The sequence below is a fragment of the Paraglaciecola sp. L3A3 genome, assembly GCF_009796765.1.
Taxonomy (GTDB): domain Bacteria; phylum Pseudomonadota; class Gammaproteobacteria; order Enterobacterales; family Alteromonadaceae; genus Paraglaciecola.
The window spans coordinates 576,717-634,387 of the sequence record NZ_CP047023.1 but is presented as its reverse complement, the minus strand read 5'-3'; the positions used below and the strand labels follow the sequence as shown (position 1 = coordinate 634,387).

Genomic DNA, 57,671 nt, shown 5'->3' with positions numbered 1-57,671 from the left:
GCAAGGTTATGGAATAGGTAAACCAGAGCCTTGCTGACTCTACAGCTCCCTCAATAAAAATCTATATTAATTGGATTAGTTTCGTTCACTTATAAACTCTTTCACAAAGCCCAATAATTGCAGCAAAAATATAAGTAAGAAGGGTAAGGCGCCAATAATGGCAATGCTCCGATTTAACTGCTCATTGTTTTGCACTAATAACACATAGGCGCATAAACCTAAAGCAAATGACCAGCCATATAAGCTCCATGTTTTAGTTTCGTTAGCCCCACTTAACTGGCGTATAACTAATACCGCAGAATCGGCAGAAGTGGCGACAAATATTAATAACAGCAATAAACTTGCCCATACTAGCAGAGCACCTGGCCAGCCTAGTTGCGCAAAAAACACAAATAAGCCTTGGGTATAATCAGTTTTAATTGCCTCTAAAATACCGCTTTGGTAGGCCGTATCCCAAGCGATAGCCGACCCAGAAAATACACTAAACCAAACAATAGTCACCAATGTCGGCACTAACACCACGCCTAAAATATATTGCCATACTGGTCGACCTTGGCTTATTTTTGCTAAAAACACGCCCACAAATGGCCCCCAAGCCAACCACCAAAAATAATAATTGTAAGTCCAACCATTAGCCCATTGCGGATCTTTAAGCTGGTTAGCAAAGTGCCAAGTACCATTGGTTATCAATTGTACATAATCCCAAGTACCACCAATGGCAGTGTCAATAATGGGCTGTATAGGCACAAATATTAATAACCAAACAATCAAAGAAAAAGCGATATAAACATTGAGTTTACTTAGGGCTTGAATACCCTTTTTAAGGCCCAGCTTGGCTGATAAAGTATACAAGATCACAATTAAACTAATAATGATAAAACCCGAAAACAATGCAGATTCAACGCCTAATTTAACTTCTAAACCTTTACGCAGTAACAAAGTAGAGTTAGCTATGGTGCCAACCACACCAAAAAATATGGCAAAAATTGCTACTAACTTAATTATAAAAGCCAACTTGTTTTGCCAACGCTCACTTAACCAACCTTTGCTGACACTGAGCACAGGCGCACTAATATCACCAGATTCACCACTTTTACTGCTTACCCCACCTAAAACTAAACCAAATACGGCGTATAAAGCCCATGCATGTGCGCCCCAATTAACCAAGGTTAAAGCTAAGCCGCTTGTTTGTGGGTTGGCATACAAGTCAGCTTTTAAAGGGGAAGTAATAGTGTGTAATGCTGGCTCGGCAATGCCCCAGAAAATAAGCCCTGAGCCCATACCTGCGGCAAATAACATAGACAACCAACCAAACAATTTGAATTCGACTTGTGCCTGTTCACCGCCCATTTTACGTCGCCCAAGTGGGCTAATGGCAATTACTATTACGGTGAACAGTAATACATTAACCAGTATAAAAAAGGGCGAGCCTAACAAAGCCAATAATTGATTAATAATTGGTTGTAACTGTTGGGTTAACATATCGGGAAACAAAAACGCTAAAATCGACAAACCCACACATAAAAACAATGCCGATTTTTCGAGTTTATTTGTATTATTTACTAGCAAAGTCGACACCCTTTTTTATATTCCTAATACAACAAGGCTACTTATAAATCATTACCTAAATAAACAGCAAGTACTTACTTTAATCATACTTAGTTTTTGCTAAGACTAATTTCGATTCAATAGATAATCAGCAAAGTAATTATTTTTATCGGTAAATTTGGCACTGACAGTGAAATCTGTTTTTGCCAATATATTAGCTAAAACATTATCGTTATATTTCCGTGAAATTTCAGTATGAATTTTCTCACCGGCACGAAAATCATAGGTTTTGCCAATGGCGGCTATTTCGACAGTTTGCTGTTTGTTACTTAACAAATAACTCTTAGCAATTCCCTCGTTCTCATTATATTCCGGGGCATGGGCAAAGCCATCAGGATCAAAGTCAGCGCCTAGCTCAGTATTCATTCGATGTAATAAGTTAAGATTAAACGAACTTGTGATACCCGCTTCATCGTTATAGGCAGGCAATACAATATCAGCAGATTTGATTAAGTCGGTACCTAATAACAACTTATCATTTGTATTTAAGTTAGCCCCTAATTGATAAAGAAAATCGCTAGCAATAGCGTCTGTCATATTACCGATATTTGACCCTAGAAATAGCACTATTTTCGGATGATGGCTATCTTTCACCGAACCTAACATATCAAAGTAGTCACCATGTTTAGGCACAACCGAAACTTGTGGTAAATGCTGTTGTAATGATAGCTGTAATTGGTCTAAGGCATTTTGCGATATATCTACTGGTAAATATTCAAATTGATAACCTTTTTCACTCAGTGCAGCCAATAGCTTACGGGTTTTGCTACCGTCACCTGCACCAAGTTCGATTAACTCAAAATATTCATTTTTGTCTGCCTGAAAAGACTCAATTAATGCATCAGTTTGGCTAGTAAATATCTCCATTTCACAACGAGTTAAATAATACTCTGGCATATTCATAATTTCGACAAACAGCTCATCACCATTTTTGTCATAAAAGTATTTAGAAGGTAAGGTTTTTTCAGACTTGCTCAGACCCAGATCTACATTTTCTGCAAATTGTTCAATCATGTTATTTGAGTATCCTTTTATTGGAAACGGCTCGTTTATTTAACTAAACGAATACCTGAAAACTGCCATTGACATTGTGGTTGGAAAAAGTTGCGATAGCTTGATCGTGAATGATTTTTTGAAGTTGCCACCGAAGCCCCCCGCAATACCATTTGATTAACCATAAACTTACCATTGTATTCGCCCACAGCCCCTTCACTTACACCAAATCCAGGATAAGGAAGATAGGCCGATCCAGTCCATTCCCAGCGCTGGCCCCAGTCAAAATGATTAGCAGCGACTTCCCATTCAAATTCTGTGGCTAGACGCATGTTTTTCCAACTAGCAAAGGCATTAGCTTCATAATAAGAAACGTGTGACACACTGGCATCTTTATCAACGAGTTTTAAACCAGCCAATGTGTAATAAAACCACTGGCCATCAATTTTTTGCCAGTACAAAGGGCTACTAATTTGATTGTTATTCAACCATGCCCAACCGTCATCTAGCCAATAACTAAAGGTCTGATAACCACCAGCTTCAATAAATTCTATATATTCAGCGTTGCTCACAAGCGACGTCGCTATTTGAAAACTCTGCAAATACATTTTGTGCCGACAACGCTCGTTATCGAAACAAAAACTCTCCTCGTTATGCCCTATTTCATACACATTTTCCTCAATATTAATCCATGCTTGTTGATATTTAGATTGAGGTTCAACTGTGCTTAATTGCCCCACAAGATCAAAGTCTGGATGGTAAACAGGGTGAATAGGGTTTAATGAGAAGGTGTATTTCAGATCTGTTAAAAGCAGTTCTTGGTGTTGTTGTTCGTGATTTATACCTAGGGTGATAAGATCTTTTATTTCATCAGAAATATCATCCTTAAGTAAACGCTGCATATGCGCATCAACATAATGGCGATATTGGTAAACTTGTTCAACCGTAGGACGAGTCATAACACCACGCTGAGCCCTAACTGCTTTTTCGCCAACGGTTTGATAATAACTATTAAATAAAAAACCAAAATGAGCATCAAACACAGCATAATCTGTCACATTTTTGCTGAGGATCATTTCTTCAAAAAACCAAGTGGTATGTGCTAAGTGCCATTTAGGCGGGCTGGTAAAATCAACGGCCTGGGGAATATAGTCTTCTATGTGTAGTGGTGCACATAAAGACTCTGTATATTGCCGTGTTTGTTGGTATTGATTTCGTAACTTTGCAATTTGCTGGGTTGATAGCATAACGCTACACCTTTTTTATTATCTATTTGTTTTATCTATCTTTTAGATAGATTTTTGAATCAGGTATCAGCTTTAATACGAGCAAAATACGACTGCCAGCTTTCATGTTCGCGGCCAGCGGCCATCTTATAATGACTCACATTGTCGGCTTTACCGTCACGAATTCCCTGATAAATACCAGCGATAATAGTCCCAATAAAGTCACCTAATTCAGCTTGACGTTCTTCACGGTATTCTTCAACTGTCATAGGTTTGTATATTAAATCAGTGCCAAAGGCACTATTAAAATAATCAGCAAGTTGATACTGAGTAATCGCTTCACCGTGTAAATTGTAGGTTTGACCATTATGTTTATCTTCGGTAAGCAATCTAGCATAAGCATAAGCTAACTCGTTTCTTGAAGTGTAACCACAACGTCCATCGCCTGCACAATTAAATATACCGCCCGCTTTTTTGTAATTTTCGATATATTCAATATCCGGCTCAATATAGATACCATTACGCCCAATCACCCAATCTAGACCACAGCTACTGACATCTTTTTCAGTTTGTCGGTTACTTTGCACCACAGGTGAAAACGCTGTGTTTTCTTCTGCTCCTTGTATGCTGGTATAGACAATTTTTTTCACACCGGCTTTTTTGGCAGCTTCGATGACGTTTCTATGTTGCTTAATTCGTTTGTCTGGTGCATCCATACCTGACACTAATAAGAGAGTGTCTACCGATTGTAAAGACTGCTCTAACTGACTCTGGTCATTGTAGTCACCCGGTCGAACTTCAATACCTAAATGTTCAGCTTTTTCTGGGGTACGTGCTAAACCAATGACATTCTCTTTTGATACTAAAGCGATAGTGGCTTTAACGATTACAGAACCTAAATTTCCACTGGCGCCGGTTATAGCAATTTTCAATGGGTTTACCTCAACGTTTAATCATGGGGTGATTGACCAGCATATTAAGCACTATATCGTCTTAATATTTCGTTTTTATGGCGATAAAAATCTAAACCTTATTTACCTAACCTTGCAAGATTTACAGAGTAAATGCCACCTCAAACATATTCAACTTAGACTGAATTGAAATTTAGGTCCCAGTGTATTACGTTTACATTGGTAACATTTCTGGCTATGACCCAACCAACCCAATAAAAATTAATAACTTTGTAAGAGTTCTAAGCCAATTCTTTAGACATAATAAAAACGGCTATTACTAGAGTAAAAATAGCGAAAAACTTTTGTAATGCCCCATCATTTAACTTACTTGAGATTTTTGTTGATACAGCTATGCCCACAAAAGTAGCAAGCAACATTAATGGTACTAAAGGCACAGCTAATTCGATGCCAGCTTGTAAATCTCCCGAAAAACCAATAAGCGAGTTAAGAGCAATAATGAAGAGTGATGCGCCTACCGCTTTTTTCATAGGCATGCCCATAAATAAAACTAAAGTCGGAATAATCAAAAAACCTCCACCAGCACCTAATATTCCTGAAATCAATCCCAGTGCCGCTCCTTGAATTACAATGAGCAACCTATTCGGCGTTATCGTTTTCACAGCATTTATATCTATATTTGGTTTGCTATAAGCCTTTCTAAGCATCATGGCTGCCGAACCCAACATAAGAATGGCGAACAACACCATAATGACTATGTTTTTACTCACTTCAAAAGGCGAGGTAATAAAAATATCTGGAACACTCGGCATTAAATAAGCACGAGTTAAATACACAGTAAAAATTGAAGGTATCGCAAAAATAATAGATGCCTTCACATCAATTAAACCCTCTCGAAAATAATGTACAGCACCAAATGCGGCAGTTGCGCCAACGATTAACAATGAGTAGCCAGTTGCAACACTAGGCTCGACTCCCATTAAATACACAAGAATGGGTACGGTGAGCATAGATCCACCGCCGCCTATTACACCCAACACTAAGCCCATGAAAACGGCCGCTATGTACCCTAAAATAATCATTGTATTGCCCCTTATGCAAATTCAAGCATATGATATTCCAAAAACAACATTAATACACATTTAAAATACCCATTTAATTGATGTTACAATGTTAACCAGACATACTATTCTAAAAAAACTGCTGATTGCCTAATGAAAATAAATACATTTACCAACTTAACTTACCGCGTATTAATTTATATGGCACTAAAAGATGGGCAACTTGTGAAAACAAATGAGATTGCTGATGCCTATCACATTTCTTTTAATCATTTAAAAAAAGTGATGGCTAAATTAGCTGAGTTTAATTATGTAAAAAGTACTAAAGGCCGTAGTGGCGGGTTTCAATTAGCCCGGCCGCAAAATGCAATTAACCTGGGTACCGTATTTCGTATGACCATTGAAGATGTCGCCATTGCTGAATGCTTCGCTTCCCCATCTAACAGCTGCGTCATCTCTCCAGACTGTAAATTACGTAGTATATTACAGGATGCCACTGCTCGTTTCATTGAAGAATTAGACCAATACACTTTAGTTGATCTAGTAAAAGGTAGAGAAGGTGCCCTTGCTTATCATTTAGACATTGATGTTGTTAATCTAACCTAGCTTGTTCTTTAAACCTTAACCCTGTTAATCAAACTTGTTTAACATGGGCTTGCTTTATTTCATCTAAAACACATTTCTAATACGCTGCTAAGTTTTACTAAATCTATAAACAATTAACTCAGAAAAACAATTTAAGTGCCCGCTGAATTCCGAGTAAAAATTTGTCACCTAATGGTTAATCTAAAAATTAGATTAGAACAATCGATCTAATTAGCTTTTAATGTACATACTAAATACCTATTATTAATTTGTCGATTTGACATATCTATTAAAAATAAACCTTTGGAGAATACCATGACTAACGAAATTCAAAATACAGTGACTTTTCCACAACTAAATAGCCCGGCTCCTGACTTTAATGCCAAAACAACTCATGGCCAACGTTCGCTAGCTGATTATAAAGGTAAATGGTTAGTACTTTTTTCACATCCAGCAGATTTTACTCCTGTATGTACAACTGAATTTATTGGCTTTGCTAACGCAGCAGAACGCTTTGCAGAAATGAACACTGAGCTACTTGGTTTATCAATTGACAGCATTCACTCTCACATTGCTTGGGTGCGTAATATTAAAGAAAAATTTGGTGTGACTATTCCTTTTCCAATCATTGCCGATCTTTCTATGGAAGTCGCAAAGTCTTATGGAATGGTTCAACCTGGCGCAAGTGACACCTCAGCAGTGCGTGCGACTTTCATCATTGATCCACAAGGTATAATGCGCGCAATGGTTTACTACCCAATGAGTAATGGTCGTGCCGTTAATGAGTTTGTTCGTTTAGTCGATGCACTACAAGTGAGTGACGAAAACAGTTGCGCAACACCAGAAAACTGGAAACGCGGTGAAGAAGTGATTGTTCCACCTCCACACACTGTAGATGATGCCAATGCTCGTGAAGATCAGGGTCATAACTATGTAGATTGGTATTTCAGTAAAAGAGCGCTATAAGTAGTTGCTCAAGTGACTAGAAATATAGAGTTCAGCGGCGCCAAGACGCCGCCCCTTTCAACTGAAAATTAAGGAGAATGATTATGTCTACTGCATTTCATATAGAATCATTTTTAGACAATGATAGTGAGACTTTCACTTATGTAGTAAGTGATCCCGCCACCAATAAAGCAGTAATTATCGATCCTGTTCTTGATTTTGATTACAGTTCAGGCCGTGTTCACACCGCTAGTGCTGAAATAATTGCCAAATACATAGATGACTCAGAATTTACAATTGAATGGGTGTTAGAAACCCATGCTCATGCTGATCATTTGTCTGCAGCTTCGTTTTTCAAAAACAGATATCAAGCCAAAATAGGTATCGGCAAACATATCACTCAAGTGCAAAAAACATTTAAGACGCTGTTTAACCTCGAAAAAGAGTTTTTACCTAACGGCACTCAATTCGACAGGCTTTTTGAAGAAGGCGACGAATTTAATGTTGGCAACATGGTATTTAACATCATGCATGTTCCTGGTCACACCCCAGCCGATCTCGCTTATTTAGTCAATAACCAAGCGATTTTTGTAGGTGACACCTTATTTATGCCAGATATAGGTACTGCTCGTTGTGACTTTCCTGGAGGCGATGCGGCAACCTTATACAACTCAATTCAGCGAATATTGGCTCTTCCTGAGAATACAGTTATTTATGTTTGCCACGATTACCCAACCGAGCTCAGAACGCACGAATGTGCTGTAACTGTTGGTGAGCAAAGAGAATTCAACATTCATGTGAAAGAAGGTACAACGCAAAATACTTTTATCGAAATGCGTGAAACTCGTGATGCAACACTAAGTATGCCTAGACTTATTTTACCCGCGATCCAGATAAATATAAGAGCTGGCGAATTACCTCTACCAGAAGGCAATGACACTAGATATTTGAAAATACCTATTAACCAACTGTGAGGTTTATTATGAAATCATCAGAGCAATACATAGCTGAATTACGCCAAGAAATTGAGGAAGTAACGGTTGACGATCTCCAAGTAGCGCTGATGCAGACAGAGGTCGTTTTAATTGACGTAAGGGAGCATGAAGAATTCACTAGAGGGCATATTGCGACAGCTGTTAATTTTCCTCGAGGACTTCTGGAAATGAAACTAACAGAACATCCACTAGTATCACATCATTGCGATCCACAACTTGCACTGGATGATCTAGCCAGCCGCCATATCTATTTAATTTGCCGTTCTGGCGGACGCTCTGCACTCGCCGCACGGTCATTAGAGAATATGGGCCATAGACAAGTATTTTCAGTGGCTGGAGGCATGCAAGCATGGCAAAGTCAGCAATATGAAATAGTTCATAATTAAATAGAAGCCTAATCTACCTCTGAACAAGCACTCAATTAGCAGCAGGCATTCAATACATTAAATTACCATTTTTAGTTTCAGCGGGAATTTCTTGTATCGAATCCCAATGCTCTACAATCTTTCCATTATCATCAAAACGAAAAAAATCCATAGTCACGTACTCATCGCCATCAGGCCATTTTTGATGAGTGTGTAATGCCACTAAATCACCTTCGGCAATGGCTCGCACAAACTCAATAGTTTTATTTGGGTAATCCCGTTGCATCTCGCAGAAGTAATCAATAAAAGCTTGTTTACCGTCAGCAACGACTGGATTATGCTGAATGTAGTCTGGCCCAACATACATTTCTACGGCTTTGCTTGGTTCACCTAGATATGCTGTTTTGTAGAAGGCGATAGCGTTTTGTTTATTAAGTTGTAAATCAAATTTCATAGACAGTTTCTTAAAATAAATACATCTTGTTTTTAATAATAACGATTTACGATAAACAATATTAACTATTTTAGTTTTTTTGAAGACGTCTTTGTTTCTCTCTAAGATAAATTGCTTAACGTTTTTTACTGGAATTTTGTATCAAGTAGCACATACAAGTATACTCAAGTGAATATTAAACAAGCTGTATTCTGAGCATATTCAATAACTAAAAGAGAGTGTTAGTGCCACATATTCCTCAACAAACATTAGACTTTTTAGGCTCATCGGCGCCATTTGATTTGCTTGATGCAGACTCTTTAAAACATCTCGCATCTTCTCTGACTTTGGCTTACATCAGCCAAAGTGATTGGCAAGAAATACTTAAGCAACAAGGTAACTCGTTATTTTTGATCAACAGTGGCCAATTTTCGGTAAAAGACTCTACAGAATCAGAAAGACATTTAAGTGAAGCCGATTTTTTTGGCTGTGAAAATGTTTTGTACAAAGACAATCATAAGATCACCTTGCGAGTGGATAGTCCTGGTTTAGTCTATTGTATTCCAGCCAAATCTATTGAATGGTGCATATCAGTAGAGCCCAATATTGGTAAGTTTTTCCGCAATTACAGCAAAGAAGAAATCTACAGCGATCAACTAAATGATTCAAAATCTATGTGGTTATATAAACCTGTGCATGAATTTGTAGAACAAGGCGTGGTCACTGAAGATATAAATAGCAGTATTTTGCTCGGCGTGCAAAAAATGGCAGAACATAGTGTTTCTTCTTTAGTCATCACAGACAAGGAATTATTAGTAGGCATCATCACAGATCGAGATATACGCAACAGAGTGGTGGCTAAACAAGTCGATATCACACTACCTTTAAGCAGCATCATGACTAAAGATCCGGTGAAGATCACTCATCAACTTACCTTATTTGATGCGCTGTGCATGATGACTGAACATAATGTACATCACTTACCCATCATAGATAAAGACACAGCCAAACCCTTGGGTATTTTGACCGCTACCGATATGCTGCGTAATCAACGAAGTAATATTTTATTACTGATAAACGAATTATCTAAAGCAACCTCTCTCTACGAATTATCTCGTTTGTCGTGGCAACTACCGCACTATTTCGCCAAACATGCGAAACGTTTAGGCGACTTTGATATAGCGGGCAAGGTGTTATCTCAAGCTACCGATATCATGACCCGTAAGCTAATTTCATTTTTTCAGCAACAACATGGCGATGCGCCCATGGATTATTGTTGGCTAGTGTATGGCTCTCAAGCCAGAGAAGACCAAACTTTAGGCTCAGACCAAGATAACGGCTTGCTACTGGCAAGCGAACCTGACCAACAGGCATCTGACTATTTTGCCGACTTAGCCGAATATGTATGTAATGGCTTAGATAAATGCGGCATCAAACTATGTACTGGTAATATAATGGCCAGTAACCCTTTATTGCGTTTATCTGTCGCGAAAGCCATAAAAGAAGCACAACGATGGGCGTACGAACCCACACCAGAAGCGATTTTGAACTGTAATATATTTCTCGACGTAAGAGCAGTTGCGGGTAATCGACATTTGCTAACTCAATTACATCAAGCCCGGGCTCCGCTGCTAAAACAATCTCGTTTTATTGCAGAATTAACTAGGCATGCCTGCGATTCCAATGTGCCTTTGTCGCTGTTTCAAAAATTTGTCTACAAAAAAGGCTTAGCCAAAAAAGATTGTATCGACTTAAAACACAGTGGAATTGCGGCTATTAACAACATTGTCAGAGTTTATTCGCTTATCAATAGCCTGACTGTACCCTCAATTCCTTCCCGTTTAGAATGTTTACTCGAGCAAGGTGTATTAACCAGTAAAGACGTAAAAAATTTACGCGATATATGGTTAATGCTGAATAGGTTACGCTGGCGTCATCAAACCCAAAATAAAGTCACTGATAACAATGTTTCTATGGCAGATTTGTCATCAATAGAAAAGTATCAGCTTAAAGAAGCTTTTCGGGTTATCCGCCAAACACAACAATCTGCCTTGCTCAAGTTTGCCGGGGGGTTAAGTTAAATGGCGAGTAAAGCCAAATTAATATGGCAAAAATTTAATCGCTGGCTGCGCCTTCAACCGCATATCCCTGAACAATGGCAAAAAATGCAATTAGCCGATATGCCTTTTTTGTGCATAGATTTAGAGCTCAACTCAATGAAAACGGCCGACGCACAGATAGTGTCTATCGGCTGGATTGAGGGCAAGAATAATCAAATTAAATTAGACTCATGTTTTTATCAGCTGGTATCGACTAAAGCCCCGCTAAATCAAAGCCCTGTATTCCATGGTTTAACCGCTGATGATGTAGCTCAAGGTGAGTCAGTACAAACAGTTCTTGAAAAACTTAAAACTTATGCCCAGAGTCATATATGGGTGTTTCATTGTACTAATCTTGATATGACTATTTTGCGTAGGGTTTATAATGAATTAGGCATATCTTTACCGACAATAGTGACAGTAGATACATTAACATTCGGCCTATATCAGTTAACCCGTCATAAACACCCACCTCCACCTAATGCCGTGGTATTACCCGTATGTAGAGCACGTTATAACTTGCCTGCGGTGCCCGCACATAACGCATTAGATGATGCCATGGCAACTTTGGAGTTACTTTTTGCGCAAATCCAAAAGTTTTCTTCCGGTCATCCACAAACATTAGAAAATTTACTTATCACCAAAGCTGTACGTGTTTATTCAGATAAAGATAAGATTTAACTTACATCAACTTTTAAATCGACTTAGATGCTGTTTTAACATCTTGTTTTCTGCAATTAACTCGTCACGCTCATCTAGTAATTGCAAAACTAAGGGAATGGCCGACCAATCTAACGATAGGTCATGTTGAATACGGGCAGCCTTTTTCACTAAGGTCACTGTGGCTACAGTAAATTGCCATTCGGTTACATGCTCACCTGTAAGCGGAATAGCAATACTGTGTTCCACCAGCTCATACAAGATGCCTTCATTAATATCGCTACTCAAACATAGTTCTTGACTGGTAAGTATATTATCTTGTTGTGACACAATAATTTGCATTACGAGTTACTCCAATTACTACGAGGATCAAAGTTCGCTTTTTCGGCCAACTCAGCCCAAAGCTTTTGACTGGCATCATCATTCGATGCAGGGTTAACAATTTTTATCACCGCAAATAAATCGCCCTTGGATTTTTTACTAACTAAGCCTTTACCTTTAAGGCGTAACTTTTGTCCTGACTGGCTGTTAGCAGGAATAGTCAGTTGAATTTTACCTGTTAGAGTCGGTAAATTAATTTTTGCACCTAAAGCGGCTTCCCAGGGCGCTAAAGGCACCACTATGCTCAAGTTATGCCCTTCGACATCAAATAATGGATGAGGCACCAAACGAATTTGCAAATACAAATCACCATTTGGACCATTGGCTGAACCTAATCCGCCCTGCCCTTTAAGGCGAATACGTTCACCATTAACTGAACCTGCTGGTATTTTAACTTTAAGAGATTTTTTCTGCTCAGTTACACGACCACTGCTGTCCCGCTGAGGTAACATAAACTCTATAGGTTTAACCGTATCCACTAAGGTTTCTTCAAGAAATACTGGGAATTCTATTTCCACATCTTGTCCTTTTTGCGCATGAGGAGCGCCAGATCGACTTTGTTCGAATCCGCCACGGCCACGGCCAAACATTGAATTAATAAAATCAGCAAATTCCTTATCTGTTTGGGGGTCACTCTGATGCTGATAATGACTTTGAGCAGAACCATTGTTGCTAGCATAATTGTTTTGCTGTTGACGCGCCCTGCTCTGTTGATGACGACGTAATTCATCATATTTAGCACGTTCTTCTTTGTTGTGAAGCACCTCGTAAGCTTCACCTATGTCTTTAAACTTCTCTTCGGCTTGAGGCTCTTTACTCACATCAGGGTGAAATTTTCGAGCTAACTTCTTATAAGCAACCTTTACCGCTTTGTCGTCTGCATCAGGCGATACACCTAGTACTGCGTAATAATCTTTAAATTTCATCGGCAATCCAAAAGTTCCAAACTAACCAGTACCCAGCATACTCCTTTATGGACAATTATTTTCTATTTAAGCAACAAAAAAATATATTTATCGATTGAGAAAAGACAGTCAACAAATAGATAACTGCTATACTCCGCTTCCTATTTATTGCAATTTATTACCATTTTTTGCTATCTGCCTGAGTCCTTACATGTCATTTTCATCACTTACACTATGCGAACCACTACTAAACGCCTTAGCTGATTTAGATTATTCGAGCCCCACTGCCATTCAAGAACGTGCCATCCCTGCGATATTATCTGGCAGCGACATTATCGCAGCAGCACAAACAGGCACAGGTAAAACCGCTAGTTTTGTGTTACCTATTCTACAGTTACTCAATACTGACTGTAAGTTAAGGGGTAAACGTATTCGCGCACTGATTCTGGTGCCAACCAGAGAGTTAGCAGTACAAGTTGAAAAAAGCATTACTGACTACGGGCGATATTTACCCCTGACATCAATGGCAATGTATGGCGGCACCAAGATATCTGAACAAAAAGAGCGCTTATTTGAAGGTGTCGATATTCTGGTTTCTACCCCGGGTAGATTGCTGGATATGGCCCACCAAAGAGCATTACATTTCGACGAACTTGAAATCTTGGTTTTAGACGAAGCCGATAGGATGTTGGATATGGGCTTTATTACCGACATCAATAAAATTATTGAACGTTTGCCTGAAGACCGTCAAAACTTATTATTTTCAGCCACTATTTCCAATGACGTACGCGCTCTAGCAAAACGTTCTATCTACAATCCAGTTGAAATATTCATTAAACAAGATAAAGAATCTGCAGCCAAAATAGAGCAGTGGTTAGTCACGGTTGATAAAGGCAATAAATCAGCATTGTTGAGCCATCTCATTAAGGAACAAGAATGGGATCAAGCTCTTATATTTATTGAAACCAAACAAGGTGCCGCTAAGTTAGTTAGCCAATTAGAAAAACGCGGGATCCCAACCGAAAGCATTCATGGCGACAGAACCCAAGCCATGCGCGAACAGATCCTAGCCGACTTTAAGTCTGGTCATATCAAATTTTTAGTAGCAACAGGCGTAGCTGCTCGTGGTCTTGATATTCAAAATTTGTCACGAGTGGTAAATTACGATTTGCCCGATCAAGTTGAAGATTATATTCATCGTATCGGCAGAACAGGCCGCGCAGGAGCCAGCGGTGAAGCCATTTCGTTTGTCGCCAAAGACAACTTTAGAAACTTATGTGCTATCGAAAGCCGCCTTGGCCACGTTATTACCAGAAAAACTTTCGAAGGTTTTGATGTGAAGAAAACAGTACCCGTTTCTATCTTGAATTATGTACCGAAAAATAAACGTAAGTAGGTATTTTTGCCGCAGAAAATAAAAATTTCAGCTACTCCGAATTTGGAAGTTGAGATTGGCCACAGATCATTAAGGAAATGTGCTTTATCCACTCAAATTTGTTGAGCCAGCTTTATTGCTTTTTCTTTGATTTAAAATATGTGTAAACAAACAACAAGATAAAGGAAAAAAATCCTACAAACAGCGGACGATAAAAATCATATTCAGACTCTGTATTCATAATCCAATGATACAAACCTGTACCAATGGTTATGCCAATAGCCATATTTATACTATCTATTAAGTTTTTTTTCATCTTTCAAACTTCCATGTATTTAGTACAATTTATAAGAATCACACCTGTTAGCTAATTAACTTACTCAGTAGTTTTATTTTTAGCAGTCTGTTCTTCGGCTTCTTTTCTCAAATCCTGACGAATAGTTTTGGCCTTTTCGAAAGTAGCAAACGCATCTTCTCGTGACTCAAATTCAAAAATACTTTTGATGGGACAAGATTCATCAGAGGTTAAAATTTTATCGCGGCCACCACCACATAATTCTGAAAAATTTCCTTTAAAACCTGCGGCAAAGCTTGTTAATAAAGAATCACAGCGAAACAAAGTGGTGATTAAATAGTATTGATTTCTGGGACTGACACTGACACTAATAACGTCATCATCTAAGGTGCCATAACCACGAATATCATTTTGTCGCACACAAGCCCTGCCGTCTTGGGTGGTTTCAGTTTTTAATAATTCATCATAATTAGGCAGATCAACATATAAGCTTGAACAGGAAACCAGACTGAAAAATGCAATTACTACTGTAGAAAATTTAAATATATTCACGCTTTTACTCCGAAGAAACTAATTCAATTATAAAATGAGGGCTCCCTATAAGCATACAATAAACCTATAGATAATGAGGCAAGTCCCAAATCTATAGGCTTTCTACAGTTTTATAAACAACCAGGTAAATCTCTAGCAGGATCAGTTTCACGTGCTTTAATAGCATCTTCAACGGTTACACCAAGCGCTTTGGCAATACCTTCGCCGTATGCAGGGTCGCATTGATAGCAGTTACGAATATGACGATATTGAATAAAATCTAACGCCCCACCAATTTGTCCAGCTGTGTTATCAAACAATGCTTGTTTTTGCTCATCACTCATCAAGTTAAACAGGGCACGTGGTTGGCTGAAATAGTCACTATCATCTTCACGGAAATCATAATGCTTAGCTTCACCATTAATTTTTAGAGGAGGCTCAGCAAATTGTGATTGTTCTTGCCACTGTGCAAAACTATTTGGCTCATAATGCGGTTTACCGCCGTAGTTGCCATCAACCCGTCCTTCACCATCACGGGCATTACTATTGACCGGGCAACGTGGCTTATTCACAGGTACCTGAGTATGATTAACGCCAACACGATAACGCTGTGCATCTGTGTAGTTGATTAAACGAGCCTGTAACATTCTATCTGGCGAGACACTGATACCTGGAACTAAATTACTTGGAGCAAAAGCCGCCTGCTCTACATCAGCAAAGTAATTTTCAGGATTTTTATTCAGTTCAAATTCACCGACTTCTATCAGTGGATAATCCCCTTTTGGCCACACTTTGGTTAAATCAAATGGGTGGTAAGGTACTTTTTCAGCTTCAATTTCTGGCATGATTTGTACAAATAATTTCCACTTAGGAAAATCACCATTTTCAATACTTTCATATAAATCTTTTTGATTGCTTTCACGATCCATAGCAACCACTTCTGCCGCTTCAGCATCGGTTAAATTTTTAATACCTTGTTGAGTACGAAAATGGAATTTCACCCAAAATCGTTCATCGTTGTCATTCCAAAAACTATAAGTATGAGAGCCAAAGCCATGCATGTGTCTAAAAGAAGCAGGGATCCCACGATCACTCATCACCACTGTGACTTGATGTAAAGCCTCTGGCAATAGTGTCCAATAATCCCAATTATTAGTTGCTGAACGCATATTAGTGCGTGGATCACGCTTAACGGCTTTGTTTAAATCAGGAAATTTAAGGGCATCCCGAATAAAGAATACAGGTGTGTTATTTCCCACTAAATCCCAAATACCTTGCTCGGTATAAAATTTCAAAGCAAATCCACGAATGTCTCGTTCTGCATCAGCCGCACCACGCTCACCAGCTACCGTACTGAAACGAGCAAACATTTCGGTCTTTTTACCTACTTCACTAAAAATATTGGCACAAGTATATTGACTAATATCATGGGTCACAGTAAATGTACCAAAGGCACCAGAACCTTTAGCATGCATTCGACGTTCAGGAATAACTTCACGTACAAAATTAGCTAGTTTTTCGTTTAACCAAACATCTTGCGCCAACAGAGGTCCTCGCTTACCTGCTGTCATACTATTTTGATTATCAGCAACAGGTGCGCCGTTATTCATGGTTAATTTGCTTGCTTCATATGGACATTTTTTATCACTCATTAAATTTCTCCTATTTAAGAATTAACACATTTAGGCATGATTGATTAAACACTACTCCTTTTGAATTATAGAGTATAGGGTGAATATTATTACTCAAAAAAAGTTAGCTAATTAATTATCGTAAGAAATACCTTGAATGAAAGTTCAAATATAAAATAAACACCATTTCTAATTAAAATCTTGCGTATTGAGCTGATGTTTTTGTAGTTTTCTATATAAGGTTCTCACACTGATTTCTAAATGCTCAGCGATAACTTTAGGTTGATTTCCATATTCAGTCAGTAATTTAATGATGTATTGTTTTTCGTTAGAGATAAGATTATCAGAGTGATCCTGTGGCGTATTTAAAGCTAGGATTTTTTCAGGTAAGTGCTCAGTGGTTATCCATTCATCATCACTTAATAAGGCACTTCTTTGCACTATGTTTTTAAGTTCACGTACATTGCCTGGAAAATGATAACGGGATAATAGATTTAGCGCCTCGTCGGTAAATTTTTTCGATGCAAATTCGCTTTTTAATAATAGATGTTCAGCTAATAGTGGAATATCAGCTTGCCTTTCTTTTAGCGTGGGTAAACGAATGGGAAAAGCATCGATTCGATAATATAAATCTTCTCTAAATTCACCTTGATCAACCATTTTTTCTAAATTTTTATGACTTGCGCAAACCAGCCTAAAATTCGCTTTTTGTTTTTCAACACTACCTACTCTTCGATAATGTCCAGTTTCTAGCAAACGCAATAATTTCACTTGTAAATTGAGTGGAATATCACCAATTTCATCTAAAAATAAGGTGCCTCCGTTAGCCATACAAACTAAGCCTTTTTTACTGGTGCTTGCCCCTGTAAATGCCCCTTTCTCATGACCAAATAATTCAGATTCAAATAAGGCTTCGTTTAACCCAGTACATTCAACCTCTATAAACGGTTTACTCGACCTTTTACTAACTTGATGTATAGATAAAGCCGCCAATTCTTTACCTGTGCCAGTTTCACCTTGTAACAATATACTGATGTCACTTTTGGCGCTGCGAGAAATCATTTGTAGCAGATATTGAAAGGGTTGACTTTTACCTATTAACTTTCGGTCACTACTATAACTACTGGCAAAATCAATTTTTTCGAGTATTTCTAAAAAGCCTATGGTTATTCCATCGTTATTTGTCACTGGTTTCATTAAGATATTGCAATAAGCGTCACCAGAATCAGTTTTGTGAATATGCAGTGCGGAGCTATTTTTATTGGTTTCTTTACATGCAGATAGAGGACACAATTCACCATTTTGATCACAAGGTTTAGTCGAATTATGTGACACCTCATGACATTTACTTTGTCCTAATAAAACAGGGTGAGAATAAGTATCACGATAAGCTTGATTTACCGCTTCAATGGCGTAATTTGGAGTAATGAAAATAGCTGGCTTTTCAATAGCTTCAATAATTGCTTGGATTGTTTGATGGACCATTCTATTTCATTTAATCATTATAATTGCCATAAATGACACACTATAACGACACTTATGTCATAGGTAAAAGTTATTTCTTCATTATCATTCCTCAAAAAAATAATTTACCTTTATTTTCAATAGCTTATAAAAAAACAAATAGATGGCCTTTATATTGCAAATACTATTTTTAAGATAGTCAGTACTAAGATAAGTATCCAACTATAAACAAAACCTTGGGAAGGTTAGTTCATTTTTTAGCTGATTTTAAAAAGTGAGCTAAAGTTCAAGTTAGCTGTAAAAACATTGATTTATATCAATTATTAACTAGAAAAAAATCAACACTCACACAACCCAGAGTAAAATATTTTTTAACATCAAAGCGTAATAACGAGAGCAATTAGTATGATCAATGAAACCTTAGTAGAGCTATCTCGGTGGCAATTTGCTGTTACCGCGCTATTCCATTTTTTGTTTGTTCCTTTAACACTCGGCTTAACATGGATTTTATTTATCATGGAATCCGTTTATGTGATGACGGGTCGCGAGATTTATCGGGACATGACCAAATTCTGGGGCAAATTGTTCGGCATAAACTTTGCCATCGGGGTCGCTACAGGCTTAACCATGGAGTTTGAGTTTGGTACCAACTGGTCGTATTACTCCCATTATGTGGGCGATGTTTTTGGTGCGCCCTTAGCCATTGAAGGGTTGATGGCCTTTTTTCTTGAATCTACCTTTGTCGGCATGTTCTTTTTAGGTTGGGATCGACTAAGCAAGCGCCAGCATTTAATGGGCACTTTCTTGATGGCCTTGGGCACTAACTTGTCAGCTTTATGGATATTAATTGCCAATGGTTGGATGCAAAACCCAATTGGCAGTGAATTCAATTACATGACTATGCGTATGGAGTTAGTCAGCTTTAGCGAAATCATTTTTAACCCTGTTGCTCAAGTCAAATTTATCCACACGGTCGCAGCAGGATATGTTGCCGGTTCAATGTTTGTATTGAGTATTAGTAGTTACTATTTACTAAAAGGTAGAGATATAGCCTTTGCTAAAAGGTCTTTTTCAGTCGCCGCGGGCTTTGGTTTAGCCTCAATTCTGTCGGTTATTATGCTAGGTGATGAATCGGGTTATGAAACCGGAGAAGTACAAAAAGTAAAACTCGCCGCAATTGAAGCTGAATATCATACTGAGCCTGCCCCTGCTGCCTTTACCTTAGTGGGTTTGCCAAATGACGAAACCATGGAAACCGATTACGCAGTAAAAATACCTTATGCTTTAGGTATTATAGCCACGCGCTCTTTAGATGAAGAAGTCACTGGCTTATATGATCTACAAAAAGCCCATGAACCACGCATCCGTAATGGCATGATCGCTTATGAATATTTAGAAAAGTTACGTAACGGTGAAGAAACACCTGAAAACATTGCTCGATTTAATCAAACCAAACAAGACCTAGGTTATGGACTGTTACTAAAACGCTATACCAATAATGTGGTCGATGCTACAGAAGAACAGATACAACAAGCGGTGAAAGACTCCACTCCAGCTGTCGCCCCTCTTTTTTGGGCATTTAGGATTATGGTAGGCGCGGGTGTTTTAATGTTATTGCTCTTTGTTTTAGCATTTTACTTTAACGCTCGCCGAGAAATAGAACAAAAACCTTGGTTACTCAAAGCCCTTTTATTCGCTTTGCCGTTACCTTGGATAGCCATAGAAACAGGTTGGTTTGTGGCTGAGTTTGGCCGTCAACCTTGGGCTATTAGTGAAGTGTTACCGACCTTTTTGTCTACTTCAGACTTAGCCGTTGGAGATGTATTGTTTTCTCTTATTGCCTTTATTCTTGTGTATACCATTCTATTTATTATTGAGATGTATTTAATGATTAAATTTGCTCGATTAGGCCCTAGTTCATTACATACTGGTCGTTATCACTTTGAACAAGAACCAGAGTTAGTACCTGGTCTTCGCAGCCAACATTCTTAAGGGGAATAGTATGTTCGATTACGAAACATTAAAATTAATCTGGTGGGGGCTTATCGGCTTTCTGTTTATTGGTTTTGCGATAACCGACGGCATGGATATGGGTGTAGGCGGCTTGCTACCATTTGTTGCCAAAAAAGATGTAGAAAGGCGTGTGGTGATTAATACAGTGGGTGCCCACTGGGATGGTAACCAAGTGTGGTTAATTACCGCAGGGGCATCTCTTTTTGCCGCTTGGCCACTGGTTTATGCCACTGCCTTTAGCGGTTTTTATTTTGCCATGATGTTGACCCTATTTAGTTTATTTTTACGGCCACTGGCCTTCGATTACCGCAGTAAAATTGAGTCAGATAAATGGCGTACTAATTGGGATAAAGCTTTATTTGTAGGTTCTTTAGTGCCCCCTTTAGTATTTGGCGTGGCTTTTGGCAATTTATTACAAGGTGTACCTTTTGGTTTCGATTCATTAATGCGTGTGACCTATACAGGGTCATTCTTTGCTTTATTCACGCCTTTCACTCTATTAACTGGAGTAATAAGCGTATGTATGGTGTTGCTGCATGGATCGACTTGGTTAGTATTAAGAACCGATGCTGATATCGCTCAACGCTCAGCCACTATCGGCCGTATTGTTGCCCTTGTATTAGCTATTGCTTTTGCCCTTGCTGGTGTGGTGGTTTGGCAAAGTATTGATGGCTATTCAGTTGTCAGTGCTATAGACACTATGGGTCAAGCCCAACCCACCACTAAAGAAGTCAGTACTGGTTCTGGTGTGTGGTTAACTAACTTTTTAGCCACCCCAATATTATGGTTAGTACCACTTATAGGCATATTGATGCCTCTAGTTGTGAGTTATTTACTGGCTATAAAAAATAAAAGTACATCAATCAAAACAATGTCTTTGATAGCTAGTTCGTCAACCATTGCCAGCATCATTTTAACCGCTGGTATTGCTATGTTCCCATTTGTGATGCCATCCAGTAGCCACCCCAATCATAGTTTGCTGATGTGGGATACAGTATCTAGCGAAGGCACACTAGGCTTAATGTTAATGGTCGTAGCCGTTTTTACACCTATCATTTTAGGCTACACAATATGGTGTTATAAAAAGATGTGGCGCACTGTGACTATTGATGAAATTGAACAAAATAATCATTCAGCATATTAGTTAACCTGAGCTCGGGATAAGCCGAGTTCAGATTAGTAAAAAATTAGAGGAAAAAACCATGTGGTATTTCAGTTGGATTTTAGGCGTTTTACTTGCGGTATCTTTAGGCATTATTAACGTTATGTGGTACGAAATGGAACAACATGTAGACAATATTGCTGATGACCAAAATAATGACGGGCAGTCATAAAGCAGCATGAGTGACTTTAACAATATGAGCCAGTATGCAGTACAAAGAAGCCCTCAATGGACAAGGTAACTGCGCAAACTGAACAACATAAAAAGCAGGTTAATCACTGGCTCAAGTCACAAAAAAAACATTCCCAGGGTAAGTTAAGTCGTGCCATTGCCCTAGGATCATTCAATGGTTTATTGATGATCTTACAAACCTCAATACTTGCCTACCTGATTGATTTGGTGATTTTCTCTAGTAATGGAGATAACAGTCATAACATCAAAAATATCAGCATTGCTTTAGTGATTGTGATCCTTTGCCGGACCGTATTAGGCTATTTCAGCGAGTGCTATAGCCGCCGCGGAGCAATGTTGATTAAAGCTAATATTCGCTCACGATTACTGGAACGTTTATGTAGCCTTGGCCCAGCCTATACTCAAAACCAAGGAGCCGCCAAATTAAGTGGTTTACTTGATCAAGGTATAGATTCATTAGAAGATTATTTTGCTGGCTATCTACCCGTTGTAGCCTATTGCGCGGTGATACCTTTGGCTATTCTGGTTGCGGTATTTCCTATCGATTGGCAATCAGGGTTAATTTTATTATTCACTGCGCCTATGGTGCCCTTTTTTATGATTTTAATTGGTCATAAAGCACAGCGACTTAATCAACAGCATTGGGCCAAATTACAGCGAATGAGCTGTCATTTTCTGGATATTATTCAAGGTTTAACTCAGCTTAAAATATTCAATGCTTCCCGTAGAGAAATCGCTGCGGTCAAAAAAATTAGTGATGACTATGGTGATGAAACCATGGGGATCTTAAAAATAGCCTTTCTTTCCTCATTTGTTTTAGAGTTTCTCGCCTCGGTTGCTATCGCATTAGTAGCTGTGGTTTTAGGTTTTCGCTTGTATTATGGCGATGTGGATTACATTCTGGCTCTATGGGTATTACTCCTCGCTCCTGAGTTTTATTTACCTTTTAGACAACTGGGCAGCCAATATCACGCCAAAATGGCAGGGGTGGCCGCTGCCGAAGACTTAGTCGATTTGGTTAATCAAACTGCAACCAATCAACAGGATACAAGCCCCTTTCTCACACCTTTTACCATCAATATTGCACAAGCTAATTTTAGCTACCCATCCCGTAGTCAAACCTTAACAGATATCACTACCCATTTTGACTCTCAAGGTTTGTATGCCGTTATTGGTGATAGTGGCTCAGGTAAATCGACCCTAATTGATATGATCCTAGGTTTTGTTCAGCCAGACTCAGGGCAAGTGCTCATCAATGGAATAAGACTGACAGCCGCTAATCGTGACCTATGGTTACAGCAATGTGGCTGGATATCCCAACAAGCTGAAGTATTTCACGGCTCACTAGCGTTTAATGTAGCGATGTCAGACAGCTATGAAACAAAGCAAGTAGAACAAGCTCTAAGCAAAGCCGGTTTAAAAAGTTATGTTGAAAAACTGGCACAAGGTATTGAAACCCCCATTGGTGAAGCGGGTGCCGGCTTGTCTGGTGGGCAGATCCAACGTTTAGCCTTAGCTCGTGTTTTTTATCATCAACCGGCAATATTACTGTTAGACGAACCCACAAGTCACCTTGATCAACAAAGCGAACAAATCATTACCGATTCAATTAATGCCTATGCAAAAGATCATCTGGTTATCGTTATTGCTCACCGTTTACATACAGTCATAAACGCTAAACACATAATAGTACTTGAGCAAGGTAAAATTATTGAGTATGGCGATCATCAAACGCTATTAGCTAATAATGGTTATTACGCTCAGCAGGTTAACATATGAAGGTGTTTTTTCGATTAATTCACCTACTCAAACCTCAGTTACCATTAATGTTGCTGGGAGCATTGTTATCTGTGATTACTGTACTGGCTAACATTAGTTTATTAGCCGTTTCGGGCTGGTTTATTACCTTAATGGCAATTGGCGGTAGTACAGGCATATCAGTCAATTATTTTACACCTGCGGCTATTATTCGCTTTTTAGCCATAGTACGCACGGCTGGGCGATATAGTGAACGCATGTTAACTCATCGCGCTACTTTTAATGCCTTAGCCTATCTACGACATTACTTTTATCAACAACTAGAACCCTTATTGCCCTATTATCGAATGGATTTACGCTCAGGGGATTTATTAACCAGACTGCAGCAAGATGTTGATAACCTAGATAACTTCTATTTACGGGTGTTATTACCGCTGTTTGTAGCCTTAATCTCAGTGCCTATTATTTGCTACGCTTTAGCACAGATTTCGCCTGTTATTGCATGGTTAATGTTCAGCGCATTATTAATTGTTGCTGTGATTTTACCCATATTCAGTTACCTAGCTTCAAAGACTTTAGCACAACAAAAAACCTTATCGGCCAATCATCTAAGCGAAACCTTAGTTAACGGCATTAGCGCGATTAAAACACTACTGGTATATCAAGTAAGCCTGCCTTATCAAAATTCTATAGCCAAACTAACCCAGCAATATTACGACGTCTGTTATCGGTTAGTTAAGATTAATGCGGCCATGAACGCCCTCATATTTTTAATTATCCACTTGTCTGCATTACTTTGCTTATTACTGCTATTACCCCTATTAACCTCAGGTGAAGTAGACAGTAAATCGTTAGTGGCTGTGATCTTATTAGTGTTAGTTAGTTTTGAAACAGTGATGAATATGCCTTTAGCCTTGCAATTGTTACCACAAAGTTTAGCCAGTGCCAGCCGACTGTTTGCCATTATAGATAAAGAAAAACCACTGAATATCGGCACAAAACCAGTACACCATGGGGACATTGAATATAACGACTTAACTTTTTGTTATCCGCAACAAAAAGAACCCAGTTTACGGGATATTAAGCTGTCGATAAAAGCCGCTGAAAAAGTAGCAGTTATCGGCGCAAGTGGTGCGGGCAAATCAAGTTTAGTTAATTTACTGATGGGATTTTGGCCAATCGGAAATGGCAATAAACAAGAAGCCACAAGCAAAGGAACACTCACCATAGGCGGTGAAGAGTTAAACCAAATTGATCAAGAGTTATTACGCCAACATATTGCCTTAATGAGCCAACAAGGGCATCTGTTTTCTGCCAGCATTGCTGATAACTTACGCTTGGCCAAACATGACGCCACTGAAGGTGAAATGCGCCATGTTTGTCAACAAGTTAACTTACTCGACTTTATTGATAGTTTACCTAAGAGCTTTGATACTTGGTTAGGCACCACAGGTACTGGATTATCTGGGGGACAAGCGCAACGCTTACAAATCGCTCAGTTATTGTTACGCCCTGCCAAAGTGATAATTTTAGATGAACCCACTAAAGGCTTGGATAAGCACAACGAAACTAGCGTCATGAATAATATTCTGGAGCACATAAACCAGCAGAATCAGAGCTTAATTGTGATTACCCACAAGCCTTTAATGTTAGAAAAAATGGATAATATTATTGTCATGGCGGAAGGCAAAATTATCGCACAAGGCAATCATCAGCAACTGCTAGCCAATAACCAATATTACCAACAACTACTTAATTATTTTTAACTAAAACTGAGCATAAAAATATGAAACTACTCTTTAAAAATATGCTGTTAGCCCACAGCTTTATAGTATTACCGGCTTTAGTGAGTGCAGCTGAAACAATGCCAAGTACAGAGATCCAACAAGCTCGAACCCTAGTTAAAGCCTTTGGCGGTGACTTAAAACAAGTACTACAAAGTGCGATGCAAACGGGTGGACCAATCAAAGGACTAACTGTGTGCAACCTAGAAGCCGAACCTATTGCTGAAAAACACAGCTCTTCAAGCTGGGACATTGCACGTACATCACTCAAAGTGAGAAATCAGAATAACCAAGCCGATGCATGGGAAACAACCGTTTTACAGCAATTTATACAACGCCAAGCAGCAGGCGAAGACTTAGCCACTATGGAACACTCTGAAGTTGTTACATCGGGCGATAAAACACTTTATCGGTACATGAAACCCATTCCTACCGCTGGGGTTTGTTTAACTTGTCACGGCGTGACATTATCTAATGATGTCAGTAAAAAAATTAAAACGTTATATCCCGATGATCAAGCCACAGGCTTTAATCTCGGTGATATTAGAGGTGCATTCACCTTATCCAAAGTAATCACTCCCTAACCACCTAGCTCCCTAACCAAGTAAATAGAGGAAAAAAATGACTGATATAAATATTGGTATCAACAAAGAAGATAGACTCGCAATCGCAGAAGGGTTAAAAAGACTTTTAGCTGATTCTTACACTCTATACTTACAAACTCATAATTTTCACTGGAATGTAACAGGTTTACAATTTCGTGAATTACACTTGATGTTTGAAGAACATTATACTGAATTAGCCATTGCCGTTGATGACGTAGCTGAACGAATCAGAACACTTGATGTTGCCGCACCTGGCACCTATAAAGAATTTGCCCAACTTAGCTCTATCAAAGAAGTGGATGGTGTACCAAGCTCATCAGAAATGGTGGCACTACTGACTAAAGGCCATGAACAAGTGATCAGAACAGCCCGTGAAGTATTAAAAATTGCTCAGGCTGCTGATGATGAATCCACTGCATCACTAGTCTCTGATCGTATGGTTATCCATGAAAAAACAGCTTGGATGTTAAGAGCGACAACCAAACAAGCTTAAGCAGTAAATATCTAAAATATTGGGGCTTAGTTTAAATCTATTCATTCATAAATTTCACTTAGCCCCAGTTTTATTATTTTCAAGGAAATAATAAAACTAACTAATCTGAGTTCTGGATAAGAAGTATCGTCTAACCTTAATTTATCATTACAATTCAATAACTTAATAACGTTCACCCAAATCACCTCACCTGAATGCTTACTCGGTGACGAAATTTTTCGTGGATAGCAAGGCGGATTGTCGTACGTAATAACGTGTTATTGCTAGACTCTCCTCCAACGCGGCTAGGCAACCCAACGCCGCTAGGCACAAAAAGAGCGTTATCGACAGGTTCGGCTTATCCAGTATTCAGGTTAACTACTTAGCAACTAAAGGTTGAGTCCATGCCATTTCCGTATCACCAGTTTCGTATGGATTAGCTTGGATGGCAGTAGAAGTTACACGTGCACGAACATAAATTTCGTTACCTGTCAGCTTATAACTCGCCTTCGAACCTTTAACCCGCTTTAGAACACGACCAATATCATCGCTATAGGTGTACACCACTTTATGATCATGATCTTCGTTATTACGATGTGAGTGTTTCTTAGTTGTACCCACACCCTTTAGATCTGCGTCTTTGGTTGTACCTATGAATTCTATGACATAGTCAGTATCAGCTTTATTATTCACCGTAAGATTAATGCTATCTTCAGAAATATCAAGAGTTCTCAATTCCACACCTGTAGAGTTATAGAAGTGGCCTTGTTTTATTGCTGAGGTAATGGTATTTGGACTTAAATAGGCAGAGCGCACCATGATCCAGCCTCGGCCTGGGTTGGTATGTCCAAGACCCCAGCTAGTATATTCATGAGAGTCATCAGTAGCCACGCCATAGATTAACCCTTTGCCTCGTTCACCCAATCGTTTGGACAGCACTATGTCCCAAAAACGTTCCATGCTCGGGTGCAGATCATCTCCATAATTATCAACACCTGAGTGACCGTTATACATTTCAAAAAAACCATCACCAGGCTCATGATCTAAATCAAAGAAATTCTCAGGCGCAATGGCATAATGAAAATTGGGATGGTTCACATGAGTAAACATTGGCTGTTTATAATGGCGCTCTTGTGCTGAAACCAGATCAATATTACGCTGGATAGTGTCAGTCACGCTGTTCCCTATAACCGGCTCAATAGGTGCAACCAAATTAATACCATTTAAATGAATAGGCTGTTTTTTAAACTTTGAGGTAATTTCTTCTCCCTTAATAAAAATAAAATCACCTGCTTGTTCGAATAATGTTCGGTAATCATCAATTGCTTTAAGTTTTACCTCGCGATTCCCTAGCTCACCACGCAACTCTACCCAGTCTTTCCCAAAACGTTGCAAGTACATATCATAAGCGGTTTTGATTTGTTCTGGCCGACGTGAAGCTTGGTCAATGGGATACCATTTTTCGCCTTGCTTCATGACATTATGATCACTAATAACAAGAAAATTGTAATCGTTCTTTTTATACCAATCTGCCACTAATTCCGGTGGCGCATCTCCATCACTCCACCAACTATGAGCATGAGTATTACCCTTCCACCAACGCTCTTCAACGGGTGAGGTTTCTGCTTGAACAAAAGATGTATACAAAAGGCCGACGGTTGCCAGCGTTGTCACTAATTTTTTCATAATCGCTCCAGGCTGCTCTCGCTCTAAAGAGCAGCCTTGCTGTTATTTAAGTTGATGGGTTACAAAGAATATTCGTACTGGATCCACACAGAACGAGGCTTACCATTCCAACCATACTGGTAGTAATACTCAGAATCATAACGACCAATCTCACCACGTACACCTGCAGTAGATAAACGCTGATCAGCTGAGGCACTGGCTCGCTCAAAATATTGCTCATCAGTAATGTTGACTAAACGCAGCAATAAACGATGCTCTAAATCTTGGCCCATGCGGTATTGGATAGAGCCATTTAGGACGAAATAATCACCAAAATTAAGATCAGGGTTTGTACGTTCACCATTGCTATCAACTAAACGGGCTTGAGTTGAACCAGCATATGCCCATTCAGGTCCTTGCCATTTAGGATTAAGTGCAATAGTCCACCTATCCGTTGGAGAGTAACTGAACAATGCTGATGCAGACCATTCAGGTCGCTCTGACGACTGGCGCACCAAAGCACTTCCTGCAGCCCCTGGCACGACAAAATCAAGGTTAGATCCGGTTCCCGCTTCTATTGCTGTTAAGCCGTATATAGGATTGGGTTCTTCCGAACTCATATTTGTGAAAGTAACGTCAGCCTGCCATTCATCTGCATCAAAAGAAGCATCTAATGTCACACCTTTAATTTCCTGCAATTGATTGCGGTTAAAGTAGGACGTTTCATTACCTGTAAGTTTACCTAATTGATATTCAGCTAAGGCAAATGCACAAAAATCTTCAGGCGTAACGATATTTGCTACTAGATTATCTTCACCGTTTAATACCGCTATTTCTGGACAGACACGGTCAATTGAAGCACTGCCGAACAAATTGTCGATCTCAGTATCAAAAGTACTGATCTCTAAATTATAAGTTCCGCCCCAGATATCTCCGTTAATACCTAAGCCAAAACTATAGGTCTCAACAGATTGTGTTTGCATTGAAGGATTATTGATATTGCCATTACGAGCACCAATTTCGGTCAACGTTGGGTTACTGTAGGATGTACCACCATTAGAGCGTACATAAATCCCCATAGGCAACTCTTGACGGAAACCATATTTCCAAATAGTTTCATCTTCAAATGCGTTGTTATCATCAAAGCGACCTGCCAGTGAGAATGACGTACCTTCAAGAAAATCGAAACTAAAGCGTAAATCACCATACAAACCAATTGTACGAACTTTATCATCGCTCATACCATAAGCGACATCTGAATTGTCATAATAAGTGCTGTATTGCAGACCAAATACAGTTTGAAAATAATCGGTCCAATCACTTTTAAACCGGCCATTTAAGCCAGCATCGACATAACCAGCTTGGTATTGATCACCTTCACCGAAACCTTTAGTTGGCGAACCATCACCAAAACCAGCCACACTTTGGATCACATATCCAATCGGAGCACCAATAGGAAAAGGATTATCTAATGTGCCATAAGGCACACCATTTTCATCCACATAATAACCTTGCTTAGCTGCAGTTCCCGCACCGGAATAATCACCATATGGGTTGGTGACACAACCTGCTGGTAATCCATCTATACTGTTGGCAAACGTCTCAAATTCTGTTGCATTAGCAAAACCAGTAATACCTTGCGCTGTAGCCTTGGTTTGAATAGATTCAGGTAAATCACTCAATCTTGGTAATTGGCAAACACGAGCATCAAGCTCTGTATTATAAAGAATAGGCGCTACGTAATGCCCTTCCAATTCAAACTTAGTATTCTCAGCCACCCGTGTATTAAACGACAAATTAAACATTGGAAATTCGGTGTAGTTGGGCTGATAAACCGTAAAATTAGGGAATGAATCTCTGAAGTCTACTGTGGCATACTGAGCTCCCAAGCGAAAATTAGTTTCATCTCCAATAGCCCAATGATATTTAGTACCAACCAGATTATAAGAGTAAGGAAACTCATGAAAGCCACCTAACGCTTGAACCGTGTCTATGTGCGCCTCGCGATCAAATAAAGTGTGAGATTGTGTTTCATAAGAGCGGGCAAAAAACATTATCGAATGATCATCTGTACCAAACAACGGCATCGACACGTTGCCGTACATTTCACGGGTATCAAAAGATCCTGCATACACACCCAACTCACCTTTTATGGGTTGACCTGCATGAGGCTTTTTATAGATGGCATTGACCACACCTAAGCCGCCATTACCACCGTAATATATACTTTGACCACCACGAAATACTTCAACACTTTCAATCATACGCGGATCTAAAGAAGTAGCAGGCCAAATACTTTCTAGTGGTGTACCGCGGTCAAATGTAGGCATGCCGTCTAACAAAAGTAATGTATCACGATCAGTACCACCGTCAATCCGTATCGTAAACTCCCCTTCATCCGGAGAATAACCAATGTTGGCACCACGAATAAGACCAGCAGCAAGTTCACCAAAGTTAGTAAATCCACCAGTGGCAATTTCATCTGCCGATATTAGTTGAACCTGTGTACCGAATTTAGAAAACTCGATAGCTACATCAGAAATATTAGAATCAATTCTTTTACCTTCAACTATGATTCGATCCATTCGGGGATCGACTTCTTGTTGTTTTTCATTTTCTTGAGCTATAACACTTTGACTCTGTGTCGCAATTATCACTGAAGCACACAATAGATTGCGTGCAAACTTTTTCTCCAGACCCATGGGTTCACCTTGATTAAATTAAATTGTTCATCAGAAATAAAACGCAGTGACACAACCACTGGTCAGAAATTTATAATCTGACCAGTGGTTGTTAAAATCACGGAGGGGAGGATGACCAGTTTTTGTGACAATTAGGTGTCTTAAAAATGACAAAAGTAATAAGCTTATATGACAAGCTAAGATATAAATTATGTAGAAAACATCAATAAAATTTTCTATAAACTATTAAGCTAAGTGTAAGAAACTTCACATGATTAAAATCATCATCCTAGCTTTATCGTAAGATAATATTGGGCTGGGGCTTAACTTAACGTTTGCGTAAACACAAACCAACGAGCCCAATATATCTACCCAAAACGCCCGCAACTGCGGGCATTAAAAACACCTTAAAAAACTAAATATGGGTGAATCTTTATGGTTCTTCGTTGAGCAACAATTCTTGCTCCTTGTGGTGATAGAAGTGTGGGTGCAAGCCAATCAGTTCTGGGATAGTAGCTGATAACGCAATAGACGATAGAGTACCAAATATGACACCGGCAAAAAGACCAATAGCAAAACCTTGCAAAGGCTGTCCGCCAAATATCCAAATAGCAGCGATTGTCGCTAAAGTTGTACCTGAAGTAATAAGTGATCGAGTCAGTGTAGATTTAACTGCGGTGTCGATAATGCCACTCATATTCATATTGCTTTTTAAACACATGATTTCACGTAATTTATCGCCAATAACAATAGAGTCATTTAGGGAATAACCAATAATAGCCAACACACTGGCCAGTACCGTTAAATCAAAGGGCAAGCCGAGCCAAGCAAATAATCCCAGTACCACCAGCACATCGTGCACTAAGGCCAGTAAAGAGCCACAGGCCAAACGCCACTCAAAGCGCCAAGTCAAATAGACCATCATAGCGATTGCTGCTACAACTAAAGCCAAACCACCACTGTCGATTAATTCTGAGCCCACTTGTGAACCAATATACACAGAATCTTGGGGAGTAATATGGTGACCAGTTTGGCTGGCAAAAGTATGTAACCAGGTTTTATCAATGACATCAGCTGCGCCATCGGCTTGGCGAATTGTCCATTGGTTATTGGCTGTATTACTGTTTAGTTCAAAGTCGCCAGACAATTGATTAGCCAACTGCTCTTGCATTTTATCTTTGCTAATACTTTGTGAAGTGGTGAACTCTGTCATGTAACCACCAGTAAAATCTAAACCTAAATTTAAGCCCTTAAATCCAAGCCCAATAACCGAAAATATCATCAAGGTGATAGCCAAATAAAAGCCAGCCAAACGATAGCGACTGAATCGAGTTAATGGTTGGTCAACTATTTCTGCCAGTTCAGAGTCAACTTTATTATCAGTGATCGTGGCTTGATTATTCATTATTTTTGTCTGCATTAGATTGACTCCTTATGTGTTACGGCTTTTTGTTTTACAGTTTTATGTTTTACAGCTTTTTGTTTTACAAGAATGTTAGGTTTAACAAAATAGGTCAGTACGTGGGCCACAAACACGCCAGTAAACATACTGGTTAAAATGCCTAAACTTAAGGTCATAGCAAAACCTTTCACTGGGCCGTAACCAATGCTCAGCAAAATAAGTGCGGTGATCATAGTCGTTACGTTTGCATCTAAAATGGTTGTGAATGCGCCTTTGTAACCTGCTTCGATGGCCATAAAGTTACTTCTACCTCGTAGCCTTTCCTCTTTAATTCGCTCAAAAATAAGTACATTGGTATCTACCGCCATGCCCACGGTTAATACCAGTCCGGCAATACCAGGTAAAGTCAGTACAACATTTGGTAATAAAGCCATTAAACCTAATAAGCACACTAGGTTTAGCACTAAACTAAGATTGGCAATAAGCCCTAGTTTGCGATACCACAAGCCCATAAATGTAAGAGTGATACCTAAACCAATAGCCAATGCCATGATGCCGTTACTGACGTTATTTTGGCCAAGAGAGGCTTGAATGGTACGTTGCTGCACAATAGTAATAGGTGCGTCGAGCGATCCCGCTCTAAGTAACAAGGCTAGATCTGCCGCGGCCTGTGGACTGTCTAAATTAGAGATACTAAAGCGATTGCCTAACTGACTTTGGATAGTAGCAACACTAATCACCTTGCTGCTTTTGACCATTTTATCTTCGCTATTTTTGTGGTATTCAGAAAACACAGTGACCATAGGTTTACCTATATTGTCCTTCGAAAAGGCAGACATCTTTTTGCCACCAATACTGTCAAGTGACAGATTGACCTGAGCCATACCCATTTCGTCTCGCCCAGCACTCGCATTTTCAATATTTGAACCAGTAAATATAGACTTAGGGGCAACTCGTAAACGCCGCCCATTCTCATCAGTAAAGTGTTTAGCGCTGACTGTGTCACTAACAGCTATGGCATAAAAATCTAATGCAGCAGTGGCACCTATAATACGTTTAGCTTGCTCAGGATCTTTCACTCCAGGTAACTCAATACGAATCCGATTTTTACCTTGGCGCTGGGTTACCGCTTCGGTAATACCTAACTCTTCGATACGCCCGCGTAATGTCGTCAGTGCTTGGACCATGATCTCTTGATGAAAGCTGGTGATGCTTGATTCTGAAAAGCTCAGGCTAGCGCTGCTTTCGTCCTGTTGCACATAAGTTATACCCGGTAAATCACCTTGTAATTGATTAATCACAGCTTTTAATTGACTACTATTGCGACTTGGGAAATGCAGGTTAATTTGATTTTCCGAGCTGGCTTGTTTGAGCTGGCTAGCCTGCTGACTGGCAACCTCAGCCGTATTGTTATCTACCGAGGCTATTTTCATACTTATGCCCCGTAGACCTTTATCATGGATAAGTTGTAGAGCCTGATCTTTTACATTAGCTAAACGTTCTTGCTCGGCTTTTTGAGTATCCACTTCTAAGACAAATAACACACCACCACTTAAGTCCAAACCCAGCTTAATAGGCGACATACCTAAATCTTGTAGCCATTTTGGCGCAGCAGATTGATTACTTAAACCCACCTGATAGTTGTCACCTAGCTGTGTTTTAAGCTGTTGTTGGGCACGCAGCAGTATTTCGTCATCACCTGAAATCACAATTTTACTGTCAGTTTGACCATTAATAATTTGTTCTACTTGGATCTGTTCTTGCTGCATAAGCGTACGCAGTTGTTGTGGACTGGGCACAGATTCACTTCTGTTAACGGCACTAATCAATAAGGCATTATGGTTACCGTATAAAGTGGGGATGGCATTTAGACCTAGGATCAACACAGTGATAATAATCACTAAAATTTGCCAAGTTTGATTGGGCTTTTTTGTAACGTTTCGCATATTCGTTCTCTTTAATGACCAAGTGCTCCACAGCAAAATCTATGAGTCAAATGGCATGCACAGACGCAAGTAATGCGCCGGCGCGAAAAAATAAAGTACTCAAATCTAAATGCAGAGTACTAATAGTATTAGCAATAAAGTGCGCTGATATCAGCGCGAGAACAAATTAACTCAGGTAAGTGATAGTACTGGCGTACAAACTATTACCGTCTTTCCAACCGGCTAGTCGACCATGACTATTGGTTAGATCAGAACGCAGATACCAAGGTATATTGCGATTGATGGATAGGGGGGCTAAAAAGTGTTTAAGACCTAAAATTTCCGCTAGGAACTCATAGGCTAAAGCAAATATGGGGGCATTTTGGCTAACAGTAGCAAATGCGCTAGCAGCTTGACGCTCAAAGGCTGGCAAACTGACATTAAGATGAAATATACTTTGATAAACCGGTGTTTTATAGGGGGACTGCTTATTTGTGTCTTTCTTGTCACTGACTGTTACAGCCAAAAAGTCGGCTAGATTATTTTGCTCAGATAAAAGTAAATCAGCAGAGATGTCTGTATTTGGCTGGGTATCGCAAATAAGAACTGTAGAATGTTGTAGAGGAGCAGTATTATCTGCGGCACAAGCAGGCGAAGATATTGCTGCAAAAAGAGCAATACTTAAGCTAAAAATAAACGCACGCCAAAACCACATAAAATGTATTCAAACCGACTTAACAAGAACTTGGTTATAGTAGGGGCGAAATGCCCAATTGCAAGATAGATAATGTGTTTAAAATAAAAAAAGCCTAAACAAAGTTTAGGCTTTTTAACTTACAAACTATAAAAGCTCGAGTGGTTACACTTTACGCATAATATGTTGGTGAATACGCACAATGAGGTCGTCGTCCGCTTTTTTCCAATTCACTTGCTCAGCAAAATCTTTGATTGTCTGAACCGATTGGTTAGCAAATTTACCATAGTTGTTGTTGGCTTCATCTCGCTCATTAGCGAAGAAAATAAAACGAATATTATCTACTAGGGTATCGCCATCCCACATACAGCGAACAAAGTTATCTTCTTTGCTAGGATCAAAACCTATGCCGATAATTTCACCGTTTAAATTTAAGCTATCTTCTGTGTTATAACGCACGATTGGCGATGCACTAATGCCAAGCATTACCGCATGTTTTACGTTGTTTTTTGCTACTGCAGATTTAAAGGCAGTTTCAATTTTTTCATACAAAGTTTTGTAGGGCTGGTCTGCATCATAATCAACTTCAATACCTTTTAATAAACGACGTGCCATTGGTACACTGGCCACTGCATAGGTTAACGAAGTATGATCGTCTCCAAGGTCAAAACCTTGTTTTAGATAACGATCAGCCATCTCTCTAAAAGAATGAGTGATAGTGCTGTTTAACCCCTTTTCTTTAGCAAAAAGGTCAAAGGTAATGTGTTGGTGATCACGTACTTTAATTTCGCCTTCAGCTAAGTCGAATTTAGCGGCAATTTCTTTCACTGCATTAAATATTGTCTGATGGAATGCGGCACTGTTTAAACGAAGATCTTCACCCGTTGCTAAGAACAAAAGCTTAATTTTTCGGGCTCTAACTGCGCCATCATAGTAACCTTTGAAAGTCGCATTATGACTTGGACAATAAAAGAAAAATGACTGTTGTTCTGTGTGTAAGACTTGCTGTTCACCGCTATAACGTACACGAACTAATTTATTATTAGCCACAAAATTGGCATGTTTAACATCATGCTTTTCAGTGATTTCAAATATCGACTTAGCTAATTTTTGATAAAACTTTTGATAAGGTTTTTTGTTGTTGGTATCTATATCGTCAACAAAGGTTTTCAATAATTTATCGGTTAACGGGATTTCGGCCAAAATATATTGATTGTCTCGAGAATCGCTAGGTAAATATACTTTATCACCGGCGCGATGTTTTCTAATAATGGAAGTCGATCTTCTCATAAGCCCTTCTTGTTGTTTTTTTGTAAAATAAGTGTTGCATTTATCCTATCATTTTTTATTTATAATAAAACCATGATTTAACAATTACTAAGGGTATTACGCTGGTTAAGCTAAAACTGTAACTGATACTAATTAACCTGAACTCAGGATTAGCCGAGCCTCTGACTATCACTCTTCTTGCGCCTAGCGAGGTTGGATTTTCTTACGCAATAGCAAGCTATTGCGTAAGAAAACTCGCCATGCTACCCACAAAAATGTCCCCATCAAATAAGCCTTGATGTAAACCAAATTAGTGTGAGTTTTTAACTCTTTAAGTTTTAAGTGTACACGACACTTCTTAACCCGAATTCAGGTTAATTAAACATTAGCTTGTTTTAAAGAAGCCTACTTCTTTGTTTAGTTTTTCTGCCAAATTATCTAAGGCAATGGTGGCGGTATTGTTTTGCTCTAAAGAATAAACGGCTTTTTTGTTTATCTCGTCTATTTGCGCCATAACCTCTGTAATCGAGCCAATCACACTAACTTGTTGAGTGGCAGTATCCGACACTAAGGTCGCATTGGTGAAAGAGTTATTGGCGTTTTCTTCAATCTCTTTCAGTAAATCCATGGCATTGTGGGTTTTAGTTTGGCCATCTTGTACTTTGGGTAAGGTATCTTGCATAACGGTGACCGCAGTCGATGTTTCTTGTTGTACTTCTTCTATCGTTGTTTGGATTTGGCTAGTGGCTTCTCCTGTGCGTAAAGCAAGCTGCCTTACCTCGTCAGCTACCACAGCAAAACCTCGACCTGATTCACCAGCTCGAGCCGCTTCAATCGCGGCATTTAATGCCAACAAATTAGTTTGGTCAGAAATACCATTAATCACATTAGTAATGCCACCAATTTGGTTGGTTAATTCTTCTAGTTTACTTATTTGCTCTACCGCCTGAGTCACAGTATTAGTCACGTTTTGCATCGCTTCTACACTCAAAGCCATAGAATCAATACCATTTTGTGCTCTTTCTACCATACGTTTTGCATTGACTTTATTTTTAGCAGCAGTTTCAGATACATCGACAATATTTGCTTTAATTTCATCAAGACGAGTACGAGTACTGACAGTTAACTTGTCTTGCGCTTGCGCCAGTTCAACTATATCGGTAGAGCCTTTTGTCACAATTGAGGATTGGGCTTTTAAATCCTGCGCAGCCCCAGTGATTTCAAGCACAGTATTACGCAGGCGCTCCTGCATCTTGGCCATGATAGCCAACATACTCATGTTATAAGGAGTACTGAGTTTTTGAGCCAAATTACCTTGGGCTATTTGACTAAGAGACTCGGCAGCAACCGCTGGCTCTGCACCTAATGACTTTTTAAAGCTTTTAGCAATAATATAAGCGACAAAAATTGATAATGCTAAAGCACTGAGTGTCAGTAGCAACATAGTCATTTTAAAGGTAGAGGCGTTTTCTAAGATTTCGTTGGTCGAGGCAATATTCTTACTTTCTTGTAAATCAATAAAAGAGTTTATGGTATTGAGCCATTGCACAAAAAGTTGCCCTCCGCCATTTTGTAATAACACTAAACCATCATCATTTGACTCAGCTCTTTTGGCTTTAATTACAGCTTGTATAAGACTTTCAGTTTTTTCTTGTAAGCTATCAAGTTGCTGTAACAACGAAGTTTCTTGGCTACTAAAAAATATACCGGATGCTTTCATTTCCTGCATTTTTTTATGGGAAGCACCATAAAATTGAGTCAAACGTTTAATATCATCAATATGGGTTTTAATATTAGCGGGGGTATTAGCAGTCGCTAGATCACGAATAGCTATTGCGCGGTCATGCACACTACCGCGAAAGTTAATGGCATTACGTTGTTTAACTACGTTGACCTCGGTCATTGTGGTTAAGGTGCTACCGATCATATTGACTCGATATATACCGACCATAGTGAGCACTACCATAAGCAAGGTCACCACACTAAAACCAATAAGCAGGCGTTTATTGATACTCAAATTATTTAACATATCCATTATCACTCCAATTGAAAGTGGACGAGTTAAATCATCCAAAAGAAATTTATTTTATATCCATCCGCGCCACGCTGCTAGAATACAACGACACACAAAAGGGCACGATATAGGTGAGGACTACCTTAAACCAGTTTATCTCTGTATCGTCAAAAAACGCTTCACCTTGATTAATTAAGGTCAATATTGTGCCGACCAATATACTAATAAATATTGCGGTCTTGACCTGTTTTTTTGTTATCCTCATTATTGCCCTTTTCATCTTAGTGAGTTGTATAAAGTATCTAAGGGGCTCATCACATTTATCTTAAGCCCGCTTTAGATATCATAACTAAGAACTTGATTCGTAACTAAAACTTTCATTTCAAATAAGTTTATTTTCAGCATTGTGTTATTGATTATTTTAATCAATATTAAAGTTAAATCTATTAGACTATAGCAGTGTAAAAATTAAACCGTTCTTATTCTAAACTCTTAATTTACCTATAAAATAAGATCTGTTTTAACGAGCTGATAGCTGGCTATGTAAAGCCTGTTTGTAAGCCTCAAAACCGGGCACTAAAGCAGTGATACTTGTGGCCAAAAGTATAATTACAGACAAGATCATAGAATCTTTATTTAACACATTGTGCTGTAAAAACAGTCCGTATTCGGTGGTTAACCAATCATCTAGTACTGTCAGTGATAATGAAACCAGTAAAAAGGAGCAACACAAAGCCAAAAAACTAATCATTAATGCTTCTAGAATAACCAAACAAACAATCAGTATAGGAGAGGCACCTAATACCCGAAACACAGCAATTTCCTTTTGTCGTTCGTTCATGGAGGCTAACAACATAGTGGCTAAACCAAATAATGATGCTAACAAGACCAAAGAACCAATCACCTGTAGGATTTTTTCAACATTACCCATTAACCCCCATAACTGGGTCATAGCCACTCCGGGCAATACGGCCATTAGTCTATCGTTTGGATAATTATTAATTTGTCGCTGCAAGGTGAAAGTAGCAAATTTATTATTTAATCCTAATAACACTGCGGTAATTTTTTCTGCTGAATGTTGATCATGATGATTTTCGTGAGTGGCTGGATGATCTTCTTCATGAGCATGTTGTTCTTCATGTTCGTTTTCATGGGCATGACTATCAGTTGAATGACTCTCAGGGGAATGATTAGCCTGCTCATCTCTATGCTCATGAGCTTGTTCTTTCAATTGTTGTAATTCTTTGGGGGGCAAATGAATCGCTTCGATTGCAGCTAGGTTAACATGCACCGTTTTATCTACCGGTGTACCTGTGACCGCAATAATACCCGCTATTGTAAAAGGCGCTTGCTCATGATGGACAAAACTTGTGTGACCAATACCATGAGATAACACTATTTTGTCGCCGACTCGGTAACCTAATTCTTTCGCCACATCCGCACCAATTACAGTATCAAAAGCACTTGAAAAAACCTTACCTTGACTCAGAGTTAACGGTTTTTTATTAGCATATTTAAAATACGTAAAATAGTCGGTATTGGTGCCTAACACTCGAAAACCATGGTGAGAATCGCCTAATGAAATTGGCACTGCCCATGCAACCGACTTATTAGACTTGAGCATAGTGAAACTGTCATAGTCGATACTATTAGTCGGGCTACCCATTCTAAAAATTGAATATAAAAGCAGGTTCAATTCACCACTTGGCGCACCGACAATTAAGTCGACGCCAGAGATAGTCCGGTTAAAACTTTCTTTTGCCTGTAAACGAATGTGTTCAACACTTATTAATACACTAATACTCACAACTAAAGATAAAAAGGTCAGCAATACAGTTTTTCGGCGGCTTATTAAACTGCGCCATGCTATAGAAGTAAGCATTAACTCACCTCCGTTTTTATTGACTGGGAGCTTGAGCGACAAAACGATGAAATATCAGTATGTATTGAAAAGTAACGCTTTAACTCAAGGTCGTGACTGACAAACACCATAGTCGTATTATTGGCATCACACATTTCTAGCAGTAACGTCATAAAGGCATGTTTGGCGGTATTATCCAGTGCTGACGTGGGCTCGTCTATTAACATCAATTTGGGCGAATTAATAAACGCTCGCATTATGGCAACTCGCTGTTGCTGGCCAATACTTAAACTTGAAACAGGTATATGTAATAGATTTTTAGGTAACTTTAAAGCCAACATTAGCTGCTTTATCGATTCATCTAAATTCTGCTTTGACGACTTAGCCAAATACACAGCCAGCTCAATATTTTTTGCCACGCTCAAATAAGGAATAAGATTAAACTGTTGAAACACCACACCTATATTTTCAGCACGAAAACGATCTCGCTGGCTATTCGACAGCTTGCCCAATTCAGTACCAAACAATTTAATGCTGCCTTGTTGCGGCGCTAAAATGCCGGACAATAAATTTAATAATGTCGACTTACCCGAGCCCGAGTCACCAAACAAAAAAACCTGTTGGCCTGTTTCAACTGACCATCGATTAAAAAGTAAAGCATGACTCCCTCCTTGGCGCTTACCATAGGAATGTTTTAAATCATGCAATTCGATCGCAATTTGACTATCACTACTAATTAACTGTTGATCACTGTTTTCTGCTGTCATAAATACACTAAGAGTGGCATTGGATACAATTGTTATGATATAACATTTACATCTATTGGATGTACAGATTAATGATGAAAACTTTCACTTTTTTTACCTTTTGGCGCATTTCCATCACACTTTTGTTATTACACTTTACTGCACCTACTTATGCAGCAACAGCAAAAGATCCCGCCTATGAGGAGATTGATTGGGTTCAATTGATGCCAACCGATGATCTAGCGGCTTTGCTTAGTCCCCCTGATAATCTAGCAAATATTGCAGACGGTAGTGCGCAAGATTCTATCGAAGCATTATCTAATTCCTCCACCGCAGACGATGCTACTCGCCGCTTTCAACAAGCGTTAACTTCTGTACGTGTAATTAAGGAATTTGACAATAAAGCCATAAAAATCCCAGGCTACATGGTACCTCTAGTCACTGATGGGCAACAAAATGTAACTGAATTTTTTATTGTTCCCTATTTTGGCGCATGCTTGCACATGCCCCCACCACCACCTAATCAAATGATCTATGGCAAGCTCAAAGAAGGTTTTAAATTAGATGGACTCACCGAAGCTTTTTGGTTTGAAGGGACCATACATATCCAAACAACTGACACCGAAACTGGTATGTCGGCTTATGGTATGACAATCGACAACATTCAGATTTTTGAATAACAGGGAAGTATCAAGAAATCGCCATGACAAAACTAATGGGAACTCGATTGAAAATCACTTTGAGTTTACTGCTATGTATCGTTGTAGGCATGATAGTTACGCGTCTGGCATTACAATATTGGCCAGCAATCAAACAACATGTTTGGCCTAATACGTCACTCTATAGCACTTCAAATACCCCCCTTAAATCCGCATATACAAATGCTAACATTACGCCCTTAAACTGGGCAATGCTGTTACCTCAAAGTGAAAAACAAACCATAGGTAAATATCAGGCAAAACAAGCGCAAAACTTAGAAGGGATGACGGCACAAATATTACGCTCAATCCAAGCTTCAAGTGATCAAGATTACCAACAAGCACTAAGTTCAACTAATACCATTGACAGGCTAGATAACAAGATGGTGACAATTTCAGGCTTTATTGTACCTATAGATTTTTATGAAGATAAAAGTGTGCAACACTTATTCATTGTGCCTTACTTTGGCGCTTGTTTACATTTTCCACCGCCACCGCCTAATCAGATGATATTTACACGCTTAGAACCCGGTTTTAGCGAACTCGATATTACCCAAGCCTACACCTTAAATGGAAAAATCAACCAAGGTTTATTTGAAGATCCCATGGGCACCTCTGCCTATATTCTTGATACGGTTTCAATCGATAAATTTTATGGTCAACCTGACGACTTTCGTAAACACTAATATTTTACTACAAGTTTTTTAGATCACTTTCAAACTATTTTACATAAGTTTCTTATTCATGCATTTATGCTTCACACACATAATGTTATAATATAACATATCAATAAGAATGTGATTGCATTCTCATTTTGCGTATAGGGCTATAAATATTTAACTCATAGCCATACTTTTCAATTAACACTTAATTAGGACTATTATGTACCTTGAAAAAGCCAAAGCTGTTGTGTGCCTCACACTCAGTACCTATTTACTTTCATCTAACGCTTACTCTCAAGAAAATCCCCTCAAAGTAGCGAGAGATAAAACATCAGATATTGAATCAATTACTGTAGTCGGACATGCAGTCAGTGATATTGGATTAAGTGAAAAATCAACTACAGGTAGTCGCCTTGGCTTAACGATCTTGGAAACCCCTGCAACAATAGAAATAATTGATGACGCCGTTATGCGGGCTAGAGGCTATGAAAAACTCTCTGAAGCTGTTGAAAGTTTTCCAGGCATTGTGACTGGGGACACGCCCACAGCTCCTTCTTCTTTTTCTATGCGTGGATTTTCTGGCGCACAAATTACAGTGTTACGGGATGGTTTATGGGTTGGTCCTAGTACTATGGTTATGCGTCCACAAAACACCTTTAATCTGCAACGTGTTGAAATTTTAAGAGGGCCATCATCAGTATTAAATGGAGTAGGAGCAGTTGCCGGAACGGTTAATGCAGTGACAAAAAGTGCACGTCAAAATGAAAGGGACGAAATGAATATATTAGCCTCTTACGGTAAATATAATTCATATCATTTAGGTGTTGGTGCTAAAGGAGAAATCAACGACTCCTTGTGGTACAACGGCACAGTAAGCACCTATAGTTCAGATGGTTATGTAGATGATACAGATCAATCATCCTCCAATTTTACTCTTAGTTTAATGTGGAATATTACTGATGATTTTTCAGCTAGATTTAGCACTGATCATTTACAAGACAAGGTAGGCAGTTATTTTGGTACTCCGTTAGTACCACTCGATGCCGCAAGAGACCCGCTAACCTCGGCTGTAAAAACAGATAGTGGCGAAACCCTTGATGGCGCTATGCGCTTTAAAAATTACAATATCGAAGACGCTGATGCCTCATCCGAACAATATTTTAATCGTGTTGATTTAGCTTGGCACATCTCTGATACCACTTCACTACAAAATACCTTGTATCAATTTAATGCTGAGCGTAATTGGAAAAATGCTGAAGGTTTTGTCTACTGCACAGAACAAGTGGGTGTCTGTGAAGAAGTAGGAACAATACAACGTTATTATGGTTATTTTATCTTAGATCACGATCAAGACCTATGGGGTAATCGCTTTACGCTAAACAATGAATCAAAAATTGCAGGCATGGATAATCGTTTTCTGGCGGGTTTTGAATTGATAGATCTAGATTTTTTACGTACGCGAGGGTTTCGCCGTTCAGTTCCAATACAAGCTGAAGATGCAGTTGATCCTTACAATCCAGTGGCTGGTTTTTATGGTCAAGAAGAACTGCGGGGAGCCAGCCCTACACAAATGAAAACTCAAGCTATATTTGCCGAAGATGCTGTAGAGTTAAATTCTGATTTAAGCTTAGTATTAGCCTTAAGATATGAGGAATTAGATTTAGATCGTGAAAATTACAATGCAGAAGGAATAAATGAAAACAGTGGATTTAGCCGAACATACAGTTGGGCAAGCTGGCGTTTAGGTACTGTCTATAAATTTACCGATGAACTAGTAGCTTATGCTCATTATAACAATGCTAAAGATCCTATTGGTTCAAACATATTTTTAGTAAACGCCAATCAAAATTTTGACCTAACTGATGCAGTGCAATGGGAAGTAGGTATGAAATCAACATTACTCGATGACCGAGCTGAGCTAACACTTGCATATTTTGATATTGAACGAGATGATGTTTTAGAGAGCTTCTCTGTCGACAGCGCCACCAATATTGGCGGCCGAGACTCATCTGGTGTTGAGGTATCATTTTCGATGAAGCCTACTGATAACTGGCGTTTAGGTTTAAATTCGGCGTACACCAATGCAAGCTTTAAACCCTCTAGTAACTTTGTTGACTTTGCAGATAACACACCACCTAATATCCCTGAATGGACGGCTAATGCTTGGTTGAGTTACAGTAATATTGCATCATTACCTATTGAAGCCGGAATTTCTTGGCATTATGTAGGTGACAGATTTGGCGACAATGAGAACAGCGTCACGCTAAAAAACTATGCGCTAACCGACGTATTTGCCAATTGGACATTTAATAATTACCGAATTTCTGCAAAAGTGGATAATTTATTTGATGAAGTATATGTACCTTGGTCACAGGTGTCATACTTACACAATGATGATCCAAGCTTTATCTATGCAAACCAACTTAATATTGGTGCTCCACGCACCTTTAGGGTTTCTTTCGAAGCTACATTTTAAAAGTGTAATATTCCAATAAAATAACGGGGCGATAAGCCCCGTTTGTGTTTTTATATGTTTAAACAAAAGAACAATCTAACGCTTAGACCCACCGTGAAATACGCGCCATAAATATTCAAATAACAAAACAGATAACAAAGAAGCGCCTGCCAATGGGAAAAAGCAACCCAATAACACTACCAACCAAACCATAGTTGCTTGTTTGACACTAGATATAGGCTTACGAGGTGCAGCTAGCCTGCCTGATGGCCGCCTTTTCCACCACATTACCGGCCCACTAATTGACAATACGATACCGCCAAAGCATCCCGCTAACATTAACAACTGGTTTGCTAAACCAAAGTAATTACCCATGTGTAATTGCACACCAATTTCAACAGCTTTAGCTGCCATACCATAATCAGAAAAACTTACTTCACCTAAAACATCACCAGTATATTGATCTAAATGAATAGTGCGCTGCCCTTGAGGTTGATTTGGATACGTATAAGCGGTGTACACACCTTGAGGATCTTTAGGTAAAAACAATCTATATGGTGAATTCATATTTTTTTCAGCAAACAACATTATTGCTTTGTCGATACCGATACCAGATTGTAAATCTGGCAGTGTTGTTCCGCCGCCGCTGCCATGATGGGCTGCACGCTCATCAGATACTGGCATCGGAGTATCTTCTAATGCCCAAGGAGCACTGCCTAGCGCCAATTGCATAGTTGCAGGTTTAGCTTTTGAACTGATAGGTACAGTACCATGGGAGCTATGATTTTCAGGGTAACCCATGCCAATGTTGTCAGTGGCAGAGCGTAATAATCCCCCCCAAACATTAGCCCAAGGCAAGCCTGTTAAAATCAGAAAACCCAATATAAATGCACTCCAAAGTCCAATAACACCATGCCAGCTTCGCCAAGCACTGCGTCCGTTTGTGGTGAAGGACGGTAGCAACATTTTACCCATACTGCCGAGTTGACTGGGCAACCACAAGTACACCCCTGTAATGAGTAAAATAAAGCTCCAACATGCCATTAATTCTACTATTCCATCGCCAAAACGCCCCAAAAATAAAGAACCATGAAACACATCAGCAAAACCCACTAAAGTACTTGTATAAACGTAAGAACCAAGAGTTTGAGCCGTTCCAGGGTCGACATAAACACGGCGGGATTCACCGGTATTAGTGGTAATATATACCTTGCCGCTGCGGCCTATTTCTGTGGGCTGATCTACTCGGGTGACCTTAGCTTCAGGGTAATCAACTAAGGCTGCAGTAATTAAATGACTGACAGGTAAAGCAGGTAATATCTGAGCAACAAATCGTTGTTCTGGATAGAGGGCATCATTAATTTCATCGTTAAACAGGTAAGTAGCCCCTGTAACAGATAAAATAAATAAAAATGGCGCCACAATTAGTCCAGCATAAAAATGCCAACGCCAGACCGTTTGATGCCATCGCCCAATCCGAGGAACGCGGCGGGATTTATGCTCAGTCGAGTTAGCCATAGTTAAAAGCTACGGCTAAAGGTTAAATCAACGCTGCGTGGCGCTAATGCATCTGATATTAAAAAGCTTAATAGTGTCGCTGAAATTATTCGCAGAATCACAGTTATAAATCCTCAGGCCAAGTATGCAAATGACGTAGCCTTGCAAAGGCAATTAGCATAGACAGCAATAACAAACAAACCGTTACACGAATAACTTGTATTAACCTCGATACTACAGATGGCTCTTGAAATACAAATTCAGGAATTTGATCGTAAGCGGTAAAACTAAATTGACCTGAACTTCCCTCAGGTTTGAGGGACGGATTAATAAGCTGTTGATAGATCCTAGTGTAAAACATCTCCCGCAGTTGTAGTTGATAGTCACGGGTTTGCGCTAGAAATAAATGATGTCGCGTACTGTTTGTGCCAGCAATAACCGATAAGGCATTAATGACCCCTAAACTAGGAGACAAATATTCTGCGATAGATGAAAATTGCTGCTGATTTTGCCGTGATTTTTCAATTTCTTCGTGCATAGGTTGCAAACGTTTTTCAAGCTCAGGAGCGAGAAAGGTTAAACGTGTTGCGTAATCTATTGTTGGAACCGTATCGAAATTTCCGGCTAACATGGGATGGGTTTTGAACGCTTTAGCCACCAGTTCAGAAGCTTCACTATTAACCAAATCTTGTTCATGACGGGTCTTATTGACATACTCTAAATAAGAAGGTGGATCGATGGTGATATTCTGTATTATGTTTAACAACATAGGCATACCAATCAATAATCCGCCCCATATACCGATCAGCACACTCATTGCGCCAGCAGCACTTAACCAATAACTCAATACTACAAAACAAATTGAAAACCAAAATAATGTATAAGCAGCGATAACAATAAATATCGTCAATATTTCAGCTAAGTTTGCGAAAATTGGTACACTTGTTAGCCATAAAGCAAACCAAACGGTGATAAAAATAGAAGGAAGAACATAGATAAATAAAGCAGCTAATCTAGCTCCAAGCCAAGCACGTGGTGTTATTGGTTGTGCAGCTATAAGGCGTAAAGAGCCGTTGTCTCGTTCTAAGGTTGTTAAAAGTGCCGCCAATAATAAGATAACGATTGGTAGCAAATAAACGACGACAAATGTTAGATCAAACTGCCCTAATGCTAGTGAACGAGGATTTTCAAAATCGTATTGCGGGTCGATACCAAAGCTAGTTTCCAATTTCACTGGTAAACGACTTGGCAATAAATCGCTATTACCCACAGCAATTGGAGATAAAGCCAAATGAGGTTTATAAGCGAACTGTTTTAAGAAGTAACGACTAAAGCCTGATACATTTGTTGGGTCTTGCCAGTAAGGTAAATCTGGTTGTACCGCGGTAGAATAACGTTTGGCGCTGGCCTTGATTTCAGCATACCAATCTGTTGTATATTGTTGATTTTTATAAATACTCTCAGTTTGGCTATGGTGCAGTGTTTTACCTGATAAAGCACCAAAAAGCATGGCAAGACTCAGTAGTAAAAGTGCGATAAGCACAATTGGCTTACGCCACATGCGTTGTATTTCCCAACGTAAAAGTAAGTTAAAAGTGATTTTATTCATAACTGCATTTTCCGTATGGTGAATAATAGTAAGGCAAAACCCAAAGTACCCCATAAAACTAGAGCCCATAACGCAGACGACGCTTTTTGTAATGACTCATTGATAACCAAAGGTTGATAAGTAAATTGAGGAATTTGAGACCATAATGATTCGTCATCCGTGTGCTTAGCGTTTGGATGTTCCATTACCTCTTGGTTCATACGATTAACCAACGAGCGCCGGTATTGCTCTGCTGTATTGATAAAATGTTGGTGTTGACTAAAGTCTGTTCCTGAAATAATGGGCGATACGCTATATAGTGCAATCGCGGGTGATAGATAAGAAAATAGTTCAAAGCGTGCATCTTGGTTATCTACTTGTTGATAAAGATTTCCCAATACTTGATCAAACACCTTATGGGAATGCCGCTCAGCATAATCTAATTGAGCTCCACGTAAATCAATCGACAATTCATCTTCAGTGTCGACTCCATGCTCCTTAAGTATAGCTTGGCGTCGCTCTTCACCTTGTTCTGCTGTCCAATAAGAAGGAGCCTTTTTGGCTATCTCTGTTTGGATAGTTTGCGTGGTTGGAAGCGGCATTGATAAGTTAACGCTGGCACTAATCCAGCGAGGTAAAATGAGTACAGTAACAATCCAAAACCCTATCAAAATAATAAGTGCAATCCTTGCACTTCGGGCAATTAGCGTAATAGACATAGCGAGCATAGCGATGATCAACAAATAACATGACATGGTCAGCGTCCACAACAACAGTCGATATATATTATCGAATGAGAATGAAGTTTGACTAATCATGTTTATTAATGCGACGAAACAAGATGGAATAATTAATGTGGAAATTAGCACCAGCATAACCGCAAACATTTTCGCAAAGATGAACTTTGTAGGGTGTGTACTAGTGCTTAAAACAAAGCGCAATACTCCTTTTTCTTTTTGCAATGCAATAATAGAAAACACTAGCAAACAGATGAACAAAGGGGCAAAGGTAATAATCAAAGAAGATGGATGTAACAGACCTGTACGTTGCAATACTGATGCTTCACCTTGCTCCCTATAAAGCATATTATTTTGGGCATGTGCCTCAAGCCACACTGTTTGTCCAACAAAGGGCTCAATACCAGCATCTAAGGATGAAAGTATAGGTGTCGATTTAAATACGAAAACACTATAATGTGCAGCGGAATGAGGATCTTTTTCTCCCTGATTTAGCCAGCGGTCTCGTTCAATTTTAGAAATAGTCTCTTTTTTCTGATTGATTTGTTTGGTATGAACTGCTGTATGTAACGCAGTGATGAAAATGAGAAGCCCAAAACATAAAACCGAGAACAGCAAGGCTCGTTTACGAAAGAGCATGACTAACTCAAAATAAACTAATCGAATAATCATGCAGAAAGTTGCTCCAAATATAGCTTTTCAATATCAGTTGCACTCAAATTACTGGTATCACACTCTTGCACTAACTGGCCAGCCTGCAAAATCCCCAAACGGTGGGCAACATCTTTGACTCGGTACAAATCATGAGTAGCCATCAACACGGCAATTCCTTTACTTGAGGCAGTGCGTACAACATCTGAAAGTTCATTGGCGGCACTAGCATCAAGCCCAGAAGTAGGCTCATCTAATAGCAACAATTTAGCTTTTTTAGCAAGCGCTATAGCAAGACCTACTTTTTGTCGCATGCCCTTCGAAAACATATCGGTACGTCGATTATGAGCGTTTTCTTGCAGTCCTGCTTGTGTCAATATTTCACTTGCATGCGTTTTATCTAGTGATTCACCAGAGAGTAACGAAAAATAAGTTAAACATTCAATTGCGGTTAATGAAGGCGGCAACATTACCGACTCAGGTAAGTAAGCGATAACTTGACGTGTCAATGCAATATTTTCATGGATACTGCTACCTACAAGTTTAACGCTGCCTTTGTCTGGTGTAATAAAACCTAAGATCAAATTTAATGTTGTAGTTTTTCCTGCGCCGTTTGGACCTAATAATGCGTAAACTTCGCCTGCATCAAGGGAAAGTGACAAGTTGTTTAAAGCCTTATGTATTCCAAATGTTTTATAAATCCCATTTAATTCTAAAATAACTTCTTGTTGATTATTCATATGACAACCTATTAATTTAATACACGCGATTAATGAATCAATTTTTTACTAATTGGCGATAACTTCTCTGTTCAATGTTTAAACAAAATCTAGCGTAAGCAATAAACGTTTTTCGCCGGAGCGATATGGCGGTGAACGGTGAACAACAGCAGTTTCTTCATTACCTATCCATGCAGAACCCTTTAACAAAGCGACATCACCAGCGTTCATGCTTTCTATATGGACATCAGTTGGGTAAAGACCGGACTCACTATCATCTAGGCCGTTGCTACCGTGACCAAGCTTGCTTCTATCTAAGTTGTTATCGTCTAACCACTGGGTGCCTTGTCCAGAAAAAGTCGTGACTAATCGGCAAGGTACCCGGTCAATATGAAATCGAGGACACATAGGCAAATCGAGTAACCTTATACGAAACCCCACTTGGTCAAGGTCAAACAAGGTGCAAAACATATCGACCAATTCGCTGGTATTGCTGATAAAGGCATCACCTAGCGTCGTTCGTTTTAGTTCATCGCGAATATCATCTTCAATATGTTGTGCTCTAATAAAAGCAGAACGATCAAGATGGGATGCAGTGTTGATAAACTCTGTTACTTCGGCTTTTATTTCATCCGACAAATCCCTCTGCCACAAAGCTAAATTCACAGTGTCATCGTAAATATCTGTGAGAATGTTGGGCTCGTTTGCGCTTACTGAACGTCTGATAGAACCAGTACTTGTTTGGTCTTTTATAACAGTTTGAGATTGCATAACCACTCCGGTGTGAATTTTTTAAATTAATAGCTGATTTTTGTTATAGCTATTTTGGGGATAGCTGGCGGTTCTTTTTAGGACAGCTGATGGCTCTTTCAAGGACAGCTGATAGCTCTTTCAAGGACAGCTGATAGCTCTTTCAAGGACAGCTGATAGCTCTTTCAAGGACAGCTGATAGCTCTTTCAAGGACAGCTGATAGCTCTTTAAAGATGGCTAATGGCATTGGCTTAATAGCTTGCGGCTTTTAAAGTTTCTAATGTGTCCGTAAGCCACTAAAATCGAACCAATAACTGACATAGCTACCTCGCCTGTATCACCAAAAACAGCGTGTCCCAAAAAAGCTACCAGCAATAAAATACTCATGCCCATTGAGGTAATCAGCACCACAAACCAGTTACGATGATGAAAATAGCCAGACACCACAGCAAATGCACTTATTGGTAGTACTCCATATAGTAACCAAGTGTGAAAACGCTCATCACTAAAAATGGCAATACTGGTTAAGGTGGGTAATAAAATTAAAATAATCGGCAATACTAAACAATGGATCATGCACAAGGTAGACAGTGTTATAGCAGAGCGGTCAGCCACATTAAGAAAAGCTTTAAGCATTTTGACTCCAGATAAAAGTGATTCAACACCTCCGTAAAACCCAATCAGTTAGTAATCAACTTCAAAAAGTAAGACCGAGAAAATAAGTATTGAACAGGTAATTGTTATAATATAACATACCATCACAAATTGTTACAGTATAACATTATAAGAGACTAGGAAATGTATAATATCTCCCGAATAGCAGCTCTGCTAAGCGCACTTTTACCCACAAGTGTATTAGCCCAATCTATTGAAGGTACCGTCAAAAATAGTGATGGCAATGTGGTTGCAGGAGCCTTAATTCGAATTGAAGGAAGCACAAACTCAATAGTGACCGACCAAGCAGGCCGTTTTGTGATTAATGACTTAAGCGTAGGCAATAACGAATTTCATATTGCTGTTCCAGGTTATGCTCATCTCCATCAAGACATCGTATTGGCGAAAGATGAGGTTAAATCATTAGCCTTGACTTTATCTCGGTCGCCTATTGAAGTGATAGATATAGTCTCGACTCCTATTCATATGTCAGTGATGGAATCGGCCTCGCCCGTTAATGTGATTAGTGGTGAAACATTACGCCGCCAACAAGCTGCGACCTTAGGTGACACCCTTGAAAAACTACCTGGTGTACAAACAAATTTTCATGGCAATGTTGCGAGTACGCCTATTATTCGTGGCTTAAGTGGCCCTAGAGTATTAATAGCCCAAAACGGTTTAGACGTAAGTGACGTGTCTAGAGTGGGGCCCGATCATTCGGTTGCCTCAGAGGCATCCACTTCACAGCAAATTGAAGTACTCCGTGGCCCAGCCACCTTATTTTATGGTAGTGGAGCTATAGGTGGTGTAGTCAATGTAGTTGACGGCCGAGTACCTACCGATAGTAGCACTCGCGGAGAATGGTTACTGGAAAACGCTTCAGTTAACGATCAAAAATTAGCCTCTTTTAATGCCACTACAGGTACTGACTCATTTGGTTTTTATGCCGATGGTTATTGGCGTAAATCGAATGATTATGCAGTGCCTGTTGAAGCTGAAGCAGATCATGACGACCATGATGATCATGATCACGACGAACATCAAGAGTCACACGATTACACAGTGGCCAACAGTGCTGAAGAATCAAGCGGCTTTACCCTAGGTGGCAGTTATTTATTTAATAAAGGTTATGTGGGCGTTGCGATTGAGCAGTTTAATCGTGAATACGGTGTGCCAGGGCATAGTCATGGCGGTGAAGACGAAAACGTATATGCGGATCTAGAGCAAACTCGTATCCAACTATTAGGTGAATTTAACCTTGATGGTGATTGGCTTAAAAAAATTAATTTACGTACGGGTATAACCGATTACGAACATGCCGAAATAGAAACCGGTGAAATAGGCACCTTATTTGAAAACCAAACTGAAGAACTTAAGCTAGATATTATTCACAGTACATTTGCAGACTGGAACGGTGGACTCAGTTTTCAATACAAAAATAGCGAAGTCGCAGCCCAAGGCGAAGAGGCCTTTACTCCTCCGTCTAAAGCGCAAACTATTGCATTGGGCCTGATGGAAGAAAAACACATAGGCGATGTGTTACTGCAATTGGGCGCTCGTATAGAACGAGTCACACTAGAAGCTGACAATGTTTTACTACCTCAACTCGAAGCTCACGATCATGCCGAAGAAGTGGAAGAGGACGAGCATGACCACGACCATGAAGAAGAAAGTAATATTACCCGTGTATTTGCAGTGGATCATGAATTTACTCCGGTTAGTTTATCTGCAGGGTTAGTTTGGGAATTTACTGAGGGTTATAACTTAGGACTATCAGTGTCTCGTTCGCAACGAGCCCCTTCTGCTTCTGAATTATTATCTTTTGGCCCACATATTGGTACAGGCAGCTATGAAGTGGGTGCTTTGTTTGGCATGCACCAAGAAGATGGTGAAACCCATATTGAACTAACAGAGCAAACCATTGATTTAGAAACCGCTAACAATATTGACCTGACTTTACGTAAGAGCCAAGGGGATTTAGCTTTTGTATTTAATGTGTTTTATAACCAAGTAGATAATTACTATTATCAAACGGATACTGGGTTATTTGCTGAGAGTGGTCACGACCATGACCACAGCGCTGAAGACGAACATGATCACGGTGTTGAAGACGAAACGGAAAGTGACGAACATAGTGATGAACTACCCGTTTATATTTTCCAAACAGACGATGTTATTTTACATGGCTTTGAAGCACAAATTGCTTGGCAAGCAACCAGTGAATTTAAAGCAACGATCTTTTCTGATTTTGTTCGTGCTCGCCTTAAAAATGGAGGAAATTTACCTCGTACATCACCTATTCGTTTTGGAACCCAATTTACTTACCAAAATGAAAAACTTAGTGCTCACTTAGATATCACTCGTTATCAAGAGCAAGACAAAGTCACCTCAACTGAAACCATAACTGATGGATACACTATGGTTGATGCCAGTGTTTCTTATGACGTTCCTCTGTTCAATCAAGACATAGCCGTATATTTCAAAGGCAACAATTTAACCGATACAGAAGCCCGGGTGCATACCTCGTTTATTAAAGACGTGGCACCACGACCAGGACGCAATATCTCAGTAGGCGTACGGGGTTACTTTTAGTTTGAAAGGTTATAGGAATGCTTAAGCCGCTCGATTTACAAAATTACATTTATTGAATACAAGGAATACACAATGAAAAAATCATTTCAGCTTAATTTATTGACTGCGGCCATTAGCACTTTACTGCTGTATGGTTGTGGTGATGCAGACACTACTATTATCGAAAAAGACCCAATAGTAGTAGATGAAGACGATGATCATGATGATCACGGCCATACTGATGACGAGTTTACAATTGAATCATTAGGCCGCCTTGCTGTGTTGTCTGGCGAAAGTAACGAGGCAAGCATATTTGATTTAGACGATAACAGCTTATTAGATACCTTCTCACTCATTCATGATTCTAATACCTTAACCTATTCAGCGGGTTACCGTTTTGCGGTTATTGCTAGTCGCAGTAATGATTATGTAGGCTTTATTGATGGTGGTATGTGGCGTGAAGACCATGGTGCGCATTTACATGATTATGAGCAAGCACCAGAAATGAATCATCTTGAACTGACAGGTAGTCGTCCTACACATATTGTTAAACATGATGGACTGATGGCTGTATTCTATGACGGTGATGCTGATGCTGGTACTCCCGCTGCAGTACAGGTTGCTACCGACCTAAATATTAGCGCTGAAACTTCAGATTTAGCAAGCTTAAACTATACAGTAAATATGCATGGTGTAGCAGAGCCTAAAGGTGAATACTTACTAACTACAGTACGACGTGACGATGCAGAAAACACATCAGCAGCGAAAATATTGCCTGATCAAGTGGCGGTATATCATTTACATGATAACGAATATGAACAAGAGCAAGTGTTAGATGTGTTGTGTCCTGATTTGCACGGCGCCGCACAAAATGAGGATTACGTTGCCTTTGGTTGCTTGGATGGTGTATTAGTGGCACATCAACATGATGATGAGTATGAAGCAGAAAAAATCATTAATATTGATGGGTTAGATGGTTTACGAATAGGCACCTTATATGGCCATGAAGAAAGTGATTCATTTATCGGTATTGCTGCTGGTCATGGCGGAGGCGCAGCAATTCTAGTCAATGTCGATCCTGAAAATGGCACAATGGAAAAACTAGAATGGCAACCCGAAAGTGACGCCAGTCCGGTATCTTATAGTTTTTCACATGAAGCCGAAACCTTTCTTATTTTAGACAGTCAAGGTTACTTAAATATCTTAACTCCTCATGAGCACGATGGAGAGACTCACTGGGAACTTAAAGAAAGTATGCAAATATCTGAACAAGATATTTCTACTATGCCCGAAGGGATGTCCTTTAGTATGACAGTGGCGCAAAATGGCCACTATGTATATGTGTCAGATCCTATCGCTAAACATATTTTGCAGATTGATCTTGAAACCACAGAAATAACCAGCGACATTGATCTAAATTATCCAGTTGCCAGTATTACTTGGTTAGGGATAGCTGAAGAAGAGCATGATCACTAGATTGTTGTTCTAAAGGGTAAACTGGTTATGGGGTATTCATTCCCCATAACCAATTATTTTACATAACCTGAACTCAGGTTACATACAAAACACGAGCCCTATGCAAAGAATTGAAAAAGTCCCCACAAATATTATTACCGGTGCACTAGGTGTCGGTAAAACCACTCTGATCCAATCTTTGTTAGCGCAAAAACCTAAAGATGAACGTTGGGCAGTATTAGTCAATGAATTTGGTGAAGTCGGTGTTGACGGCGCATTACTCAGCGATCCAGAAAATGACGGTATTTTTATCCGAGAGGTACCTGGAGGATGTATGTGTTGCACCTCAGGATTACCCATGCAAATAGCACTCAATTTTTTGTTGGCCAAGTCTACACCTCATAGGTTATTAATTGAACCAACAGGCCTCGGCCATCCTAAAGAAGTGCTACAAACTTTGAGTGAAGATCACTACAAAGACGTGTTAGATATACGTTCGACTCTGACACTGATTGATATTCGTAAACTAAGAGATAAACGTTGGCGATCCCACCAACCTTTCCAAGATCAGCTAGAAACAGCCGATCATATAGTCGTGACCAAATCAGACTTATACCAAGATGATTTAACACCGCTGCTGACAGATTACCTAAATGAATTGGGATTAACAGAGATACCCATCAGTTATGCACACAACGGCAAAATTGATCCTAAAATTTTGCTCGGCCAATCAAAATATCAACAACCTAGTAACCAGCATACACACTCTCACCCAGTCACATCAAATATCATGCAAACCTTAACTGCCCCAGAGAGAGGCTCAATAAAAATAGCCAACAGTGCGGAAGGTTATTATTCATATGGATGGATATGCGCGCCAAGTAAAATTTTCGACTTTAAAACGGTCATGGATACCTTCACCCCTTTAGCGGTAGAGCGCTTAAAGGCCGTCTTAATTACCGAACAAGGAGTAATGACATGTAATTTGAGTGACGGCTGTCTATCTGTGAATATGACAGGTTTAGCAGAAGCAGCTGATTCACGAATAGAGTTTATCAGCAATGATAAAATACTCGCCGAAAAAACTTGCAAAATACTAGAAACAGCGTTTGAGTTAAGCAGTAAATAATGGCCAGTAAAAGCAAAAAACATTTCACCATAGAGCGCTTCGCTATACAGAGAAATGATGGTTTAAAGTAAATAGCCACTATCTTTAGTTCTGGCATCCCTGCATGCTCTATGCAGGGATCCATTGATTATATTTTCGTTGAGTTTCGAGATAGCTCATGTTGCAAGGATAGACTTTTAACTTTCAATGTAGCTGCCCCTAAAGTTCCTTCAACAATACAACTTCACCGACAAAACATGTCAAATACTAGAAACAACGTTTTCTTTGGTTAAAGGTTAATTATTAAGTGCTACGATAGCAGCGAATGATTTCAGTCAGTAAAAGTGATCCTTCGACTGAATAAAACCGTATTATGCATTGGAGCTTAAAAAACAGCTTGAAAATTTTAAGCTAAACAAAATCAAAACCTGTTAAGGAATAAGCCGTTGCGAACCTTTAGTTACAAAAAGCCATCATTAAACCCTCTGGTTATCTTAGGTTTTATTTTAATATTAGGGTCTTGCAGCAGCAATAAATCTACACAGCAAACCGCCGCCACTAATCAAAACACTCAAACCCAGCAACTAGTCGTAAAAAGCTCTCATGGCACTCATACCATCGAGCCCACAGTGGTTAGCTATGCTGCCGATGACAGCCAAGCTGTTGTAGATGGTGAGCAACCAGCTGCATTTGATGACCCGTTAGAATTTATCAACCGGCCCATATTTGCTTTTAACGACAAATTATTTGAATACGTGTTAATTCCTGCCAGTAAAGTCTACTTGGCGATTGTGCCCACCCCAGTTAATCAAGGCGTCAGCAATTTTTTTGCCAATATTCGCGAACCACTTAATGCTCTCAACCAACTATTACAAGGTGAGGGGATATCTAGCGGTAAAAGTATTGGTCGTTTTTTAATTAACTCAACCATAGGTGTACTAGGCTTATTTGATCCCGCCACTGCTTGGTTCGAGATCGATGAAAATGTGTCGACTATTAATGACACTTTAGCGAGTTATGATGTGGGATATGGTAGTTACTTAGTCATACCAATACTAGGACAATCGGATTTACGTAATGGTTTCTCTACCTTAACTGAGTCTATCATTAGCCCCATTGGCCAGATTTCGAATGACCCTCAGACATTGTATATTCAAACTTATGACGGATTTCATGCATTCACCCCGCAGGCTGAAAGTTACCAAACCTTAAGTAGCCAAGCTGATGATCCCTATATTTTCTTTAGAAATTTATACATGCAAAGCGTACTCAGAGACCAGCAATATCAAGATAAGACCAACACAGCAGAAACTAACAGTGATACCAGTGACTCTAACTCCCCTATGGAGTCTGAATAATTTATGATTAAATCTCTAGCTAATTTCATTATTTCTCACGCCAAACTTGTGTTGTTAATGT

Annotated in this window: 51 protein-coding genes (2 of these 51 cut by a window edge); 23 read left to right on the top strand and 28 right to left on the bottom strand. The window is 39.3% G+C overall.

The genetic code is table 11. The features are described from left to right. On the top strand, positions 1-37 hold the 3' end of the coding sequence (locus tag GQR87_RS02695) for an ABC transporter substrate binding protein (protein WP_158966302.1). It extends 2,717 nt beyond the left edge of the window; the window shows 37 of its 2,754 coding nt (coding positions 2,718-2,754); the start codon falls outside the window, past its left edge; its stop codon occupies positions 35-37. Positions 38-75: 38 nt separating this feature from the next. Here GQR87_RS02695 and GQR87_RS02690 read toward each other — a convergent pair whose 3' ends face one another. From GQR87_RS02690 to GQR87_RS02670, 5 genes are all read right to left on the bottom strand, one after another. After that, positions 76-1,569, bottom strand: coding sequence for a BCCT family transporter (locus tag GQR87_RS02690; RefSeq protein ID WP_233267381.1), 1,494 nt, complete (start codon positions 1,567-1,569; stop codon positions 76-78). Between the two features lie 105 nt (positions 1,570-1,674). Beyond that, positions 1,675-2,622 (bottom strand): L-histidine N(alpha)-methyltransferase, encoded by a 948-nt coding sequence (egtD, locus tag GQR87_RS02685; RefSeq protein ID WP_158966298.1) that lies wholly within the window; start codon positions 2,620-2,622, stop codon positions 1,675-1,677. Between the two features lie 35 nt (positions 2,623-2,657). Continuing rightward, a complete protein-coding gene (egtB, locus tag GQR87_RS02680) occupies positions 2,658-3,848 on the bottom strand; it encodes an ergothioneine biosynthesis protein EgtB (RefSeq protein WP_158966296.1) in 1,191 nt (396 codons plus the stop codon). A 59-nt stretch (positions 3,849-3,907) separates the two neighbouring features. Beyond that, positions 3,908-4,759, bottom strand: a complete 852-nt coding sequence (locus GQR87_RS02675) for an SDR family oxidoreductase (protein WP_158966294.1) — start codon at positions 4,757-4,759, stop codon at positions 3,908-3,910. Positions 4,760-5,019: 260 nt separating this feature from the next. Continuing rightward, positions 5,020-5,820, bottom strand: coding sequence for a sulfite exporter TauE/SafE family protein (locus GQR87_RS02670; protein ID WP_158966292.1), 801 nt, complete (start codon positions 5,818-5,820; stop codon positions 5,020-5,022). A gap of 132 nt (positions 5,821-5,952) precedes the next feature. Between GQR87_RS02670 and GQR87_RS02665 the strand changes: the two genes are divergently transcribed. The 4 genes from GQR87_RS02665 (at position 5,953) to GQR87_RS02650 (ending at position 8,710) form a co-directional block, all read left to right on the top strand. Further along, a complete protein-coding gene (locus GQR87_RS02665; protein ID WP_158966290.1) occupies positions 5,953-6,405 on the top strand; it encodes an Rrf2 family transcriptional regulator in 453 nt (150 codons plus the stop codon). A gap of 294 nt (positions 6,406-6,699) precedes the next feature. Continuing rightward, positions 6,700-7,350 carry a peroxiredoxin gene (locus tag GQR87_RS02660; protein ID WP_158966288.1) on the top strand — a complete coding sequence of 217 codons (651 nt, stop codon included), beginning with the start codon at positions 6,700-6,702 and terminating at the stop codon, positions 7,348-7,350. 83 nt (positions 7,351-7,433) lie between these two features. Next, positions 7,434-8,303 carry an MBL fold metallo-hydrolase gene (locus GQR87_RS02655; RefSeq protein ID WP_158966286.1) on the top strand — a complete coding sequence of 290 codons (870 nt, stop codon included), beginning with the start codon at positions 7,434-7,436 and terminating at the stop codon, positions 8,301-8,303. 8 nt (positions 8,304-8,311) lie between these two features. After that, complete coding sequence (locus tag GQR87_RS02650; RefSeq protein WP_158966284.1) at positions 8,312-8,710, top strand: rhodanese-like domain-containing protein; 399 nt, start codon at positions 8,312-8,314, stop codon at positions 8,708-8,710. Between the two features lie 49 nt (positions 8,711-8,759). Here GQR87_RS02650 and GQR87_RS02645 read toward each other — a convergent pair whose 3' ends face one another. Then, positions 8,760-9,143, bottom strand: a complete 384-nt coding sequence (locus GQR87_RS02645) for a nuclear transport factor 2 family protein (protein WP_158966282.1) — start codon at positions 9,141-9,143, stop codon at positions 8,760-8,762. A gap of 224 nt (positions 9,144-9,367) precedes the next feature. Between GQR87_RS02645 and GQR87_RS02640 the strand changes: the two genes are divergently transcribed. Next, positions 9,368-11,203: a DUF294 nucleotidyltransferase-like domain-containing protein gene (locus tag GQR87_RS02640; protein ID WP_158966280.1), complete on the top strand. Its 1,836-nt coding sequence runs from the start codon at positions 9,368-9,370 to the stop codon at positions 11,201-11,203. Continuing rightward, positions 11,204-11,902 (top strand): 3'-5' exonuclease, encoded by a 699-nt coding sequence (locus tag GQR87_RS02635; protein ID WP_158966278.1) that lies wholly within the window; start codon positions 11,204-11,206, stop codon positions 11,900-11,902. A gap of 6 nt (positions 11,903-11,908) precedes the next feature. Here the strand turns inward: GQR87_RS02635 and GQR87_RS02630 are convergent, their stop codons facing one another. Beyond that, entirely contained in the window at positions 11,909-12,223 is a 315-nt protein-coding gene (locus tag GQR87_RS02630; RefSeq protein WP_158966276.1) for a chaperone modulator CbpM, read from the bottom strand. Continuing rightward, a complete protein-coding gene (locus GQR87_RS02625) occupies positions 12,223-13,188 on the bottom strand; it encodes a DnaJ C-terminal domain-containing protein (protein WP_158966274.1) in 966 nt (321 codons plus the stop codon). Before GQR87_RS02625 ends, GQR87_RS02630 begins: the two co-directional genes overlap by 1 nt. Before the next feature lie 190 nt (positions 13,189-13,378). Between GQR87_RS02625 and GQR87_RS02620 the strand changes: the two genes are divergently transcribed. Next, positions 13,379-14,563 (top strand): DEAD/DEAH box helicase, encoded by a 1,185-nt coding sequence (locus GQR87_RS02620; RefSeq protein ID WP_158966272.1) that lies wholly within the window; start codon positions 13,379-13,381, stop codon positions 14,561-14,563. Between the two features lie 112 nt (positions 14,564-14,675). Here GQR87_RS02620 and GQR87_RS02615 read toward each other — a convergent pair whose 3' ends face one another. From GQR87_RS02615 to GQR87_RS02600, 4 genes are all read right to left on the bottom strand, one after another. After that, on the bottom strand, positions 14,676-14,858 hold the full coding sequence (locus GQR87_RS02615; protein ID WP_158966270.1) for a hypothetical protein: 183 nt from the start codon (positions 14,856-14,858) through the stop codon (positions 14,676-14,678). Between the two features lie 60 nt (positions 14,859-14,918). Further along, positions 14,919-15,389: a DUF6491 family protein gene (locus GQR87_RS02610; protein WP_158966268.1), complete on the bottom strand. Its 471-nt coding sequence runs from the start codon at positions 15,387-15,389 to the stop codon at positions 14,919-14,921. Positions 15,390-15,499: 110 nt separating this feature from the next. Next, positions 15,500-17,020, bottom strand: a complete 1,521-nt coding sequence (locus tag GQR87_RS02605) for a catalase (protein ID WP_158966266.1) — start codon at positions 17,018-17,020, stop codon at positions 15,500-15,502. A gap of 168 nt (positions 17,021-17,188) precedes the next feature. Further along, positions 17,189-18,484, bottom strand: coding sequence for a sigma-54-dependent Fis family transcriptional regulator (locus GQR87_RS02600; RefSeq protein ID WP_158966264.1), 1,296 nt, complete (start codon positions 18,482-18,484; stop codon positions 17,189-17,191). A 384-nt stretch (positions 18,485-18,868) separates the two neighbouring features. Here GQR87_RS02600 and GQR87_RS02595 point away from each other — a divergent pair, with 384 nt between their 5' ends. Genes GQR87_RS02595 through GQR87_RS02565 form a run of 7 tightly spaced genes read left to right on the top strand, consistent with a single transcriptional unit; the run spans position 18,869 to position 26,470 of the window. Continuing rightward, the gene (locus GQR87_RS02595) at positions 18,869-20,455 is read left to right on the top strand and encodes a cytochrome ubiquinol oxidase subunit I (RefSeq protein ID WP_158966262.1); all 1,587 of its coding nucleotides are present in this window, start codon (positions 18,869-18,871) and stop codon (positions 20,453-20,455) included. Positions 20,456-20,465: 10 nt separating this feature from the next. Further along, on the top strand, positions 20,466-21,620 hold the full coding sequence (gene cydB, locus GQR87_RS02590) for a cytochrome d ubiquinol oxidase subunit II (RefSeq protein WP_158966260.1): 1,155 nt from the start codon (positions 20,466-20,468) through the stop codon (positions 21,618-21,620). A 58-nt stretch (positions 21,621-21,678) separates the two neighbouring features. Then, complete coding sequence (cydX, locus tag GQR87_RS02585) at positions 21,679-21,810, top strand: cytochrome bd-I oxidase subunit CydX (protein ID WP_158966258.1); 132 nt, start codon at positions 21,679-21,681, stop codon at positions 21,808-21,810. 56 nt (positions 21,811-21,866) lie between these two features. Then, positions 21,867-23,609, top strand: coding sequence for a thiol reductant ABC exporter subunit CydD (gene cydD / locus GQR87_RS02580; protein ID WP_158966256.1), 1,743 nt, complete (start codon positions 21,867-21,869; stop codon positions 23,607-23,609). Next, positions 23,606-25,354 (top strand): thiol reductant ABC exporter subunit CydC, encoded by a 1,749-nt coding sequence (gene cydC / locus GQR87_RS02575; protein WP_158966254.1) that lies wholly within the window; start codon positions 23,606-23,608, stop codon positions 25,352-25,354. Before cydD ends, cydC begins: the two co-directional genes overlap by 4 nt. 20 nt (positions 25,355-25,374) lie before the next feature. Beyond that, complete coding sequence (locus GQR87_RS02570) at positions 25,375-25,956, top strand: DUF3365 domain-containing protein (protein WP_158966252.1); 582 nt, start codon at positions 25,375-25,377, stop codon at positions 25,954-25,956. A 37-nt stretch (positions 25,957-25,993) separates the two neighbouring features. Next, a complete protein-coding gene (locus tag GQR87_RS02565; protein ID WP_158966250.1) occupies positions 25,994-26,470 on the top strand; it encodes a Dps family protein in 477 nt (158 codons plus the stop codon). A gap of 357 nt (positions 26,471-26,827) precedes the next feature. Here the strand turns inward: GQR87_RS02565 and GQR87_RS02560 are convergent, their stop codons facing one another. The 10 genes from GQR87_RS02560 to GQR87_RS02520 form a co-directional block, all read right to left on the bottom strand. Beyond that, entirely contained in the window at positions 26,828-28,135 is a 1,308-nt protein-coding gene (locus GQR87_RS02560; protein ID WP_158966248.1) for a histidinol-phosphatase, read from the bottom strand. 59 nt (positions 28,136-28,194) lie between these two features. After that, positions 28,195-30,816 carry a TonB-dependent siderophore receptor gene (locus GQR87_RS02555; protein ID WP_158966246.1) on the bottom strand — a complete coding sequence of 874 codons (2,622 nt, stop codon included), beginning with the start codon at positions 30,814-30,816 and terminating at the stop codon, positions 28,195-28,197. 412 nt (positions 30,817-31,228) lie between these two features. Further along, entirely contained in the window at positions 31,229-32,215 is a 987-nt protein-coding gene (gene secF / locus GQR87_RS02550) for a protein translocase subunit SecF (protein ID WP_158966244.1), read from the bottom strand. Next, complete coding sequence (gene secD / locus GQR87_RS02545) at positions 32,215-34,143, bottom strand: protein translocase subunit SecD (protein WP_158966242.1); 1,929 nt, start codon at positions 34,141-34,143, stop codon at positions 32,215-32,217. Before secD ends, secF begins: the two co-directional genes overlap by 1 nt. 166 nt (positions 34,144-34,309) lie before the next feature. Then, entirely contained in the window at positions 34,310-34,837 is a 528-nt protein-coding gene (locus GQR87_RS02540) for a hypothetical protein (RefSeq protein ID WP_158966240.1), read from the bottom strand. A gap of 144 nt (positions 34,838-34,981) precedes the next feature. After that, a complete protein-coding gene (locus GQR87_RS02535) occupies positions 34,982-36,106 on the bottom strand; it encodes a DUF3083 family protein (protein ID WP_158966238.1) in 1,125 nt (374 codons plus the stop codon). Positions 36,107-36,470: 364 nt separating this feature from the next. After that, positions 36,471-38,120, bottom strand: coding sequence for a methyl-accepting chemotaxis protein (locus GQR87_RS02530; RefSeq protein ID WP_158966236.1), 1,650 nt, complete (start codon positions 38,118-38,120; stop codon positions 36,471-36,473). A gap of 46 nt (positions 38,121-38,166) precedes the next feature. Beyond that, on the bottom strand, positions 38,167-38,364 hold the full coding sequence (gene nrtS / locus GQR87_RS22620) for a nitrate/nitrite transporter NrtS (RefSeq protein ID WP_199271679.1): 198 nt from the start codon (positions 38,362-38,364) through the stop codon (positions 38,167-38,169). A 255-nt stretch (positions 38,365-38,619) separates the two neighbouring features. After that, the gene (locus GQR87_RS02525; protein WP_158966234.1) at positions 38,620-39,981 is read right to left on the bottom strand and encodes an ABC transporter permease; all 1,362 of its coding nucleotides are present in this window, start codon (positions 39,979-39,981) and stop codon (positions 38,620-38,622) included. Next, positions 39,981-40,727 (bottom strand): ABC transporter ATP-binding protein, encoded by a 747-nt coding sequence (locus GQR87_RS02520; protein WP_158966232.1) that lies wholly within the window; start codon positions 40,725-40,727, stop codon positions 39,981-39,983. Before GQR87_RS02520 ends, GQR87_RS02525 begins: the two co-directional genes overlap by 1 nt. 71 nt (positions 40,728-40,798) lie before the next feature. Here GQR87_RS02520 and GQR87_RS02515 point away from each other — a divergent pair, with 71 nt between their 5' ends. From GQR87_RS02515 to GQR87_RS02505, 3 genes are all read left to right on the top strand, one after another. After that, positions 40,799-41,386, top strand: a complete 588-nt coding sequence (locus GQR87_RS02515) for a DUF3299 domain-containing protein (RefSeq protein ID WP_233267380.1) — start codon at positions 40,799-40,801, stop codon at positions 41,384-41,386. 23 nt (positions 41,387-41,409) lie between these two features. Further along, on the top strand, positions 41,410-42,090 hold the full coding sequence (locus GQR87_RS02510) for a DUF3299 domain-containing protein (protein WP_158966230.1): 681 nt from the start codon (positions 41,410-41,412) through the stop codon (positions 42,088-42,090). 196 nt (positions 42,091-42,286) lie between these two features. Beyond that, entirely contained in the window at positions 42,287-44,542 is a 2,256-nt protein-coding gene (locus tag GQR87_RS02505) for a TonB-dependent siderophore receptor (protein WP_158966228.1), read from the top strand. A gap of 75 nt (positions 44,543-44,617) precedes the next feature. On the opposite strand, the gene GQR87_RS02500 is transcribed toward GQR87_RS02505, so the two are convergent. From GQR87_RS02500 to GQR87_RS02475, 6 genes are all read right to left on the bottom strand, one after another. Then, positions 44,618-46,039, bottom strand: a complete 1,422-nt coding sequence (locus GQR87_RS02500; RefSeq protein ID WP_158966226.1) for a PepSY domain-containing protein — start codon at positions 46,037-46,039, stop codon at positions 44,618-44,620. A gap of 103 nt (positions 46,040-46,142) precedes the next feature. Continuing rightward, on the bottom strand, positions 46,143-47,627 hold the full coding sequence (locus GQR87_RS02495) for a DUF3526 domain-containing protein (protein WP_158966224.1): 1,485 nt from the start codon (positions 47,625-47,627) through the stop codon (positions 46,143-46,145). Beyond that, the gene (locus GQR87_RS02490; protein ID WP_158966222.1) at positions 47,624-49,015 is read right to left on the bottom strand and encodes a DUF3526 domain-containing protein; all 1,392 of its coding nucleotides are present in this window, start codon (positions 49,013-49,015) and stop codon (positions 47,624-47,626) included. The genes GQR87_RS02495 and GQR87_RS02490 overlap by 4 nt, the downstream gene beginning before the upstream one ends. Next, entirely contained in the window at positions 49,012-49,734 is a 723-nt protein-coding gene (locus tag GQR87_RS02485) for an ABC transporter ATP-binding protein (protein WP_158966220.1), read from the bottom strand. The genes GQR87_RS02490 and GQR87_RS02485 overlap by 4 nt, the downstream gene beginning before the upstream one ends. A 78-nt stretch (positions 49,735-49,812) precedes the next feature. Next, positions 49,813-50,484 carry a DUF1826 domain-containing protein gene (locus GQR87_RS02480; protein ID WP_158966218.1) on the bottom strand — a complete coding sequence of 224 codons (672 nt, stop codon included), beginning with the start codon at positions 50,482-50,484 and terminating at the stop codon, positions 49,813-49,815. 217 nt (positions 50,485-50,701) lie between these two features. After that, positions 50,702-51,100 (bottom strand): MerC domain-containing protein, encoded by a 399-nt coding sequence (locus GQR87_RS02475; RefSeq protein WP_158966216.1) that lies wholly within the window; start codon positions 51,098-51,100, stop codon positions 50,702-50,704. A gap of 162 nt (positions 51,101-51,262) precedes the next feature. On the opposite strand from GQR87_RS02475, the gene GQR87_RS02470 reads away from it, so the two are divergent. From GQR87_RS02470 to GQR87_RS02450, 5 genes are all read left to right on the top strand, one after another. Then, on the top strand, positions 51,263-53,710 hold the full coding sequence (locus tag GQR87_RS02470) for a TonB-dependent receptor (protein ID WP_158966214.1): 2,448 nt from the start codon (positions 51,263-51,265) through the stop codon (positions 53,708-53,710). A 72-nt stretch (positions 53,711-53,782) separates the two neighbouring features. Continuing rightward, a complete protein-coding gene (locus GQR87_RS02465; RefSeq protein ID WP_158966212.1) occupies positions 53,783-55,165 on the top strand; it encodes a 5-methyltetrahydrofolate--homocysteine methyltransferase in 1,383 nt (460 codons plus the stop codon). A gap of 100 nt (positions 55,166-55,265) precedes the next feature. Further along, positions 55,266-56,273, top strand: coding sequence for a GTP-binding protein (locus GQR87_RS02460; protein WP_158966210.1), 1,008 nt, complete (start codon positions 55,266-55,268; stop codon positions 56,271-56,273). A gap of 425 nt (positions 56,274-56,698) precedes the next feature. Further along, complete coding sequence (locus GQR87_RS02455; RefSeq protein WP_158966208.1) at positions 56,699-57,610, top strand: VacJ family lipoprotein; 912 nt, start codon at positions 56,699-56,701, stop codon at positions 57,608-57,610. 3 nt (positions 57,611-57,613) lie between these two features. Beyond that, positions 57,614-57,671: the 5' end (the start) of an RND family transporter gene (locus tag GQR87_RS02450; protein WP_158966206.1), read on the top strand. The gene runs 2,351 nt beyond the window's last position; 58 of the gene's 2,409 nt are visible here — the first part of the coding sequence; the start codon lies at positions 57,614-57,616; its stop codon lies off the right edge, out of view.

What these genes read in the sequence shown, in the direction of transcription:
- GQR87_RS02460 (WP_158966210.1), top strand. Translation starts at nt 55,266, where the DNA reads ATGCAAAGAATTGAAAAAGTCCCCACAAATATTATTACCGGTGCACTA.
- GQR87_RS02605 (WP_158966266.1), bottom strand. Translation starts at nt 17,020, where the DNA reads ATGAGTGATAAAAAATGTCCATATGAAGCAAGCAAATTAACCATGAAT.
- GQR87_RS02495 (WP_158966224.1), bottom strand. Translation starts at nt 47,627, where the DNA reads ATGAATAAAATCACTTTTAACTTACTTTTACGTTGGGAAATACAACGC.
- GQR87_RS02510 (WP_158966230.1), top strand. Translation starts at nt 41,410, where the DNA reads ATGACAAAACTAATGGGAACTCGATTGAAAATCACTTTGAGTTTACTG.
- GQR87_RS02635 (WP_158966278.1), top strand. Translation starts at nt 11,204, where the DNA reads ATGGCGAGTAAAGCCAAATTAATATGGCAAAAATTTAATCGCTGGCTG.
- GQR87_RS02470 (WP_158966214.1), top strand. Translation starts at nt 51,263, where the DNA reads ATGTATAATATCTCCCGAATAGCAGCTCTGCTAAGCGCACTTTTACCC.
- GQR87_RS02530 (WP_158966236.1), bottom strand. Translation starts at nt 38,120, where the DNA reads ATGGATATGTTAAATAATTTGAGTATCAATAAACGCCTGCTTATTGGT.
- GQR87_RS02480 (WP_158966218.1), bottom strand. Translation starts at nt 50,484, where the DNA reads ATGCAATCTCAAACTGTTATAAAAGACCAAACAAGTACTGGTTCTATC.
- cydB (WP_158966260.1), top strand. Translation starts at nt 20,466, where the DNA reads ATGTTCGATTACGAAACATTAAAATTAATCTGGTGGGGGCTTATCGGC.
- egtB (WP_158966296.1), bottom strand. Translation starts at nt 3,848, where the DNA reads ATGCTATCAACCCAGCAAATTGCAAAGTTACGAAATCAATACCAACAA.
- GQR87_RS02665 (WP_158966290.1), top strand. Translation starts at nt 5,953, where the DNA reads ATGAAAATAAATACATTTACCAACTTAACTTACCGCGTATTAATTTAT.
- GQR87_RS02535 (WP_158966238.1), bottom strand. Translation starts at nt 36,106, where the DNA reads ATGAGAAGATCGACTTCCATTATTAGAAAACATCGCGCCGGTGATAAA.
- GQR87_RS02515 (WP_233267380.1), top strand. Translation starts at nt 40,799, where the DNA reads ATGATGAAAACTTTCACTTTTTTTACCTTTTGGCGCATTTCCATCACA.
- GQR87_RS02670 (WP_158966292.1), bottom strand. Translation starts at nt 5,820, where the DNA reads ATGATTATTTTAGGGTACATAGCGGCCGTTTTCATGGGCTTAGTGTTG.
- GQR87_RS02630 (WP_158966276.1), bottom strand. Translation starts at nt 12,223, where the DNA reads ATGCAAATTATTGTGTCACAACAAGATAATATACTTACCAGTCAAGAA.
- GQR87_RS02540 (WP_158966240.1), bottom strand. Translation starts at nt 34,837, where the DNA reads ATGTGGTTTTGGCGTGCGTTTATTTTTAGCTTAAGTATTGCTCTTTTT.
- cydX (WP_158966258.1), top strand. Translation starts at nt 21,679, where the DNA reads ATGTGGTATTTCAGTTGGATTTTAGGCGTTTTACTTGCGGTATCTTTA.
- GQR87_RS02500 (WP_158966226.1), bottom strand. Translation starts at nt 46,039, where the DNA reads ATGGCTAACTCGACTGAGCATAAATCCCGCCGCGTTCCTCGGATTGGG.
- GQR87_RS02570 (WP_158966252.1), top strand. Translation starts at nt 25,375, where the DNA reads ATGAAACTACTCTTTAAAAATATGCTGTTAGCCCACAGCTTTATAGTA.
- cydD (WP_158966256.1), top strand. Translation starts at nt 21,867, where the DNA reads ATGGACAAGGTAACTGCGCAAACTGAACAACATAAAAAGCAGGTTAAT.
- GQR87_RS02565 (WP_158966250.1), top strand. Translation starts at nt 25,994, where the DNA reads ATGACTGATATAAATATTGGTATCAACAAAGAAGATAGACTCGCAATC.
- GQR87_RS02490 (WP_158966222.1), bottom strand. Translation starts at nt 49,015, where the DNA reads ATGATTATTCGATTAGTTTATTTTGAGTTAGTCATGCTCTTTCGTAAA.
- GQR87_RS02650 (WP_158966284.1), top strand. Translation starts at nt 8,312, where the DNA reads ATGAAATCATCAGAGCAATACATAGCTGAATTACGCCAAGAAATTGAG.
- GQR87_RS02465 (WP_158966212.1), top strand. Translation starts at nt 53,783, where the DNA reads ATGAAAAAATCATTTCAGCTTAATTTATTGACTGCGGCCATTAGCACT.
- GQR87_RS02655 (WP_158966286.1), top strand. Translation starts at nt 7,434, where the DNA reads ATGTCTACTGCATTTCATATAGAATCATTTTTAGACAATGATAGTGAG.
- GQR87_RS02620 (WP_158966272.1), top strand. Translation starts at nt 13,379, where the DNA reads ATGTCATTTTCATCACTTACACTATGCGAACCACTACTAAACGCCTTA.
- GQR87_RS02525 (WP_158966234.1), bottom strand. Translation starts at nt 39,981, where the DNA reads ATGCTTACTTCTATAGCATGGCGCAGTTTAATAAGCCGCCGAAAAACT.
- GQR87_RS02625 (WP_158966274.1), bottom strand. Translation starts at nt 13,188, where the DNA reads ATGAAATTTAAAGATTATTACGCAGTACTAGGTGTATCGCCTGATGCA.
- GQR87_RS02645 (WP_158966282.1), bottom strand. Translation starts at nt 9,143, where the DNA reads ATGAAATTTGATTTACAACTTAATAAACAAAACGCTATCGCCTTCTAC.
- GQR87_RS02485 (WP_158966220.1), bottom strand. Translation starts at nt 49,734, where the DNA reads ATGAATAATCAACAAGAAGTTATTTTAGAATTAAATGGGATTTATAAA.
- cydC (WP_158966254.1), top strand. Translation starts at nt 23,606, where the DNA reads ATGAAGGTGTTTTTTCGATTAATTCACCTACTCAAACCTCAGTTACCA.
- GQR87_RS02615 (WP_158966270.1), bottom strand. Translation starts at nt 14,858, where the DNA reads ATGAAAAAAAACTTAATAGATAGTATAAATATGGCTATTGGCATAACC.
- GQR87_RS02475 (WP_158966216.1), bottom strand. Translation starts at nt 51,100, where the DNA reads ATGCTTAAAGCTTTTCTTAATGTGGCTGACCGCTCTGCTATAACACTG.
- secF (WP_158966244.1), bottom strand. Translation starts at nt 32,215, where the DNA reads ATGCAGACAAAAATAATGAATAATCAAGCCACGATCACTGATAATAAA.
- GQR87_RS02595 (WP_158966262.1), top strand. Translation starts at nt 18,869, where the DNA reads ATGATCAATGAAACCTTAGTAGAGCTATCTCGGTGGCAATTTGCTGTT.
- secD (WP_158966242.1), bottom strand. Translation starts at nt 34,143, where the DNA reads ATGCGAAACGTTACAAAAAAGCCCAATCAAACTTGGCAAATTTTAGTG.
- egtD (WP_158966298.1), bottom strand. Translation starts at nt 2,622, where the DNA reads ATGATTGAACAATTTGCAGAAAATGTAGATCTGGGTCTGAGCAAGTCT.
- GQR87_RS02660 (WP_158966288.1), top strand. Translation starts at nt 6,700, where the DNA reads ATGACTAACGAAATTCAAAATACAGTGACTTTTCCACAACTAAATAGC.
- GQR87_RS02600 (WP_158966264.1), bottom strand. Translation starts at nt 18,484, where the DNA reads ATGGTCCATCAAACAATCCAAGCAATTATTGAAGCTATTGAAAAGCCA.
- nrtS (WP_199271679.1), bottom strand. Translation starts at nt 38,364, where the DNA reads ATGAGGATAACAAAAAAACAGGTCAAGACCGCAATATTTATTAGTATA.
- GQR87_RS02520 (WP_158966232.1), bottom strand. Translation starts at nt 40,727, where the DNA reads ATGACAGCAGAAAACAGTGATCAACAGTTAATTAGTAGTGATAGTCAA.
- GQR87_RS02555 (WP_158966246.1), bottom strand. Translation starts at nt 30,816, where the DNA reads ATGGGTCTGGAGAAAAAGTTTGCACGCAATCTATTGTGTGCTTCAGTG.
- GQR87_RS02505 (WP_158966228.1), top strand. Translation starts at nt 42,287, where the DNA reads ATGTACCTTGAAAAAGCCAAAGCTGTTGTGTGCCTCACACTCAGTACC.
- GQR87_RS02560 (WP_158966248.1), bottom strand. Translation starts at nt 28,135, where the DNA reads ATGAAAAAATTAGTGACAACGCTGGCAACCGTCGGCCTTTTGTATACA.